Origin of the sequence: Haloferax sulfurifontis (assembly GCF_014635105.1) — an archaeon.
GTDB classification, from domain to species: Archaea; Halobacteriota; Halobacteria; order Halobacteriales; family Haloferacaceae; genus Haloferax; species Haloferax denitrificans.
In genome coordinates, this window is record NZ_BMCI01000002.1 from 601,708 (window position 1) to 656,887 (window position 55,180).

Here is a 55,180-nt window from a genome sequence, read left to right on the forward strand (position 1 = left end):
AGGTCGTCGTCGTAGCCTTTCTGGAACAGCCCGCCTTGCGTGACCGTCTTCGGCGGGTCCTCGGCGAGCGAGTCGTCGAGGTCGGCTCGGAGGTCGGCCGCGGCGTCCCGGTCGGGCCGCGAGACGACTTCCGCGAGCGGGGAGTCGGCGAGTTCGGTCCCCTCGATGGCGTCGGCGAGGGCGGGGAGCACAGAGAGGGTGTCGCGGACCGAAAGCAGGTCGGACGCGCGGGCGCTCCCGGACGCCGACCGGGAGGCGAGTCGTTCGAGGTCGTACGCCCCGTCAAGTACCTCGCGGACGCGCTCGCGGGCGAGGGCGGCCAATGCGAGCGACTCCACGGCGTCGAGTCGGCGGGCGAGTTCGTCGCGGTCGCGTCGCGGGCGGGTCAGCCACTCGCGGAGGAGGCGGCCGCCGGGCGAGGTGACGGTGTGGTCTATCGTGTCGAAAAGCGACCCCGAGCGGTCGCCGTGCATCGTCTCGATGAGTTCGAGGTTGCGCTGGGTGGTCGCGTCGAGTTCGAGCAGGTCCGAGGGGTGGTAGACCTGCAGGCGCGTCATCGACCGGAGGACGCCCGCGCCCGTCTCCTCGACGTAGGCGAGGACGCCGCCGGCGGCGCGAGTCGCGAGGTCGGAGTCGAGGCCGACGCTATCGACCGTGGACGCGCCGAACTGCTCGCGGACGGCGTGGCGGGCGCGACCCGGCGCGAACGCCTCGGTGGAGAAAAGCGAGAAGGAGGCGTCGGTGGCCTCGCGCAGGCGCGAGAGCGTCTCGTCGTCGCTCCGCAGGTCCGGACCGGGGAGGACCTCGACGGGGGCAAAGCGGTAGAGTTCGGCCGCGGCGTCGTCGACGGTCGCGGCCTCGGTGACGAGGAACTGGCCGGTGGTGATGTCGGCGAACGCGAGGCCGACGCCGTCGCCGGCGGTCACGACGGCCGCGAGGAACTGCGCGTCGGCGCGGGAGGTTTCGAGGAGCGTCCCCGGCGTGACGACGCGCTTGATTTCCCGGCGGAGGTCGCCGGACTCGGTCTCGTACTGGTCGGCGACGGCGACCCGGTAGCCGCGCTCGACGAGCGCCTTGAGGTAGGGCGTCAGGTCGTTCAGCGGCACGCCCGCCATCGGGTACGACGACCCGTGCGAGGACTTCTGGGAGACCGTGAGGTCGAGCTCGCGGCCGACCGTCTCGGCGTCGTCGGCGAAGAACTCGTAGAAGTCGCCGCACTGCATGGCGAGCAGGTCGGCGTCGGTCTCCTCTTTCAACGAGAGGAACTGTCCGACGATTCCCTGAGTAGTCATGTCCGCACGTGGGCGGGCCGGCGGATAAAACGCTACGATGCCCCGTCCGTCGGGAGTGCGCGCGTCCCGAAATCCGACCGCCCGACGCGCCGACCCGACGTCGTGTCGTATGGTAGCACATCTACGTTTCGTGTTCGATGTTGGACAATCGTCCCAAAAATACAGCGTATGATAATCCGCGGCCCAAAATTATATACGGGAGTTGTCTCGGGCAATCTGTGACAGTCAGGCACCATAGACGAACGTTTCTCCGCGCGGCCGCCGGCGCGGTGGGGCTCGGCTCGCTCGCCGGGTGCGTGGGGACGTTCGGAACGGAGTCCGGGGAGCCCGTTCGATTCGGGGCGATGTTGCCCGTCAGCGGGTCGCTGGAGCAGGTGGGAACGCACGGCAAGCGCGCCGCCGAGCAGGCGGTCGAGGACATCAACCGGGCCGGCGGCGTGCTCGGGCGGCCGGTCGAACTGACCACCGTGGACACGGAGGGGTCCGCGTCGGTCGCGACCGACGGCTACACCTCGCTGGCCGACGCGGGCGTCGTCGGCTTCGTCGGGGGCCTCGTCAGCGACGTGTCGCTCGCGCTCGCTCCGAAGGCGGCCGACGACGCCGTCATGGAGATGAGTCCGGCGAGCACGAACCCGCGGCTCTCGGACGCCGGGCGCGCCGACGGCCGGAAGTTCTTCGGCCGGACCGTCCCGAGCGACAGCCTGCAGGCGACCGCGATGGCGAAGATTCTCGACGCGACGCAGTACGCCGACGCCGACCGGGTCGCCCTCCTCACCGTCGACGGGGCGTTCGGCTCCGACCTCGGCACCGCGCTCGGCGACCAACTCGACGCGGAGGTCGTCACCGAGGTCAGCTACGACCCGAGCGCGGCGGAGTTCGGCGGCGCCGTCGACGAGGCGTTCGCCGACTCGCCCGACGCGGTCGGCTTCGTCAGCGTCCCCGGACAGGAACGGGGCGTCCTCGACGCCTACGGCGCGTCCGACCACGAGGCCCCGTGGGTCTTCTCGGCGGGCATGTTCGACGGCGAGATTCCGCCCTACTACGAGGGCTTCTACAGCGCCTCGCTCTCGTCGGTTCGGACGGACGGCTACTTCCACCTCACCCAGCGGCTCTCCGACATCGCGCCGCTCCAGCCCTACGCGGCGAACGCCTACGACGCCCTGTTCCTCATGGCGACGGCGGCGGAGTACGCCGGCGAGGCGTCGGGTCCGGCCATCGCCGACGCCCTGCAGGCCGTCTCGGGCGGGACCGGCCACACGGTCTCCGTCGGCGAGTTCGACCGGGTTCGGACGCTCGTCGACGCCGGCCGCGAACTGAACTATCAGGGCGCGTCGAGCGGGGTCGACCTCACCGACGCGCTCGAACCGCTGAGTTCGTACCTCGTCGAGCGGGTCCGCAACGGCTCGGTCGAGCAGGTCGAACTCCTCCAGCGCCAGTTCTTCGAGTCCGGAGGTGGACAATGAACCCGTTTTCGCGGCTGACGAGCCTGCTCGAACGGGCGCTTCCGAACGTGATTCGCCGGCGCTACGCGGCGAAGTTCGGGGTCGTGCTCCTCCTCATCGCGGTCGTCATGGGCGGCGCGGGCGCGTACATCCACTTCGACACGAAGTCGGTGGTCGAGTCGCAGACCGAATCGCAGATTCGCGGCGCGGCGGCGACGGAGGCGAAGTCGGTCTCCGACTGGGTGACTTCGAAGGAGTCGACCGTCTCGTTCCTCGCCGAGTCGCTCGCCGACCAGCCGGCGGGAACCTCGGCGGCCGACCACCAGCGGTGGCTCGAAGGGAAGCTCATCCAGCTCTCCGGCGACGTTCGCTCGCTCCACTACGTCGACGCCGACACCGGCGCGGTCGTCGCCAGCACGACCGACAGCGCGACCGGCCAGTCGCTCGACTCGCTGTCCGCGCCGTGGGCCGACGACGCCGCGGCGCTGGCGTCGGGCCAGTCCGTGACCGTCTCCGCGCCCTACGAGTCCGGCGGCGAGCCGGTCGTCGCGTTCGCCGCGCCCGTCTCCGGAGCCAACGGCGCAGTCGTCCTGACGGCGTCGCTCGAAGCCGGCTCCCACCAGTTCGAATCGCCCTACGCGACCGGCGACACCAAGGTCGTCACCGAGTCCGGGACCATCCTGTTCGACAACCGCAAGGCGTCTATCCTCGACGAGTACGCGGCCGCCGACGGCTCGTCCGTCGAGGCCATCGACGCCGCGCTCTCCGGGCAGACCGGCTACGAGGTCGTCTCCGCCCGCACGGGCATGGAGCCCGGCGAGTACGCGATGGCGTACGCGCCCATCACCGGCACCGACTGGGTGCTCACCTACCACGTCCCGGCCGACCGGGCGTTCGCGCTCCAGTCGCAGGTGACGACGAACGTGATGTTCCTCGTCGCCTTCGCCGTCGGCGCGCTGTTCCTCGTCGGCGCGACCATCGGTCGCGGCACCGCGCGGTCCCTCTCGGTCGTCGCCCGCAACGCCGACGACATCGCCAACGGCGAGGTCGACGGCGACCTCCCGAACACCGCCCGCGTCGACGAGATGGGCCGGCTGTACGACTCCTTCGAGTCGATGCAGTCGTACCTGACGACGGTCGCCGGGCAGGCCGAAGCGCTCGCGGACAAGCGCTTCGATGACCCCGTCCTCGACGAGGACATCCCGGGGTCGTTCGGCGAGTCGATGGGCCAGACGCACACGGAACTGGAAGCCCTCATCACCGAACTCGAAGCGAAGGCCGCCGAGTTCAGCGAGACGATGGCCGACGCCGCCGACGGCGACCTCACGCGCCGGATGTCGGAGGACGCCGACAACGACGCGATGAACGAGATGGCGCGGTCGTTCAACGACATGGCCGACGAGCTCGAAGCGACCGTCGCGGAGGTCGTCGAGTTCTCCGAGACCGTCGCCGCGGCCAGTCAGGAGGTCACCGCGAGTTCCCAGGAGATAGAGCGCGCGAGCCGACAGGTCAGCGAATCCACGCAGGTCATGGCCGAGGGCGCGCACGAACAGCGCGAGAACCTCCGGCAGACGACCGGCGAGACGAGCAACCTCTCTGCGACTATCGAGGAGGTCGCCTCCTCGGCGAGCGAACTCGAACAGACGGCGCAACACACCCTCGAAGCGAGCGAGGGCGGCCACGAGGCGGCCGCCGACGCCATCGACACTATCGAGACCGTCGAGGCGCAGACCCGCCGGACGGTCGACCGCATCGAGGACCTCGAAGGCGACATGGCCGAAATCGGCGACATCGTCGAACTCATCACCGACATCGCGGAGCAGACGAACATCCTCGCGCTCAACGCGAACATCGAGGCCGCCCGCGCGGGCGAGGCCGGCGAGGGCTTCTCGGTCGTCGCCAACGAGGTCAAGGAACTCGCCGGCGAGACCAAGGCCTCCGCCGAGGAGATCGAGGCGACCATCGAGGAGGTCCAAGCGAAGTCCGCGGCGTCCGTCTCCGAGATGCGCGAGACCCGCGACGCCGTCGACTCCGGCGTCGACGCGGTCCAGACCGCCCGCGACTCGCTGGACACCATCGTCGAGAACGTCCGCGAGACGACCGACGGCGTCGACGAAATCAGCCGGACCACCGACGAGCAGGCCGCCTCGACCGAGGAGGTCGCGTCGATGATGGACCGCGTCTCGGATATCAGCGACGAGACCGCCGAGCGCGCCGAGTCGGTCGCGGCCGCGGCCGAACAACAGACCGCCTCGCTCAGCGAGGTCTCCGACGGCGCGGACCGCCTCGCCACCCAGTCCGAGCGGCTGATGTCGCTCGTCTCCGAGTTCACCGTCGACCACGACGCCGCGGACCGCGACGACGCGCTCGCCGACTCCGACGGCGCTTCAGTCGCCGACTTCGACGCGCCGGCGACTGACGGCGGCCTCGACGGTGACGCCCCCGCCCGCACCGGCCGCACCGACGACGACACCGACCGAACCGACTGACGCCGCGACCGCTCCGCCAAAGCGCGGCCGCGCGGCCGTCTGAACCACTGTCCCCCGACTCGGCCCTTCCACCCTCGTTTCGACTCTCTCTGGTTTCCCGTTCGGCCCTTTCCGGTTCCGGTTCGACTCTCCCTGGTTTCCCGTTCGACTCTCCCGCGCGACGACCGCATTTCGGGACCGTCCGTTTTCCACGCCCGCCGCCGGAGTGTACCGGTTCTGTACCACCACAGAATCAGTGTTGATACTCAGGGACGTAGCGTTATACCGGCAATTGCCGTGGGGTAGACGTATGGACCTGCTTTCGCGACTCGCGGCGCTGGTCCCGGGGGCCGGGGCTCGGACGCGGACCGACGGTGGCGCACAGGCTGACGAACGAGGGACGGTCGCGGCGGCGGCCGAGCAGTTGCACACCGGTGCCCTGCTCGACGGCGTGGGGATGCCGGTGTTCGTCCTCGACGCCGACGGGCGGGTCATCGCGTGGAACGACCCGATTACGACGCTCACGGGCGTTCCCGCGGCGGAGGCGCTCGGGTCGGACCACGTGAGCGAACTGTTCTACCCGGACGGCCGGCGGGCGAAGACCCTCGCCGACAAGGTGCTTGAGGACCCGCAGGGTGCCGACGTGGTCCACGGCCTCGACGTGGTCGACGAGGCCCGGCGGCTCTACCGCGACACCAGCACGATGACGGACAGACACGGCGCGGAGCGCCACATCGCCTTCACCGCCCAGCCGCTGTTCGAGGGCGACGAACTGGTCGGCGTGGTCGAGGCCGTCCACGACCGGACCGACGCGGTGGAGAAACAGCGGGCCTCGGAGGCGCTCGTCGAGGAGGTCTCGACCACCATCGGGAGCCTCACCGCCGGCGACCTCTCTGCCCGGGCGTCGTTCACGGACGACCGCGGCGTCCTCGACGACGAGACGCTGGCGGTCGTCTCGGACCTCAACGAGATGGCGACCCGGTTCGACCGCCTCGCCAGCGAGGTCGATACCACGACCGCCGACCTCGGCGGGGCGATTCAGCGGGCCGCGACCGCCGCGACCGACATCGAGTCGCAGGTCACGGAGCAGGCGGACCTCCTGTCGACGGGCGCGGAGGAGATGCAGGAGCTGTCGGCCAGCATGGAGGAAATCGCGGCCACCTCCGACGAGGTGGCGTCGGCGGCGAACCAGGCCCGCGTGGCCGCCGAAAACGGCCACGAGGCCGGACAGAGCATCCGGACCGCGACCGACCAAGTCATCGACATCTCCGACGAACTGCTCGACAGCGTGACCGAACTGCAACAGCGCATGGGCGTCATCGAGGAGGTCGTCGAGGTCATCGCCGAGGTCGCAGACCGGACGAACCTGCTCGCGCTCAACGCGAACATCGAGGCCGCCCGCGCGGGCGAGGCCGGCGAGGGCTTCTCGGTCGTCGCCGACGAGGTCAAACAGCTCGCGAACCAGACCCACGAGCACACCGAGGAAATCGCCGACAGCATCGCCGAGATTCAGGAACAGGCCGACGAGACGGTGCTGGCCTCCGAGCAGTCCCACGAGCAGATTCAGGTCGCCTCCGGCGAAATCGAGGACGTGCTCGCCTCGCTCTCCGAAATCGCCGACGCCGCGGACTCCGCGGCCAACGGCGTCACCGAGGTCGCCCGCGCGACCGACTCGCAGGCGACGAACATCGAGGAGGTCACGAGCACGATTCAGACGGCCCGAGAGCACGCGACCGCCGCCGAGTCGTCGACGACCGACATCACCGACGCGACGGCCGACCAGACGGTCGCGCTCGACGCGCTCGCCGACCGGGTCGACGCCCTCGTCGGCGGCGACGCCGCGGCGGTCGAGGAACTGGACGCGATGGACTTCGACGACGTGGCCGACGGCGGGGACGCCGACTCGGTTCGCGCGGCGACCGACGGCGGCTCGGACGACGAGCTCGGCGGGTTCCAGTTCGACCGGTAGCGCGCCTCCCGTGGCGGTGATTCTGTTGGTGTCCTCAGCGACTGATCGTTTGCTGAGGCCGTGCTGAATACAGCGCGCGAATCTACCGGTGATGCTTTCGAGAGAGCGGGTATCTCGTTGCCAGTCGTAGGTAGACGGGTTACCGGCATGGAAGACGTTACCGTCGGTACACGGGCCAGGTTGGGAGACCCAGACGAATCCACCGACGTTTCACGACGAGAGATATTCGAAACCGAGGATGCCATCGTGGTTCAGTCGCGGGTCGCCGGTGGAGTCACAACCGGATGGCATCACAACGGTGACCGCCACGTCTACGGGTACGTCGTGGTTGGTCACTCCGTTCTGGAGTACGGACCGGCCGGTCGGGAATCGGTCGAACTCGACGCAGGCGACTTCGTGTACGTCCCGCCGCACACGATTAGGCGAGTGGTGAACCCGCCTACTGGGGAGTGGATTATCGCCATCAGATTCGTCGGCTCTGGACCACCTGCCGTATCCGTTGATGGCCCCCAGTCGGGTGTCGAATCGCGGAGACGCTCTGCTGACTACGCGCCCTCCTCAGTCGAGGCTGATTGCACAGCTCTCGACGTAGTCGATGTCCTCGATGGAGTCGACGCCGCCCTCGCCGCAGACGGGGCACTCCGGGTTCTTCCGGTACGGCACCGTCTCGAACGTCATGTCCATCGCGTCGTAAAACAGGAGCCGGCCGTCGAGCACCTCGCCCTCGTCGAGGAGGAGCTTCATCGCTTCAGTCGCCTGAATACAGCCGACCGTGCCGGGGAGGACGCCGAGGACGCCGGTCGTCGCGCAGTCGGGGACGGTCCCCGGTTCGGGCGCTTCGGGGAACAGACACCGGTAACACGGCCCCTCGGGGACGATCGTCGTCGCCTGTCCCTCGAACTTGTATATCGCGCCGTGGACCAGCGGGATTCCCTCGAATCGGCAGACGTCGTTGAGCAGGTAGCGCGTCGGGAAGTTGTCCGAGGCGTCGACCACCACGTCCGCGTCGGCGACGACCTCGTGGACGTTCGACTTGTCCACGCGGGCCTCGACCGGTTCGACCGACACGTCGGGGTTGAGCCCGCGGACGAACGCGGCGGCGCTCTCTGCCTTCGGCGTCCCCACGTCGTCGTCGCGGTGGATGACCTGCCGCTGGAGGTTGCTCCGCTCGACAACGTCGTCGTCGACGACGACGAGTTCGCCGACGCCGACCGCCGCGAGGTACTGGATGGCCGGCGCGCCCAACCCGCCCGCGCCGACGACGACGACCCGCGCGGAGAGCAGTCGCCCTTGGCCCTCGGGGCCGACCTCGTCCATGATGATGTGCCGCGAGTAGCGGTCCAACTGGGTGGCGTCGAGTGAGAGCGTCATATCCCGAGGTTGGCGTCGCCCCAGAATAAAGCCGCGGCACGGGCGCGCCCGCTTCTCGGACCCGAACCGTCGCCGCTGGCGACGACATCGCCGGAAGCGACGCGCCTTTGACGCTCCGCCCGCTCACGTCGGGTATGGTCGCCGAGACGACGCCCGACGAACTCCGCGAGAAACTGGCCGACGACGACGATGACCTCGCCGTCGTCGACATCCGAGACCCCTCGTCGTACGCGTCCGGTCACATCCCCGACTCGGAGAACCTCCCGGCGGCGACGCTCGGCCCCGAGGTGTTCGACCGCGAGTGGCCCGCCGAGGTCGTCGTCTCGTGTTACGTCGGCAAGAGTTCGAAGCAGGTCGCCTCGGTGCTGGACAGCAACGTCGACGCCGACGTGTCCAGCCTCCGCGGCGGCTTCGACGCGTGGGACGGCGCGGTCGAAGACGGCTCCGAAAGCGAGGGCGAGGCGGACCTCGGTCCCACGTCGCCGTTCTGAGTCGCCGACGAGTTTCTCACCGACGGCCCTTTTCGACCCGCAGAGCGACGCCCGAACCTACTTCCCGGGAACCGCGACGGGCGACCCCCGCCGCCGGTTTCGATTCTGGAGGTAGAAGGCGAGGACGGCGAGGCCGCCGAGAACCGGCAGGAGGACGAACGCGACGAAGAACCCGACGGCCCACATGTCTGCCGTGTCCATCGCTCGGCGCTTCGCGTCGCGGTATAGCCACGCCGCGCCGAGGACCGCGGCGGCAACGAGTATCGGCCCGCTGAGTTCGATACTGACCATGGGGTCGATTCGATGGTCCGGCCCCGCCGCGATAAGCGTGGGTGCTTCGAGACGGAGCCGCGGCTCGACGGTCGATAAAGAGAGAAATCGGCGCGGTGCGCGGGGCGTTACTTGCCGCGGCCGTTGCCGGCGCGGATGGAGGGACGGTTGTGCTCCGTGCCCTTGCCGCGGTTCTGGAGACCGCGGTTCTTCTTGCCCGCGTTGGTGAGACCGCGGAAGGCGCGGCCCTCGTGGGTGTCGTCGCAGATCCAGTTGAGGTCGTCGTCGTTCTGGATGGCCGGGTGCTCGGGGTCGACGAGGATGACTTCCTGCCACTTCTGGGAGCCGTCCTGTCCGACGCCGTAGGAGTTCAGCACGCGCAGGTTGGGGTGCTTGCGCGAGGCGCGCTCCTCCGCGATGCGCGGGATGGACTTGCGGCGGCCGATGCGGTTGACGCCCTGGCGCTTCGTGCGGCGGCCGGCCTTGTGGCGCTGTTTGCGCGCGCCGCCCTTGCGGACGGAGACGCGGACCACGATGATGCCCTGCTTGGCCTTGTAGCCGAGCTCACGGGCCTTGTCGAGGCGGGTGGGGCGCTCGATGCGCTCGATAGCGCCCTGCTCGCGCCACTCCTGTTTTCGCTGCCACTGGAGTTCGGCCAGCTTGCCTTCCTTCGGGGTCTTCCACGCTTCCTTGATGTGGGAATAGAAGCTTCGTGCCATTGTGTATCACCGCGGGCGCTTGCGATTCAGTCCGTCGGGGAACTCCCCTGAGACCACATTTCGTCCCGTGCGTGACGGGTGCCCTCTGGCGTGCCCGCATTGCCAGCGAGTTGGCGGAACTACCAACAGGGGAGGGTTAAGGACTTCGGATTCTCGCGACGCGTGTGCCACCGACTGGCGCGGTGAACCGGCCGAAAAAGACGGTATCGAGGGTGCGCCCGCCGCGGCTCAGCCTTCCATCCCGCCGAACGACAGGCCACCTTCGATGTAGCGCTGTGCGAACAGGTAGATGAGCACGATGGGCGCGGCGAACGTGAGCGCGAACGCCGAGAACCGGGCCCACGGGATGGAGTACCGGCCGACGAGCGAGTACAGCCCGACGGGGAGGGTGTAGTTGTCCGTCGACAACAGCGTCTGGGCGACGACGAACTCGGTCCACCCGGTGAGGAAGGTGAAGATGAACACCGTCGCCAGCCCCGCCTTCGACAGCGGCAGGATGATCTCGGTGACGATTTTCCACGACGGCGCGCCGTCTATCATCGCCGCCTCCTCGTAGGAGACGGGAATCCCGTCCATGTACGTCTTCAGGAGCCACGTGTTGAACGGGACCGCGGTGGCCGCGTAGTACGCCGACAGCGCGAGTTTGTCGTCGTTGAAGCCGAACTGGACGAACAGGGCGTAGAGCGCGATGAGGAGCGCGACGCCCAGCCCGCCGCCGATTTGGGTGAACAGGACGTAACCGTACAGCACCTTCGAGCGGCCGATGAACTGCCGACGAGACAGCGCGTACGCGCCGGGGACGATGAGACACATGGCGAGTATCACCGTCGGAACCGCCACGGTGAGGCTGTTGGCGAAGAACCGCTTGAACTCAGATGTCTCCGTGACGCCGTACTGCGACACGTCGAGGAACGTCAGTTCGGGCGTCTGGAGGAACACCTCGTAGCCGCCGAGGGCGAGGCTGATACGGTAGCTCGGGACGATGAGGTCGCCGACGACCCAGAGGAACGGCTCGATGGTCGGGTCGGCCGGCCACAGGCGAATCCCGCTCGACGAGTACAGCGACGCGCCGGTGCCCGAGAAGGCACCGACGGCGACCCAGTACAGCGGGAACAACAGGAGCGCGACGACGACCGCGGCACCGAGGGTGATTCCGGCGGTCTTCAGCACCGTCGCGGGGCTGATGCGCCCCTCGCGGACGCCTTCGAGGGTGTACTTGGCGTCCTTGACCGACTCGACGGGAGCCATCGCGGCGTTCCGCGCGTCGTCGGCGAGTTCGGACGCGATATCTGAGACGACGCTCATGCGTCGTCCACCCCGTCGGCGAGCTGTCCCTTCTTGACGTTCAGCATCATGAAGACGCCGATGACGGCCACGGCGACCAGCATGATCGCCGCGCCCTCACCGTACTTCTGGAAGCGGAACGCCTCGCGGTAGCCGTAGACGATGAGCAGTTCGTTCGTCCGCGACGGCCCGCCCTGATTGAACACGTACGGGATGAGGAACTGCTGGAACGACGCCGCGGCCGTGAGAATCGAGGCGAACAGCACGGGGCGCTTGATAGAGGGAAGCGTCACGTGCAGGAAGCGGGCGAAGAAGCCCGCGCCGTCTATCATCGCCGCCTCGTGGAGCTCCTCGGAAACGTCCTGCAGGGCGCTCACGGTGATGATGACCATGAACGGGTACGCCAGCCACGCCTCGGTGACGTTGTAGGCGAGGAAAGCCATCCAGCGCTCGGAGAGCCAGGCGATGGAGTCGAGGCCGGCCATCCGGAGGAACTGGTTGGCGAGGCCGAACTCGGCCGAACTGAAGATACCGCGCCAGATGGTGATGGTGAAGATGCCCGGCAGGCCGAGGGGGATGATGATGAGCGCGCGCATGAACCGCTTGCCGCGGACGCGCTCGCCGGTCACCACGAGCCCGATGCCGAGGCCGACGAGCACCTTGAGCGCGACCGACGTGGCGACGAACAGCCACGTCACGCCCATCGAATTCCAGAACTGACCGTCCGAGAGGACCGTCACGTAGTTGGCGAGGCCGACCCACTGCTCTTTGCCCTGGAACAGCGTGGCCGGCTCCGCGTTGGTGAACGAGAGATACACCAGGTACAGGACGGGAAAGAGCATGAACGCGAGGAAGACGAACAGCCCCGGCAGTACCAACAGCAAGGGCAGGTCGTCCTTGCTCACCACCGGGCTGTCCGCGACGCGCTCGACGGCGCTGTCGACGACGCTCATCGTCCTTACTCCCAGTTAGACCGGATGTTTTCTTCGGCCTTCGTGAACGCGGGTTCGAGCTCCGCGTCGCCGTTTTTCACGCTGTTGAAGGCGTCTTCGAGCGGCCCCCACACGTCGCCCATGTTCGGGTGCGTCGGGATGGGCGTGCCGAGCGAGACGGACTCCGAGAAGCCCTGGACGGCCTCGGGGAGGTCGCTGCTCGTGGCGAGTTCCTTGTGGACCGGGATGTAGCCGAACTCCTCGGCGTTCGCCGAGAGCACGTCGGTGTTCGTCGTGTACCACTCGGCGAACGCGCGGGACGCCGCCGCCGTCGCCTCGTCGCCCTCCAGCGTCGAGGTGAAATAGAGCTGCTTGACCGTCGTGTACGGCTTGGGCTCGGCGTCGCCCTCGGGCGAGGGGAGCCGGGCGATGCCGGCGTCGATGTCGTTGGAGCGAACGTCGCCGAGGAACCACGGCCCGTTGATGGCGAAGGGCGCGTTGCCTTCGAGGAAGACGGCCGCCTGCGGGTCGTAGCCCGTGTCCTTGGGCTGGTACGGGACGAAGTTGTCGAGGATGAACTGGAACCCGTCGAGCGTCGCCTCGTTCGACAGGCCGAGTTCGACGTTCGACTCGTCGAAGTAGTAGCCGCCGAAGGCGTGCGCCCACGCGCTCATGAAGTAGGCGTTCAGCGGGTAGCTGAGGCCGTACATCCCGTTTTCGGGGTCGTGGTACTCCTCCATGATGGCCGTCATGTCGGCGATGGTCTCGGGCGCTTCGTCCACCATCTCCTTGTTGTAGATGAGGCCGACGGTCTCGGCCGCGTAGGGGAGCGCGACGGTCGCGCCGTCGAACTGGACCGCCTCCTGTGCGGGGCGGGTGTAGACCGAGAGGTCCACGTCCAGCTGGTCGCTCTGGTCCGAGAGGAAGCCGTTCTGGTAGTACTCGCCGGTCCAGTCGTGGGCCCAGTCGAACATGCCCGCGCCCTGCCCGGCGGGGATGGCGGAGGTCGTCTTCTTCCGGAGGTCGGCGATTTCGGCGGGGTTGGCCGTGTGGGCCGTCTCCGAGGTGAACGTCTCGGCGTTGGCTTCGAGCGCCTCCTTCTCGGCTTCCGCGCGCTGGTGCCAGAGCGTGAACGTCCCGCTCGGCCCCGCGGACTCGGTCTCCGCTCCCGCGGTGGTCTCTTCGCCACCGTCGTCGCCCTCCGCACCGCTCTGTTCGGGCGTCTGCGTCGAATCGGTCTCCGACACGCCCACGCACCCTGCGAGTGCGCCGACGGCCGTCGTGCCTGCCAGTTGCTTCAGGATTGTGCGGCGGTTCATTGGCATAACGAATCTATGATGAACTATGTGTTCATATATTTAATAGTTCGGAATGACGGCCGCATTCGCGGCGAAAATCGCCACTGAGACGGGCATCGTTAATTCGTGGAAACGACGATAGAGCGGTTCTACACAGAACCATCGGGTCTTTAAAATCCAATACGAATTATTGCATCACAAATTCAGAAAATAGGAAAACGATTATGGACGATGGGAACAGACGGGGAGTAATGGCACGTCTCACGCTCGAAGCGCTTCGCAAGGAGTACGACCGGGGTCGCGTCGTCGCCGTCGAGGGCCTCTCGCTCGACGTCGAGGACGGCGAGTTCATCACCGTCGTCGGCCCCTCTGGCTGCGGGAAGTCGACGACGCTCCGCATGGTCGCGGGGCTCGAATCGCCCTCCGGCGGCACGATTCGAATCGGCGGCGAGGACGTCACGGACCAGCACGCCCGCAAGCGCGACGTGGCGATGGTGTTCCAGAACTACGCGCTGTACCCGCACAAGACCGTCATGCAGAACATGGCGTTCGGCCTGCGGATGAGCACCGACCTCTCGAAGGACGAGCGCCGCGAGCGCGTCCGCGAGACGGCGGCCATGATGGGTATCGAGGACCTCCTCGACGACAAGCCCGACGAGCTTTCGGGCGGGCAGAAACAGCGGGTCGCGCTCGGCCGCGCCATCGTCCGCGAACCCGACGTGTTCCTGTTCGACGAGCCGCTTTCGAACCTCGACGCGAAGCTCCGCACCACGATGCGGACCGAGATTCAGCGCCTCCAGAACGAACTCGGCATCACCTCGCTGTACGTCACGCACGACCAGGAGGAGGCGATGACGATGGGCGACAAAATCGTCATCCTCAACGACGGGAAACTCCAGCAGGTCGGCCGCCCGAAGGACGTGTACGAGAACCCCGCCAACGAGTTCGTCGGCGGCTTCGTCGGCTCTCCCTCGATGAACTTCCTCGACGTGTCGGTCGAACGCGAGGGCGACCGCCTCGTCCTCGCCGGCGACGGTCCCTTCTGGTACCGCCTGTCCGAATCGTTCTCGGCGACGCTCCGCGAGGCGACGGACGCGACCGACCTCCGCGTCGGCGTCCGCCCGGAGGACGTGGTGACTGCCTCCTCCGGCGAGAACGTCGTCGATTCGACCGTCGGCGTCGTCGAACCCATCGGCTCGGACAACTACCTCCACCTCGACGTCGGCCCCGACTTCATCGCCCGCGTCGACTCGGATGTCGAACCCGAGACGGGCGAGACGGTCGGCGTCACCTTCGACGAGTCGGACCTCCACGTCTTCCACCCGCGGACCGGCGAGTCGCTCCTCTCCCGCGAATCGAAGCGGCGGGCGGCCCCGACGCAGCAGGCGTGAAGAAGTAGTTCGCTGTTTTCTCGCGGTCCCTCGTTGTTCGACAGCCGCGTCGCCGCCGACTTACTCCCCGTCGAAGGCGCCGTCGGCGTCGAGCGTCGCCAGCGTCGCCAGCCGAAGCGCGTGCGGCCAGCCGAGCGGCGTCGCGCTGTCGGGCGTGCCGTCGTCGAAGAACTGCTCCGCGAGGTAGCCCTCGTCGGTACAGAGCGGGCCGTCGGGGAGGACGAGGTCGAGGAGCGCGCGGCCCTCGTCGGCGAACGTCCCCGCCCGGTCGTCGTCGTGGGCGGCCAGCAGGGCGGCGAGTTCGACGCCGGCGTTCGCGCCCCACGCGGTCGAGACGGTCCAAACCTTCTCCGAGGACTGCTCGCGCATCCGCCAGTCGTCGCCCTCGAAGCGGACCAGCCCCTTCACCTCGCTGTCGTCGGGGTCGTGCCAGAGGCCGTCGAAGACGGACTCGACGTGGTGGACGAGTCGGTCCAGTCGGTCGTCGTCGACGGCTTCGAGTCGGTCGTAGGTCCGGTGGGCCGACGCGAGCGCGAGCGCGGCGGAGTCGTAGCGGTCGTCGAGTTCGCCGTCGGCGACGCGGAGGGCGTAACAGCCGCGGCCCTCGCTCCAGAGGCGGTCGATGCCCTCGTACACCTCGCGGGCGCGCGACGCGGCGCGGTCGGTCAGCGCCGAATCGAGGTCGGACAGCGCGAGCGCGGCGTAGGCTTCGAGGAACGTCGCGGCGGTGTGACTGAACCTGCCGGTCATGTTCTCCCACGCGTTCTGGCAGTCGACGGGGAGGCCGTCGTCGTCGAGGGTGTCGTCGAGGCTGTCGAGGGCGCGCGAGAGCGTCTCCTCGATGTCGGTGCGGAGGTCGTCGTCGGCACAGCGGTCGTGGTAGGCCGCGAGGAAGGTGATGACGCTCCCCGTCTGGTCGGCCTGATAGTCGGCGTCGTCGCCGGATTCGAGGCGGGCGTTCGCCCACCCGGGCGCGAGCGACCCGTCGAAGGGCCAGACGCGGTGGGGCCACGAGCCGTCCTCGCGCTGGGTGCGGCAGTAGGCGCGGGCGCTGCGCTCGTGCCACGCGTCGAGGCCGAGGTCGAGTCGCTCGTCGGACTCGAAGAGGAACGTCGAGATTTCGGCGTCGTCGCGGAACCACGTGTAGCCGTAGCCGCCGGAGTAGGCGTAGTAGGGGTCGAAGTCGGGGCCGGCGATGCGGAGGCCGAGCGCCCCCGAAAGCAGCGAGAGCACGCGGATGTCGTCGCGCATCGCGGCCGATTCGCGGTGGTCGGGCACCGCGCCTTCGACTTCCGTCGCGGCGCGCTCGCGGAGGTCGTCGAGGTCGCGGGCGACGAGGTCGCGGACGCGGTCCAGCGCGTCCTCGCGACCAGTCTCGGTGTCGTCGGTGAGCAGGTGGCCGACCGCGGCCGCGCCCGATTCGAACGGGACCGTGCCGACGACCGCGCCGCTCAGTTGCCCCTCCTCGTAGCAGTCGTCGGTGCGGGGTCGCGGCAGTTCGACCTCGCCCTCCGAGAGCAGTTCGTCGAAGCCCTCGGGCACGCGCCCCTCGACGTGCTCGAAGGCCGGCGACGACGCGAGGAAGTCGTGTTCCTCGGCGTGGTACGCTTCCACCGCATCGCCGTGGGTCAGTTGTCCGACGAGCGTGTCGCGGCCGTCCGGCTGGAAGTGGACGAAGGCGACGAGTTCCACGTCGGCGTCGGTCTCGAACCGGCTGACGTGGCCGTCGTCGATTGCGAGGTCGTACTGCGTCACGTCGCCGTGGGGCGTCTCGTGGTCGGTGACGACGAGCGCGCCGTCGCCCGCGTACGACTGGCTCGCGCCCTCGTCGAACCAGTGGACGCCGGCGTCGTCGCCGACGGGGCGGACGCCGAACCGGGAGCGCTCGACGCCCCAGAGCCCGGACAGCGGGTAGCCGAAGTCGCGGAGCGAACCGTCGGTCTCGACGTGGACCAATCGGTCGCCGAGACCCGAAAACAGGCCGCTGGTCGTCCGTCGCTCGCCCGGGAACCGCGTCGGGTGGTCTGCGTGCCGCTTGTAGTCGGCCAGCGCGTCGCGTAGTTGCATTGCTGAGTCGTGGGAGCCCCGCAGATAATAATCTTGGTGTAATGTTCCTTCATACTTTCATACGGTTTCGAAACGATAAGGACCCCCCTCACCCGAGGTGGGGTATGCATCACCCCGGTCCGCCGCGAGTCACGACGATCGGCCGCCCCGTCGAACTCGCTCCGAGAGCCCCCGAACGAGACGCAACGTACCGGTGGCGCGTCCTCGACGCGCCCGCGGAGAGCGCCGCGACGGTCGGCTCGGGCCCGGTCGTCCACCTCGCACCCGACGTTCCCGGCACGTACCACCTCGAACTCGACGCGCCCGACGGTCGCCACGAACAGACCGTTCGCGCCTTCCCCGACGACCGCCGCCCGGCGACGATGGCGGTCCCCGCGGCCGCCCTCGAACCCGCCTCGCCGGACGAGGTCGCCGTCATCGGCCCGTTCAACGACCGCCTCGTCGGCCGCGACCGGCCGCGCCGCGCCGGGGACGACTACGTCCTCGACGTGGACCTCCCGCCGGGCACGCACCCGTTCGGGTTCGCCCCGCACGACGACCTCGCGGAACAGGTCCGCGGTGACGTCGAAGTCCCCGGACCGGGCCGCCCGCGGGTTCGACTCGACGGGCGAGTCGGGCAGGAGAACAGTGACGACCTCCTCGTCGTCGCGGACGCGGAGACCGCGCCCGACGCCGAGGAAGCGACGCTCGCCGTCGAGTTCCTGTTCGACGACCGCGACGCGCTCGACCCGAGTGACTGCGAGGTCCGCGACGACCGCCTGCGCGTCCCGGTCGACACGCTCCGCGGGGTCGACTCGTCGGAGCCGGTTCGGGTCCACGCCGTCGCGGTCCAAACGACGGCCGAGTCGGGTGAGTCGGGCGAACCGTACGTCCGGCACTCGGTTCTCGACACGCTGGTCGTGGACCCCGGCGTCGTCGCCGACGAACCCGGTTCCGGCCTCTCCGTCTCGCGGCCCGCGGACGCGCCCGAGTGGGCGCACCACGCGACCGTCTACGAGGTGTTCGTCCGGTCGTTCGCCGGCGAGACGCCCGACCCGACGTTCGACGAACTCGCCCGGCGGGTTCCCTACCTCGAATCGCTCGGCGTGGACTGCCTGTGGCTCACGCCGATACTGGAGAGCCACACGACCCACGGCTACCACGTCACCGACTACTTCGACACCGCGTCGGACCTCGGTTCGCGCGAGGACTTCGAGGCGCTCGTCGAGCGATGTCACGACGCCGGCATCCGCGTCGTCTTCGACCTCGTCATCAACCACACGTCGCGGGACCACCCGGCCTTCCAGTTCCATTCGACCGGCGTCCCCGGCTACGAGGACCACTACGTCCGCGTTCCCGAGCGCGAGGACTCCTCCGACATCGACTGGGGCGGCCCCGGCGCGGCGGAGCACTGCTTCAACTGGACGCGCATTCCGAACCTCAACTACGACTCGCCGGCGGTCCGGTCGTGGATGCTCGACGTGGTCACCGAGTGGGCGGCGGTCGTCGACGGCTTCCGCTGCGACGTGGCGTGGGGCGTCCCCCACGGCTTCTGGAAGGAGGTCCGCGAGCGGGTGAAAGCCGACGACCCCGACTTCCTGCTCCTCGACGAGACCATCCCGCGGGACCCCGCGTACCACGAAACCGAGTTCGACGCCCACTACGACACGACGCTGTACGGGGCGCTCCGAGCCATCGGCGCGGGCGAGAGACCGGCGACGGCCCTCCTCAACGCCGTCGCCGACGCCCGCTGGCACGGCTTCCCCGACGACGCCGTACAACTTCGCTACATCGAGAACCACGACGAGGAGCGCTACCGAAGCGCAGTCGGAGATGACGCGCTTCGGGCGGCCGCGGCCGCGACGTTCACGCTCCCCGGCGCGCCGATGATATACTACGGGCAGGAGACCGGCGTCGCGGACCGGCGCGGGACGATGCGCTGGTACGACGCCGACACCGACCTCGTGGATTTCCACCGGCGGCTCTCCCGCCTCCGCGACGCGCACGAGGCGCTCCGCGCCGGCGACGTCGAACCCGTCTCTGCCAGCGTTGCCCCCGCCGGAGACGATGGTGTCGAGGCCGACCGCGTGGTCGCGTTCGCCCGCGACGACGGCACCGACCGGCTCGTCGTCGTCCTGAACTTCGACGGGGGGCCGACGACCGTCGAACTCGGCGCGGAGACGGCCGAGACCGACCTGCTGACGGGCGAGCGAGTCGGCGCGAGCGGCGCGGCCGCGGGCGATGGGGGCGTCCGCGTCACCGTCGCCGACGCGGTCGTGCTCCGCGCCGTCGGTGATTCGAGCCATTAAGTATCATGGTCGATGACAGTCCGACCATGGACGACCGGGAACTCGCCGACCTCCTGGAGCAGTTCGGGCTCTCAGAGAAGGTCGTCGACACGTATCTGACTCTGCTCGAACTCGGGGAGGCGAAGGCGAGCCAGATCGCCGACGCGGCGGGCGTCTCCAAGCGCTACGTTTACAGCGTGAGCAAGGAACTGGAATCGCGCGGCTTCGTGGAGGTCAACGACCACGTCGTGCCGACGACGATTCGGCCCTTGCCGCCGATGGAGGTCATCGAATCGCTCTCCGAGAGCGTCGAATCCATGCGCCCCGCGCTGGAGGAGCGCTACACGGCCACCGCCCGGGACCAAGAGCGCTTCGAGGTCATCAAGTCCCGCGTGACGGTGCTCAAGCGCATCGGAGAACTCGTCGGCCGCGCCGAGTCCGAAATCACGCTGTCGCTCCCCTACGACGTGCTCGACGAGGTCGAAGACGAACTCCGGGCGGCCCGCGAGCGCGGCGTCCTCGTCTCGCTCGTCGTCAGTGGCGTCGAACCGCACGACGACCTCGCGCTCGACGGCGTGGCCTCGCTGGTGCGCGTCTGGCACGAACTCATGCCCACGATGCTCACCGTCGATTCGCGAACGGGCCTCATCTCCCCCGGCGAGATGGTCGCCCGGTCGAACTCCGAGTCGCAGGCCATCGTCTTCGCACAGCCACACCTCGGTCCGGTCATCGTCGGCTCCTTCTTCGGAAACTACTGGCCGATGGCCGCCGAGGCGTACACGACCGACCCCGACCCGCTCCCGGCGATGTACCACAACTTCCGCCACGCCGTCCTGCAAGCCGCCCTCTGCGAGCGCGCGGGCATCGACCTCGACGTGACCGTCAGCGGGCGGATGGTCCACACCGACGGCCCGACCGAACTTCACGGCCGCGTGGTGGACATCCGGCAGGGTCTCCTCGAACCCGCGAACAACTCCTTCCCGGTCGAGAACGCCTTCGTCGTCGAGACGGACGAGGGGACTTACAGCATCGGTGGCCAAGGCGCGTTCGTCGAGGACTTCGAGGCCGACGCGGTCGAGTTCACGGCGGCCGAGTAGGCGAGCGCGTCGTGCAGTTCCTTTTCGGCAGTTCGGCTGGCCTTTCTGACGCCCGTCTCACCGAGCGACGTCTCGCCGGTCAGCGTCCGTGTTTTCTCGAAAACGGCATTTCGTATCGCGCAATTTGGTTTATCGGCGTCGAAACCGTCACTACCGGGTCGCTCGGAGACACACGAACAGCGAGAGAAAGCGGAGGGGTCTCGACGGGTCAGACGGCGAACGCGCCGATGCGTTCGAACTCGTTTTCGGCGATAGCGTCGGACACCGCGTCGATGTCGACGTCGTCGGGCATCTCGCCGGGGTACTTGCGGCGGAAGTAGCCGACGATGTTCTTCGCGTCGCGCGCGAGGAGTTCGCGGGCGTTGTCGTGGTCGGTCGGGACGGCCTGCGGCCAGTCGAAGACCGTGACGCCGCGCTCGCCGACCGCGACGTTGTACTCGGACATGTCGGCGTGGACGTAGCCGGCCTCGTAGGCCTCGGCCATCTCGGAGAGAATCAAATCGAGGACGCCCGTCACCTGCTCGGATTCCAACTTCGCCTTGGCGAGTTCGACGCCATCGAGTTTCGCCATGATGATCGCGTGGCGGTTGTGGTCGACGGGGCGCGGGACCGACACCTGCGGAAAGAGGGTTTCGAGCGCCTCGTACTCGCGTTCGGCCGCCTTGCGGGCGGTGTAGAGCCACGAGACGTGGTGGTTCTCGGAGGTGTAGTCGCGCTCGCGGCGCACCTCGCGGAAGTTGGTGTACCCCTCGCGGTGGAACTTGAGCGCGAGCGGCTTGAACGACTGCACCTCGAACACGTCGCTTTCCTTGCCGACGCCGAGGGGCGCGCCGAACCCCTGAATGGTGTCTCGCTGGGCGAACGTCCGGAGGGCGAGCGCGTCGTACCCCTCGACCGTGAGCTTGTACCCCTCGTACTGGATGGTCTTGCGCTCGATGAGCTCGCGGGTCATACAGCGGTCGATGCGGTAGTCGACCTCCTCGGCGGTCAGCCCCGAGTTCTTCGGGAGCTTCTCCCGGTTGACCCACTCGCTGAAGCGCATGCCCTGCTCGACGCCCGAGAGGAGGTAGAAGTCCTCGGGCTCGAGTTCGGCCATGACGCCGGCGACGTTCCGTACCATGCACGTCCGTCCGTCGGCGAGGCGTAAAAGGCCCGCGAGTCGGCGAATGTCGCCCGTGATAAATTGCATGTGACGATACGAAATCGGGCGTGACGACTCACCTACCGTTTCGGCGGGGGAGTCTGGAAGATAGGCGTCTCGCGGCAGGACTACGAGGAGTCCTCCCTATCGAGGATGTAGTCAGCAAGTCCCAGTGTGAACTTTGGTGCCGATTGAGCGACCTGACTGGAGGCGTTGAGAGGAACGCGTGAATGGACCATCATCTCTCTCACCCGACATTTATGCGAAACGAGACAGTTGGAACGGATATGACTACGGGACCGGAGAGGGTGGGGCGGCGACACGTCCTCCATGTGCTGGGAGTCGGCCTGACAACTGGCGTGGCCGGCTGTAGTCGCCTCAGGGGGGCGACGGACGACTCATCAGATAACAGTGGGCGGCTTGCATCCGATGGCACCGCGACAGAAGCGAATTCGTCAGCCGTCGCCGTTGAACTCTCCACGACGGCCCAGCCATCACAGCTCCCGCCAATCTGGGAGGGCCACGACATCACGGCGTTCCAGGCGCAATTCTCGGTCGAAGCGTCCGGTCAACCGGATCAAGTAACACTCGCCAACGACCGGGTGGAACTGACCCGCGATTCCGAGGCGTGGACTGACGATACCGTAACGGTCGAGCCAGGGCAATTGACTCCCGGTGAGCAGACGTTCACTGCCACGGCTACCCGGGGTGAACAACAGGCACAGGCTACGGCCTCGGTTTCCAAGTCGATACCGAGCGCGTATAAACTCGATATCGTCCCAGAACGAAGCGAGGAGCTGAGAACTCAAATCAGTCAGCACTCGATTCAGGAGAACTATCTTGAGGACCGTGGCGGATTCACTACTTCAGACTTGGTATTCGAGACGTACCGCAGTCACGAACAACTGTCCTTCGACAAATTCGGAATCGACTTGGTAGCCTACGAATGGAGACACGATAACGACTACATCGATTTGGCAGAAGCCCAACCCACAGAAGTAAAGAATTTCGTAGACAGCATCGGAACAGACACAGGATATTCCGAAATTGAAGCAATCAAGAGCGGAGAACAGGGCATTAGCAAATATCCAAATGCTAGTGGCCGTAGGGATGGAGGCTCGTTCCAGTTAGATGAATTCCGGAACGCAGAAACCGTAGGAGAGGCCCTCGACTGGGTCCATCCTTACTTGTTCAACTGGCAAATAATTAGAACTGACAAAGGACCAGTATCTACAGAAGATGCATTGTATGCACCAACTCTAGAACGGGCAATTGAAGAAAATACTAACCAGGGCCTCGAAGTACATGCCTGGGACGTTGAAACTTTAGGTCACGGTACAGGCCTTATTTACGGGAAGAACGCCGACGGCTCAGAAGAACTCAGATTCATGGAGACTGTGGCAACCCCTGTTACAGCTACCGCAGATGACCAACAACTACACCCCTTAATCGAGGATTCAGGATACCTTGATCCAGAAAATGATGGATTCCAAGAGCACTGGCACCCATTACGATTCGGCTGGGAAAAAGACGAAGACACAACTCCACTAGATTTCTCAAGTAAGAAGGCTAGAGCTGTAAGAACGATAGGAGAAATGGCGAACACACTCTATCATGAAGATGCTCCTCATCCCGGTCATGGAGAAACGGTAGCTCCAACCACTGAGTACGTTATAGACTTCACTGAGAAACTCAGGAACTTCAACCAGAACGATGTTGAATTTCAGACCTTATACAATCAGGCCAAAGTACTTGAGAAGTTGGTGCGTACAGAAGATGAAAACCATGTGGTATACGGAACCACAGAGAACCCTCAGTACGCAGTTGTAGAGGATGACTCATTGCTTGAAGATATCTGGGAAGACAGAAACGGAGAATACGACGACTTCGACCAGCACTTAACCCAGAACTCGGCGACAACATGAGTTCGAAGCGGTGACTCCGAACCTCGACAGAGACGGGTGAAGATGTCGAAATGCGGTTACCGGCTACGATGTTCCACCCCGCCCTCCACTGACAGCTGGCAAGCGAGAGACTCGCACGCGCTACTGAGCGGCTGATCCAAGCAGTAAAACCGATTCTCGTATCAGCCGTCTTCGAGTGGACTCACGCCGCGTCGAGGTGGAACTCGACGACTGCGCCCTCGCCGTCGTCGGTCGGGGGAAGGCGAAGTTCGCCGCCGTAGGCCTCCACAATCCACTTCGAGAGCCAGAGGCCGAGGCCGTTGCCGTGGGCGAGGTCGCTCTCTTCGACGTTCTGCTCGATGAGTTCGCGCTGGTGGTCGGGGATGCCGGGGCCGTCGTCCGCGATTCGCACGACGACCTCGCTTCCGACGCGCTCGTACGCGATTTCGACCGTCGGGGCGCTCCCGGCGTGTTCGAGGGCGTTGTCGACGACTTCACGGAACGCGATTTTCAGCTTCTTCCCGCCGACGACCGTTGCTGGACCGTCACCGCTGACGGTGATGGTCGCCTCGGGGTTGGCCGCCGAGCGGTCGTCGACGAGCGAGTCGAGGAGCGCGCGTAGGTCGACCGTCTCGCCCCCGTGGTCGCTGTCGACGAGTTGGGTGACGGTCTTGACCTGGTCGCTCATCGTGCCGAGGTCGTCGCCGGTCGCTTTCAGTCGCTCGCCGATGCGGACGGTCTCTTCGTCGCCGCCGTCGGTGGCGAGTCGGTCGCCCCAGCCGAGGAGCAACTGCGCGGTGTGTCGGAGGTTGTGGCGGACGAGTCGGTTGATGACCGCGGAGCGTTTGTACTGCTCGGACAGCTCGCGGGTCCGAATCCGGCGCACGTCGTTGATACCGATGAGGACGTGCGCGACGGCGCTCACGCCGACGACGACGGCGGCGCTGAAAAGCGGCTCGCTGACCCCTCCGCCCGCGGCCCGCTGGTAGCTCCCGATGAGCGCGAGCACGAACACGGTGACGACGACGCCGAGGAGGTTCCAGCCGGCGACGCGGGCGACGTGAGCGGTCTTGAGGTCGCTTCGGTAGACGACGGGGCCGACGGCGACGAAGAGCACCGAGATGACGAGGCCGAAGGCCGCGGCGACGAGTCCCGCGAGGTCGGATGCGACCGAGGCGACGCTGTTCGAGACGATGACGAACAGGGCCACCCCGGTGAGACTGAGCGACCCCGCGCTAACGAGACGAGAGACGTTCACGGTTCGTTGACTCTCCTAGTGCTAATAACGCTTCTTTGAAACGAGTTGTCACTCGGCGTTGACGCGGTAGGGAAGCCCCTCGGGGTCGAAAACGCCGTCCGCGTCGCACCGCGCCGACACCGGGCCGACGGTCGCCTCGCTGTCGGTCGGATACCACGCGCGGCCGACCGGCGAGACGACGAATCGGGCGTCCCGGTCGCCGACGAACACGAGGTCGCCGCCCTCGAACGACTCCAGCGGCTCGATGCCGAGCGCCTCGGTCAGAGACGCAACGAACGACTCCACGTCGGGGACGGCCATCCCGACCTCGGTCGCGCCGCGGAGGTCGGTCGCCGGGTCGAACTCGCCGGTCGCGTCGCCGTCGTAGCAGACGTACTCGATGACGTTGCCCTCGGGGTCCTCGAAGTAGACGGAGTCACAGCCGAGGAAGTCGAACCGGACGCTCGGTCCCTCGTCGGTGTCGAGCACGTCCACGCCCGCGCGGTCGTCCAACCACGCGACCACGGAGTCGACCGCGGCGGCGACGGTGAACGCGAGGTGGCCGGGGTCGGTGTCGCCGAGTTCGAACCACAGGGTCGTCCCCCCGGCGGTCGCCGAGCGCTGTGACCCGGGGACGGCCGCGAAGCCGAGCGTCTCGACGTAGAACTCACACAGCGAGATGGGGTCTGTCGCGGCGAGGGCGACGCGGGTGAACTTCATGGTTCCACGTCACCGCGGTGCGGTTTAACGGAATCGCTCGCGTCGGCCGAGCGTCGAAATCGCTTTCTCCCGGATGGACGAAGCCCACGTATGAACGACTCGCAGGGGTCGATTGCCGACCGCGAGTGGCGGGTGATTCCCGAGGAGGTCCGACCGGGACCGATGCAGATGGCGCTCGACGAGGTCGCCGGCGAGACGGCCGCCGCGGGCGGTCCGCGGACCGTCCGCGTCTACTCGTGGGAGCCGAGTTGCCTCTCGCTGGGCTACGGACAGGACCCGGAGACGGTCGACTGGGGCTACTGCGACCGCGAGGGAATCGACGTGACCCGCCGACAGACCGGCGGCGGCGGCATCTACCACGACCGCCACGGCGACGTGGCGTACTCCATCGCCGCGCCGAAATCGGAGCTACCGGGCGACCTCATGGACTGCTATCACCTGCTGTGCGAGCCGATTTTGGACGCGATTCGCGCGGTCGGCGTGGACGTGGACTTCGTCGACGACGACGTGCCCGTCATCTGGCATCCCGCCTGCTACCTGCGGGCGCTCCACCCCGCCCACGACATGGTCGCCGCGGGGCGGAAGGTCGCGGGCAACGCCCAGTACCGCCGCCGCGACGCCGTCGTCCAGCACGGCTCTCTCACCTACTCGGTGGACGCCGAGACGCACCTCGACGTGTTCGACGGCCACGACGTGACGCCCGAGGCGTTCCGCGAGCGCGTCGTCGGCATCGACGAACTCGCCGACGCCTCCCGCGGGGAGTTCGTCGCGGCGCTGACCGAGTCGCTCTCGGGGTTCGTCGACGCCGACGAGGGGTCGTGGACCGACGCGGAACTCGACCGCGCGCGCGAGAAAGTCGACGAGAAGTACCGCGCGGACGACTGGGTGCGCCGCCGCCCGGGGTCGCGGTCCGACTGAGCGGCCGCCGTCGTCGTTGTCGTCGTCGCCGCTCGCCGCGACCCCGCCACCGCTCTCTCGTCGTCCGACGTCGCCGCCGACTCCGAAGTCCCTTTGTTCGGGTACGCCGTCGGACTCCCCATGCAAGTCGGCGCACACGTCTCGATGTCCAGTTCGAAGGTCTCGTCCGACGACGAGACGCCACCGCACGGTAACGTCGCCAACGCCGTCTTCCGGCAGGTCGCCTTCGGCGGCAACTGCGGGCAGATTTTCACCACCTCGCCGCAGGTGTGGCGCGACCCCGACATCTCCGACGCGGAGGCCGAACTGTTCCGCGAGGAGACCGCCGACAACCTGGCCGGCCCGTGGGTCATCCACTCGTCGTATCTCGTCAACCTCTGTACGCCCAAAGACGGCCTCCGGCAGAAGTCGCTGGACTCGATGCAGACGGAGGTCGACATGGCCGACAAACTCGGCATCGAGTACGTGAACGTCCACCTCGGCGCTCACACCGGCGCGGGCGAACAGCAGGGCCTCGACAACGCCGTCTCCGTCCTCGACGACCTCGACATCCCCGACGGCGTCACCGTCCTCATCGAGTCCGACGCGGGCTCGGGCACCAAGATGGGCGACGACTTCACCCACCTCGGCTACGTCCTCGAAGAGTCCGAACAGGACCTCGACGTCTGTCTCGACACCGCCCACGCGTTCGCCGCGGGCTACGACCTCTCGACGGCCGCGGGCGTCGACGAGACGTTCGAGGAACTCGACGCCGAGGTCGGACTGGAGCACCTCAAGTGCGTCCACCTCAACGACTCGAAACACGAGTGCGGGACGAACAAGGACGAACACGCGCTCATCGGCGAGGGCCTCATCGGCGAGGAGGGCATGCGCGCGTTCATCAACCACGAGGCCATCGTCGACGACGACGTGCCGCTCGTCTTGGAGACGCCCACCGAGGACGGCAAGGGCTTCGCGTGGAACATCGAGCGCGTCCGCGAACTCCGCGCCGACGCGGAGTAAGACGCCGGACCGCGGGCCGGGACTCCAGCGGCCGCCGCTGAGTCTCGCATCGACCGTTTCGACTGTTTTTTGGGTCGCCGCGCCCGACTCCGCGTGTGCGACGTTTCTCCGAATCGTACCTCCGGCGGACGCGAGAAGGCATGTGGGACAACTCCCGCGCCGCCCTCGCCGACCTCGACCTCGGCGGTCGGACCCGCATCCTCGATGTGGGCTGTGGGACCGGCGAGTTCACGCGCGTCCTCGCGGAGGCCTCTGACGCCCGCGTCGTCGGCGTCGACGCCGACACCGACCTGCTTTCGGTCGCGGCCGACCGCGCCGGCATCGAGGCGGTCGCTGGAGATGCGACTCAGCTCCCCTTCGCCGCCGACAGCTTCGATTTGGTCGTCTGTCAGGCGCTCCTCGTGAACCTCCCGGACCCGACGGCCGCGCTCAGCGAGTTCGCCCGCGTCTCGTCTGACCTCGTGGCGACGGTCGAACCCGACAACGCGGCCGTCGGCGTCGACTCGACCGTCGAGGCCGAGGCCGCGCTCGACCGCCGGGTCAGAGACGCCTTCCGCGAGGGCGTGGCGACCGACGTGGCGCTCGGCGACCGCGTCCGTGGACTGTTCGCCGACGCCGGCCTGTCGGTCGTCGGGACCCGCCGGTACCACCACCGCAAGCTGACCGAGCCGCCGTACGACGACCACGACGTGCGGAGCGCGGCGAAGAAGGCGACCGGCGAGGGGTTGGACCGTCACGAGGCCGACCTCCGCCGGGGACTCGACGGCGACTCCTACGAGTCCGTCCGCCGGGAGTGGCGCGAGATGGGCCGCGAGGTCGTCCAGCAGATTCGAGACGGGGAGTACCGCCGGGCCGAGGTCGTCCCGTTCGACGTGACGACGGGCCGGGTGTAGTCGAGGGCACTCGACGGACCGAACCGATGGCCGAGTCACCGGCCGAAAAACGAGTCTATCTGTTCAGTAGCCGACCGCGAGCTGTTCGTGGACGGCGTCGCCGCTCTCCAGTTCGTTCGCGAACGCGATTGCGAAGTCCTCCATGGAGATGCGGCTCTCGCCGTCTTCGTCGGAGACGAGTTCGCCGAGCGCGGTCCGGAACTCGCCGGTCCGCTCGCCGGGTTCGATGAGCGCCGCGGGCGCGACGTAGGTCCACCGCAGGTCGTCGGCGTCTTCGAGCAGGCCGTACGCCTCGATGGCGGCGCTGGCGACGGGCTTCCACTCGTCGGGGAACTCCGGCGAGTCGATGAGTCGCGTGTCGGGACCGACGTTCAGGATGCCCGCGCCGCCGGTCCAGACGAGGCGGTCGACCGAGGCGCGGTCCATCCCGTCGATGACCGCGTCGAGCATCTCGACGAGGACCTCGGGCGACTCGTCGCTCGGGCCGAGCGCGGAGGCGACCGCGTCGTGGCCCGCGGCGAGTCGCGCGATTTGGTCGGCGTCGGTCGCGTCGCCGGCGACCGCCGAGAAGTCGGGGTCGTCGACGCCGTCGACCGCGCCGCTTCGGGAGACGCCGGTCACCGCGTGCCCGCGGTTCAGGAGTTCGTTGGCGATTCGCGTGCCGATTCGGCCGCTCGCACCGAGGAGGAGTACGTTCATGATGGGTGTGTTGTGGGGCGTGTTGTAGGTCGTGTCGTGAGTGTGCTCGCCGTTCGGTTCGCCGCGACGATGCAGTCACATCGTCATACTTGGTCAACGAGAGTGAGTTTAATATACCTAAGCGAACCTCGGTGTGAGTAGGTCACGCCGATGTCACCGCACCAGAACCTCGAGACGAAGTACGAACAGTGTCCGGTCATCAAGACGCTCGAAGAGATCGGGTCGCGGTGGCGGATGACGGTCATCCACGTCCTGCGCGAGGGCGACCTCCGGTTCAACGAACTCAAGCGCGCGACGGGTGCGAACTCCCAGACGCTCTCGCGCGTGCTGGACGACCTCCAAGAGTTGGGCTACGTCGACCGCGAGGTCGAAGACGGCAGTCCCATCGCGGTGTACTACTCGCTCACACAGAAGGGCGAGGAACTGCTCCCGGCGTTCGACGACATCTACGAGTGGGGCGAAAAATGGATGTCCGCGGACGGTGGCGCTGAGTCGTAAGCGGCGGTTCGCGGGCGCTCAGCCGAGGAACAGGTCGACGAAGTTCCCGTTCGACTTGCCGCGGCAGAGTTCCGAGTAGCCGCAGTTCGCACACGAGACGACGGTGAACTGGCGGTTCTGGATGTCGAACATCTTCGAGAGGCCGCTTCCCGTGGTTGCGATGGAGTCGATTTCGGTCTCGGAGTGACCGCATTTCGGACAGCCGTCTCGGTCGGCGCTTGGTGGAGGGCTCATGTTGAACCGTTGAACTACCCCCGTGAAAAATGTACCTCCGAAACCACTTCCTTTCTCGCGCCCGCTGGTGAGCGTATGCCCGCCGGTGGTCTCGTGTTCCTCCTCTTCGTCCTCCTCAGCATCGGTGCCGCAGTCGCCCTCTACGCCGCGATTCGAGACGAGACGCGGGACCCGCCGACGATGAGCCGCGACGAGGCGGAGCGTCGCGCACGCGACGAGGGGATGCGCTACAACGAGGCGCGCGGCCGCGAGACCGACCGCGCCGACGACCGCGACTGGTAGCCGGTCGCCCCCGACCCGGTCCGGCCTCGATTCGGCTCCGCCCTCAGACCACGTCGCCGCGGACCGACGTGCCGGTCTGGTCGGCCCGGTAGGCTCGCATCGCCTCGACGGCCGTCTCGGCCTCGTCTCCCTCCAGTCCGAGCATCTCCAGCGCGCCCGAGAGCGTCGGGAAGGCGAACTCGCCGTTTCGGAGTTTCGACATCGCGTCCGACGAGCGCTGGCCGTCGGCGTAGAGGCAGACGCCGCGGGGGTCGAGAATCTGCTCGTAGGCCTCGCGTTCGACCGCGCCCTTCAGCCGCTGGGTGACGTTGTCCTCGAAGGAGGCGTTGCACACTTCGAGGTGGACCGGTTCGTCGTCGTCCGGGAGCAGGTGTGCGGCGAGGCACTTCTCGGGGGCGGCGTAGCCGTTCGCGTTGGCTCGCAACAGGTCGGGGTGCTCGCGCGCCCACTCGGCGCGGACGCTCTTGCCGACGCCCTTCACGCCGTGGGACCGCTCGAACGACTCGGCCGCGTCGGGGTCGCCGCGGAGGAGGATGTCTTTCGTCACGTACACGTCGAGTCGGTCGAGGGGGTCGAGGCCGAGCGCCACGTCGCCGTAGACCCACACCTCGCGGACCGGGACGGGGAGCGTCTCGGACTCGACGGCGTCGACGACGGCGGCAACGCGGTCGAGGGCGGCGTCTCTGTCCATCGACTGTCCGTGGGGGTCGGAGGGCCAAACCGGTTGCGACCGAGCGCGGTCGGGTCGCCTGTTTCCGGTCGCCGGTCGGGCGTCCGACGGCAGTCGCCCCGAGGCGAAACCCGTATCCCTCCTGCCGGGCAAGCGACCGGCAATGGAGTGCGACAAGTGCGGCCGCGACGCGGTGATGCACGCGGCCTACTCCGGGGCCCACCTCTGCGACGACCACCTCTGCGCCTCGGTCGAGAAACGCGTTCGCCGCCGCATCCGCGAGGACAACATGCTCCCCCGCGATGCCAGCCCCGAGAACCCCCAGACGTGGGTCATCGGGCTGTCCGGCGGCAAAGACAGCGTCGTTCTCACACACATCCTCGACGACACGTTCGGGCGCGACCCGCGCATCGAACTCGTCGCCCTCACCATCCACGAGGGCATCGAGGGCTACCGCGACAAGTCCGTCGACGCCTGCGTCGAACTCGCCGAGGACCTCGACATCCACCACGAACTGGTCTCCTACGAGGACGAGTTCGGCGTCCAGATGGACGACGTGGTCGAGAAGGACCCCGAGAACATGGCCGCCTGCGCCTACTGCGGGGTGTTCCGCCGCGACCTGCTCGAACGCTTCGCCGACGACCTCGGCGCGGACAAACTGCTCACGGGACACAACCTCGACGACGAGGCGCAGACGGCGCTCATGAACTTCTTCGAGGGCGACCTCAAGCAGGTCGCAAAGCACTTCGACGCCAGCATCGGCGACTTCGAAAAGCGCCGCGACGCCGGCGAGTTCATCCCGCGGGCCAAGCCGCTCCGCGACGTGCCCGAAAAGGAGGTCGCGCTCTACGCCCACCTGAAGGACCTCCCCGCGCACATCACCGAGTGCCCCCATTCCTCGGAGGCCTACCGCGCCGAGATTCAGCAGTTGCTGTTGAAACTCGAAGAGAACCACCCCGGCACCCGCCACTCGATTATGGCCGGCTACGAGGAGTTGGCCGAGTTGACCGCCCGCGAGTACCGCGGCGAGGGCCGCGTCGACCTCAACGACTGCGAGCGCTGTGGGTCGAAAACCGCCGGTGACGTCTGTCGGAAGTGCCGGCTCATCGAGTCGATAGAGGCGGTCTGAGCGGCTACGGAACCGCACGGAACTCGTTTTGGGACGCGTCTTACGGGTCAGACAGAACCGAGTGCGGTCGCGTCGACCGAATCGGCGGCGACGCTCGCGGGGCGGAAAACGTCGTTTGCGAAAAAGAACCCACGAAACCCGACGGGCGCGGCGGCGTCCGAGCGGGTCCGACAGGGCGTTACCGGATGACGTCGAGACCGTTGTTCTTCTCGACTTCGTCGCGGCCGCCGTCGGACCACGTGCCGCTCTGGGCCGTCTGGGCTCGCTCCGAGCTATCGAACTCCGAACCCGAACCCGAGTGCTGTTGCTGTGACTCGCGCGACTGGATGCTCTGGCGCGACTTGTCGGCCTGCTTCTGCGTCGTCGGGCCGAGGACCTGCGCGGACTGGACGCCCGTCATGATGGCCATGACGCGGACTTTCCCCTTGTACTCGTCCTGAATGCGAGCGCCCCAGATGACGTTCGCGGCGGCTTCCAGCCGTTCGGTGATGTTGCTCGCGATTCCCTCGGCCTCCTTCAGGGTGAGGTCGGGGCCGCCCGTGATGTGGACGAGACCGCCGGACGCACCGCGGTAGTCCACGTCGAGAAGCGGGTGGTTCATCGCGTCGTTGACCACCTCTTGGGTCTTGTTCTTGTCTTGGGTCTCGCCGACGAGCATCACCGCGACGCCGCCCTGATTCATGATAGTCGACATGTCGGCGTAGTCGAGGTTGATGAGGGACGGCTGGGTGATGGTCTCCGAGATGCCCTTGACGGTCTCAGCGATGATCTGGTCCATGACCGAGAACGCCTTGCCGATAGGCAGGTTCGGGACGTAATCGAGGAGGCGGTTGTTGTCCAGCACGATGATGGAGTCGGCCTCGTTGCGGAGGTTTTCGAGCCCCTCCTCGGCCTTGACCGTGCGGGCGCGCTCGACGTTGAACGGGGTCGAGACCATGCCCACGACGATTGCGCCCTGCTCCTTTGCGATCTTCGCGACGACGGGGGCCGCACCGGTCCCGGTGCCGCCGCCCATCCCCGCGGTGACGAACACGAGGTCGGCGTCGCCGAGCACGTCCTTGATCGTGCCCTGTGCCATCTCGGTCGCGCGCTCACCCATCGACGGGTCACCACCGGCACCGAGACCCTGCGTCAGGGACTTCCCGACGAGGATTTTCGTGTCCGCTTCGATCATCTTCAGGTGTTGCTTGTCGGTGTTGATGGCGACCGTGTCGGCCCCTTCGACACCGATGTTGTACAGGCGGTTGATGGTGTTGTTGCCGGCGCCACCAGCGCCGACGATGACGATTCGCGGGTCACCGAACTGGTCGTCGCTGTCGTCGAGCGACGACTGCGTCTTGCGCTCGGCCTCGTCCCGTTCCATCGCCTCGCGAACGATATCCTGCATAGTTACACCTTTGCCCAGCCGCGCTTGCTGGTAGATTCGCGCTGTCGCTTGTCAGTCGTCTGTTCATTGAGCATCTCGCGAACGGCGGAACGGATGGCTTCGGATCGGTTCGGGAACTCTCCCGTCTCGACCATCCGCTCGACCTCCTCGATCTGCTGCTTCGGAATTCGTAGTGTCACACGCTCCATGTTTACATTCCCCCGGTAAGACGGCGCGCCGCACTCGTGTGCGTGTGTCTTACACCCGGAAACCGACGGACGACGCCGGGTTTCGGGCCGCCGTCGGGTGGCTGTAAGACAACCGTCTTACGCGATAATCACCACAGAGGGATAGAATATAAATGTAACGGCGGTTGTAAGACAGGGGCTGAATATCCTGTATAGGGGGCTTTAATCGCCGGTTATGCTTGTTCCAGAACGTCGGCCGCGGGTGTCCGACGCCCGCAATCGGGGCAGAACGCCCAGTCGGACCGGAGTTCGTCGCCGCACTCGCAGAACACGCGGTGGGACGTCTTCTCGCCGCAGTTCGGGCAGTACACGTGGTCCGGACCCACGGATTCGCCACATTGGCCACAGCTCATCTCGGAGTCGCCCGCGTCTGGGGACTCCAGTTCTTCCCGTGTCTTACGAACCGTATTCGCTCCCGATTCGCCCTCGACAGCCGCGTTTACGCGGGATTCGTCGCCCGAACCATCGACGTTGATGTTGACGTTCAACCCCGACGGCGTCGGACGCTCGGCCTCGCGGGCCGCCGTGGCTTCCTCCACGAGCGTCGGGAGGCGTTCGTCCAGTCGGTCGTCGACGAGCTCCTCGACCCGCGCCGAAAGCGCACCGTCCAGCCTGTCGTCTCCGGCGGCGGTGTCGGACGCGTCGTCCGGGGCGTCGTCACGTTCCAGTTCGTCGAGGTACTGACGGAGCGCCTCGCGCATCACCTCGCTTTTCGAGGTGTCGAGGCGGTCCAGGCGCTCGACGAGGGCGTCGTCGGCGCGGAACGTGATTTTACTCATTACTCCGGGATTATCTCGGCACCATATCAATGTTCGCACCTGTCTGACACACAGCACACGCGGCGGCGAGAATGATAATGGTTAAACGCGTCGACCGGATACGAATCGGTGACCGCTCTTAGCTCAGCCTGGCAGAGCAGCCGACTGTAGATCGGCTTGTCCCCCGTTCAAATCGGGGAGAGCGGACTGAACTTCAACACCCGCGAGCGTAGCGAGCGGTGTCGAATGTGAAGGACGTCTCGACCCGATTTGAACAGCGAGCAACGCGGAGCGTTGCGAGTGAGTTCAAATCGGGGAGGTGGACCGTCGTCGACTCTGACCTGTAGCGTCCTCTGTCCCGTTTACGCAGACCCTCACGAACAATCGGAGTATATCTCGCCGCGACCCCGTGATTTACCCCCGTCTGTTCGGAAGCGAACAGTATGGATTCTCGACCGCTCGGCACGACCGGATTCGACGTTTCTGAAATCGCGCTGGGGACGTGGCAACTCGGCGGCAGTTGGGGCTCGGTGACCGACGACGAGGCGTATGACGCCATCGAGGCCGCGCTCGACGCGGGCATCAACTTCCTCGACACCGCGGACGTGTACGGCGACGGCGACAGCGAGCGCCGCATCGGCGACGCGCTCGCCGACCGCGACGACGACGTGGTCGTCGCCACGAAGGCGGGGCGTCGGCTCGACCCGCACGAGGCCGACGGCTACAACCGCGAGAACCTCGAGCGGTTCGTGGACCGAAGCCGGGACAACCTCGGCGTCGACTCGCTCGACCTCGTCCAGCTTCACTGCCCGCCGCGGGACGTGTACTACCGACCCGAGGTGTTCGACGCGCTCTCGGAGCTCCGCGACGCCGGGAAGATAGACCACTACGGCGTGAGCGTCGAGAAGGTCGAAGACGGGCTCAAGGCCATCGAGTACGACGGCGTGGAGACGGTCCAGATTATCTTCAATCCGCTTCGACAGCGACCCGCGGAACTGTTCTTCCGGGAGGCGGAGCGCCGGAACGTCGGCGTCATCGTCCGCGTCCCGCTCGCGTCGGGACTGCTCACCGGTGCCCTCTCCGAAGACGCCGAGTTCGGCGAGGACGACCACCGGAACTTCAACCGACACGGCGAGGCGTTCGACGTGGGCGAGACGTTCGCCGGAATCCCGTTCGAAGACGGCCTCGCCGCCGCGGACGCGATACAGGAGGTCGTCCCCGAGGGGGTGTCTCTCGCGCAGTTCACGCTCCGCTGGATTCTCTCGTTCGACGCCGTGAGCACCGTCATCCCCGGGTCGAAGACGCCGGCACACATCCGCGACAACGTCGCCGCCGCGTCGCTCCCGCCGCTGTCGGCCGACCAGTTCCAGCGCGTCGAGGAGGTCTACGACTCGTACGCGCGCGAACACGTCAACCACCGGTGGTGATGTTCCACCGCTGGTGACGCGAGGCCGCGGGGATCCCCCGCTTCGCTATATTCAAGTACAGTTTCGCCAATGAAATTCTAGTGGCAGTCACGTTCGACCTCTTCGGCACGCTCGTCGACGCCGAGTACCCGTCAGACCCCGGCGCGGCGGTCGCAGACGCGCTCCGCGAGTACGGCGTCGCCGTCCCCGACGACTGGGACGACGCCTACCGCGAGGTCCACATCGACGCGCCCGAGGGCGCGGAAGTCCCGCTTCCGGCCCACGTCGCCGCGGCGCTCCGCTCCCGGGGCGTCGACTCGCCTGACAACGCCGCCCGACGCGCAGTCGTCACGGCGTTCGACCTCGAGGTGACCACTCGTCCCGGCGCGGTCGAGGCAGTCGCCGCGGCCCGCGAAGCCGGCGCGGTCGGCCTCCTCTCGAACTGTTCCGTTCCCGAACTCGTCGCTCGGACGCTCATCCGGTCGGACCTCGACCGGCGCGGCTTCGACGACGTCACGACGAGCGTCGCCTGCGGCTGGCGGAAACCCCACCGGCAGGCGTTCGCGGCGGCCGCCCGCGGTCTCGACGTCGACGCGGCCGAATTGGTCCACGTCGGCGACGACCCGGACGCTGACGGCGGCGTCGAGGCGGTCGGCGGCCGCTTCGTGAACCTCCGGGAGACGACGCTCGAATCGGTCGCGGCGAGGTTGCGCGCCGGGGAGGACCCGTGCCCGTGACCGCCGCGGCCGCCGTCGTCGCCGCCGCGGCGCTGGACAAGGGCTTCGCCGAACCCCCAGCACGTATCCACCCGGTCGCGCTGTTCGGCCGACTCGTCTCGCCCGTCGACCGCGAGTGGTCCCGTCCGACGCTGGTCGGCGGGGTCGCCGCGGTCGCGCTTCCGGCGCTCGCGGCGGTCGTCGCCGCGGGTGCGACGTGGGCCGCGACGCTCGCCTCGCCGTGGCTCGGCGCGGCCGTCGCCGCCCTCGCGCTGTTTTCGACCACCAGCCTTCGGATGCTCCTCGACGCCGCCGAGGCGGTCGTCTCGGCGACCGCCGATGAGTCAGACCTCGACGCGGCCCGATACGAACTCCGGGCGCTGGCCGGGCGCGACCCGTCGTCGCTCTCGGCGGCCGACATCCGGAGCGCCGCCGTCGAGAGCGCCGCGGAGAACCTCGCCGACGGCCTCGTCGCGCCGTTGCTCGCGTTTGCGCTCCTCGCGCCCGTCTCGCTCGCGCTCGCGGTCGGCGCGGCCGCGTGGGTGAAAGGCGTCAACACGCTCGATTCGATGCTCGGCTACCGACACAAGCCGGTCGGCCGCGTTCCGGCCCGCCTCGACGACGCGGTGATGTGGGTCCCGGCGCGCGTCTCGGCGGTCTTACTGGCCGTCGTCGCGGGTGCGCCGGCCACGGTGACGCGAGTCGGCGAGTTGGCGCGCCGCCCGTCGTCGCCCAACTCGGGGTGGCCGATGGCGACGCTCGCGGTCCTCCTTGAGACGCGACTCGAAAAGCCCGGTCACTACCTGCTTGACGGGGGGCCGGAGGCACCCGACGCGGCGACCGCCGCGCGGGGCGTCCGACTCGTCTCGCGGGCCGGCCTCCTCGCGTTCGCCGTCGCGGGGGTGGCGGCGTGGTTCTGACCGCGCTCCGCGGCGCGCTCGGCTTTCTCACCCGCCTCCCGGTCGGCGGCGACGAGTCCAACTGGGACGCCTTCAGGCGCGCGCCCGTGGCGTTTCCGCTCGCCGGCTACGTCGTCGGCGCGCTGGCCGCGCTCCCGTTGTTGCTTCCCCTGCCCATACCGACCGCGGCCGCGCTGTACCTCGTGACGCTGTATCTCGTGACGGGCGTCACCCACGCCGACGGCCTCGCGGACCTCGGCGACGCCGCGGTCGTCCACGGCGACGCCGACCGCCGGCTGTCGGTCCTGAAAGACTCGCAGACGGGGGTCGGCGGCCTGCTCGCGTTCGGGCTGACGCTCGTCGTCCTCGCGCTCGGCGCGTTCGGCCTCGCGGGCGCGGGGGGTCGCGTCGGCCTCACGGCCGCCGTCGCAATCGCCCTCGCCGCCGAGGTCGGCGCGAAAGCCGGCATGGCGACGCTGGTCTGTCTCGGCGCGCCCGCCCACGAGGGACTCGGCTCGGCGCTCGTCGGCGAGAACAGCCCGTCGGGGCTCCTCGCGGTCGCCGTGGCCTGTCTCCCGGTCGTCGCGCTCGCGCCGGTCACCGGCGGCCCCGCCGTCGTCGCGGCGCTCTGCTGTGGGCCGGTCGTCGCGCTCCTCGTCCGCTCGTGGGGGCGCGCCCGACTCGGCGGCGTCTCGGGCGACCTGCTCGGCGCGACGAACGAACTGGCCCGCGCCGCGGCCGTCCACGTGGGGGTGGTGACGTGGACGCTCTCGTGATGTGCGGCGGCCGCGGCACCCGCCTCGACGCGCCGGTCGAAAAGCCGCTCGTGGAAATCTGCGGGCGGCCCATGCTCGACCGGGTCGCCGCGGCGCTCCGCGACTCGTCGGTCGAGACCGTCCGTGCGGTCACCTCGCCGCACACGCCGAACACCCGCGAGCGAGCCGCCGACCTCGGTCTCGACCCCATCGAGGCCCCCGGCGACGGCTACGTCTCCGACCTCGACTTCGCGCTGGACCGCGTCTCCCGGCCGGTCGTCACCGTCGTTTCCGACCTGCCGCTCGTCGCTCCCGAACACGTCGACGCGGTCGTTTCGGCCGCCGACGGCGGGGCCGCCACCGCGTGCGTCCCCGTCGAACTGAAGCGCGACCTCGGAGCCAGCATAGACGACGCGCTCGTCTTCGACCACGAGGGGACCGCCGTCTGCCCGACCGGACTGGGCGTCGTCGGCCCCGCGACCGCGGACTCGACAGCCGACACCGACGCCGAGACGACGGCCGGAACCGACAGCGACACGGACTCCGGCACAGACACTGACACCGACAGCGACACTGACACTCACCCGACCATGTACCTCTCCACAGATACCCGACTCGCACTCAACGTGAACCGTCCGACAGACATCGCGCTCGCGGAGGACCGATGCGAGTAGTCCTCGTCGCCGGCACGACCGAGACGGCGAAGATTCCCGGCATCAGCGCCGCCGGCGCGGACCCGTCGCTCGTCGGCCATACCCCGAGCGCCGACGCCGAAATCATCGAGTACGGCGAGCCCGTCCGCTCGCCGGTGACGCCGGTCAGTCCGACGGGCTGTCCGACGCCCGCGGCCGTCACCCGCGCCGTCAAGCAACTCACCGGCTTCGACGTGCTCACCGTGGACGCCGGCCTCGCCAAGCCGAGCGCCGCGCCGACCATCGACGTGGGCGCGCGCCCCGGCCGCGACATCCGCGAGAGCGAGCCGGTCCCGACCGCCCCCGGCGCGTTCGAGGCGGCCCGGCGGATGGGCCTCGCGCTCCCCGAGGACGAACTCGTCATCGGCGAGACCGTCCCCGGCGGGACGACCACCGCGCTCGCCGTGTTCCGCGCGCTCGGCGAGGAGCTCCCCGTCTCGTCGTCGCTCCCGGACAACCCGACGAGCCTGAAAGAGGAGGTCGTCGCGGAGGCGTTCGAGGCCAGCGACGTCGAACCCGGCTTCGCGGCTCACAAGCCCCGGCGCGCCGCCCGCTACCTCGGCGACCCGGTGCTTCCGGTCGTCGCCGGCCTCACCGTCGGCGCGCTCGAAAACGGCATCGACGTGACACTCGGCGGCGGGACGCAACTGCTCGCGGCCGCCGCGCTCGCCCGACACGCCGGCGCGAACGGCGACCTGACGCTCGCCACCACCTCGTACCTCGCCGAGGACGTGCCCGAGTTGGCCGACGCCGCCGAGGCGTTCGACCTCGAACTGACCGTCACCGACCCCGGCTTCGAGACGCACCCGCTGGACCGCTACGACGCGGGCGAGGCCAAGGAGGGCGCGGGCATGGGCGGCGCGCTCATGCTCGCCGACCGGATGGGCGTCCTCGACGACGTGGAGGCGGCCACGCTCGACGTGCTCTCGACGCTGGACCCCGAAGCGGTCGAGACCGGGACCGCGGCGGCCGACGCCGGCGGCGCTGACGCCGATATCGACGATGGACCCTGAGTCCGTCCGGGCGGGGAGCCGCGTCCCGCACGGCGGGACCACCGACCCGACCGTCCTCGACTTCAGCGCGAACACCAACCCCGAGCGCCCCGACGGCGTCGAAACCGTGTATCGGGAGGCGTTCGACGCCGCGACCCGCTACCCCGACGACGACTACGCCGACTTCCGGGCGGCCGCCGGCGACTACGTCGGCTGTGCCCCCGCGTCGGTCGTGCCGACCGCCGGCGGCCTCGAAGCCCTGCGACTCGCGTTCGAGGTGACGCTCGCGCCCGGTGACACCGCGCTCGTCCCCGAGCCGAGTTTCGGCGAGTACGACCGCGAGATTCGCCTGCAGGGCGCGGAGCCGGTGGCGGTCGCCCACGACGACCTCCTCGACGCCGACCCAGCGGGCCACGCGGTCGCGGTCGTCTGCACCCCGAACAACCCGACGGGCGAACTCGTACCTGCGTCCGACCTCCGGGCGTTCGCGGCGCGCTGTCGCGAGGCCGACACGGTCCTCGTCGTCGACGAGGCGTTCCTCGATTTCACCGACGAGCCGAGCCTCGCGGGGGACCCCGGCGTCGTCGTCGCCCGGTCGCTGACGAAGATGTTCGGTCTGCCGGGCATCCGCGCGGGCTTCGCGGCCGCGACGGGCTACCTCGGCGACCGACTCGCCGTGGCCCGGCGGGCGTGGTCGCTCTCGACGCCCGCGGCCGCCGTCGGCGCGCACTGCATGCGAGACGAGGGGTTCGTCTCGCGCACCCGAGCGCGCGTCACAGACGAGCGCGAGCGACTCCGGGAGACGCTGTCCGAGGCCTTCGACGTCTCCCCGTCGGACGCGCCGTTTCTCCTCGTGGACGTCGGCGACCGCGACGTCGACGCGGTGGTCGAGACCGCCCGCGACCACGGCGTCGCCGTCCGGGACGCGACGACGTTTCCGACGCTCGACTCGCACGTCCGCGTCGCGGTGAAACGCCCGGACGAGAACGACGAACTGCTCCGGGCGCTCGCCGCCGTCGCCACCGATGTTTGAGGCGACGCGCCGCGACGGCGTCTGTCGGCTCGTTCGACCGAACACGCGGTGGCTCTCGACGGGCTACGCCGGCGGCGAGTCGCCGGCCGACGCCGCGTTCAACGTCACCGTCCCCGAGGGCTGGCCCGAGACCGACCTTGACGCGTATATCGAGCGACGGCTCTCGGCGGCCGGCTTCGACGAGCGCGGACCGACGCTCCTGACGGGCGTGGGGCAGGAACACGCCCGGCGCGCCCGGTTCGGCCCGGTCGAAGTCGTCGCCACCGCGGGCGTGTCGAACCCCGCGGAACTCCCGATAGACGACGACCCGAGCGGCGGGGGCGACGCGTCGCCAGCCTCGGACGCGGCGGCCGGCGACGGCCGAGTGGAGCGAAAGGACCGAGACGACCCGGTCGGCACGGTCAACGTCTTCGTCGGGACGACGCGGGCGCTCGAACCGGGCGCGCTCCCGAACCTCGTCGCCGTGGCCGCCGAGGCGAAGGCGGCGACGCTCCTCGCGCACTGCGGCGCGCCGGGGACGACGACCGACGCGGTGGTGGCCGCGTGCGACCCCGCCGGCGACCCGGTGACGTTCTCGGGGAGCGCCACCGAGGTCGGCAACGCGGCGCGGGTCTGCGTCCGCGACGCGGTGCGCGCGAGCCTCGATTCGCGGTACGACGCCGAGCCGATTCCGCGGGGCGTCGGCGAGGCGCGCTACGGCGTCGTCGCCGACGACCGGGCGACCGTCTCTCCGGTTTGAGAACTCCGGTGAAACGACTGCTCGGCCGAGAAATCCTCGGTGGTAGCTAAACGGTTCCCGCAGAAGCTTTGATTACGGTCGGTTGCTAGCACGGTGGTATGGACCCCGGTTCCGTTTCAGACGTCGACCACGTGACCCACGGCGGGACCGCCGACCACTCGCTCGTCGATTTCAGCACCGGCTCGAACCCGGAGCACCCGTCCGGTCTCGCCGGCGTCTACGAGTCGGCGCTCTCCACGGCGCGGCGGGACTCGCTGGACGACTGCTCGCGGTTCCGCGTCGCCGCCGCGGCGTTCGTCGGCTGTAACCCCGACGAGGTCGTTCCCGCCGCGGGCGTCATCCAAGCGCTCCGACTCGCGGTGGGCGTGACCGTCTCGCCGGGCGACAGCGTGGCGCTTCCGGCCCCCTGCTGTGGCGAGTACGCACGGGAAGTCCGGCTCCAAGGCGGTGAACCGGTGCACGTGCCGCACGACAGACTCCTGGAGCGCGTCGACCCCGCCGAGCACGCGACGGTGATTCTCAGCTACCCCGCGAACCCCCTCGGAACGGCGTATCCGAGAGCCGAACTTCGGGCGTTCATCGACGACTGCCGCCGGGCCGACACGCCCGTCATCGTCGACGAGACGTACCTCGGCTTCACGCGCCTCCCGAGCACGGCCGGCCTCGACGGCGTCATCGCGCTCCACTCGGTGACGAACGTCTTCGGCGTCCCCTCGCTCCGCGCGGGCTTCGCGGCCGCGACGGGCGACCTCGGCGACCGGCTCTCGAGGGCGCGCTGTTCGTGGGTGCTTTCGTCCCCGGCGGTGGAGGTGGCGACCTTCTGTCTCGAACAGGACGACTTCCTCGAAGCGACGCGCGACCGGGTCGAACGGGAGCGCCCGCGGATACTCGCGGAACTGGACCGACTCGGCTACGACCCGCACCCCGCCGACGGCGCGCTCGTGTTGTTCCGCGCCGCCGACGTCGACCGCGTGCTCCGCGAGACTCGGCGGCGCGGCTTCGCCGTCCGCGACGCCCGCGACTACCGGCGGCTCGACTCGCACGTCAGAATCAACGTCCGCCGCCCGGACGAAAACGACCGCCTGCTCGACGCGCTCGCCGAGGCGGTCTGACCCGCCGGGGCCGCGGACCTCGTTCGCACGCCTCGTTTCGTGCCGACGTCACCGATTCAGGTACACGACGAACGCGATGGTGAGGAGGGTCGCGTACACCGCGAACGTCGAGTCCTCGACTACGAAAGCGAACGATTGGATAACGATTCGGAGCATCGGTGTCCGTCTCACAACATGATGTCCTAGATATTAATTTTTGTTACCGATTGGCTCGATATTCGTCGGCGCGCGTCCACACCCGTTCCGAACACTTATGCGAAATCACCGGGGACGTGGTGGCATGGTCGAGGCGTTCGCCGTCGCCAGCGGGAAGGGCGGCACCGGGAAGACGACGAGTACGCTCGCGCTGGGAATGGCGCTCGCCGAGGACTACGACGTGACCGTCATCGACGCGGACACGGGCATGGCGAACCTGCTTTTCCACGCCGGATTGGACGACGCCGACGTGACGCTCCACGACTTACTCGTCGACGAGCGCGACGCCGCGGTGTCCGACGCGGTGTACGAGCGGTTCGGCATGTCGGTCGTTCCCTGCGGGACGAGCCTCGCGGCGTTCGAGGCCGCGGACCCCGGTCGCCTCCGCGACGTGGTCGCCGAGCTCGCCGCCGACACGGACGTGCTCCTCCTCGATTCGCCCGCCGCGCTCGGCTCGAAGAGCGCGGTGCTCCCCGTCGTCCTCGCGGACCGCATCGTCGTCGTCCTCCAACCCACCGTGCCGTCGCTGTCCGACGGGCTGAAAGTCCAGGAGTACGCCCACTCCTACGGCACCGACACGGCGGGCGTGGTGTTCAACCGCGTGCGCCCCGACGAGAACGTCGACAAAATCGCGGAGCAGGCCGGCCGCTACTTCGGCGGGCAGACGCTCGCGTCGGTCCCCGAGAGCGACGCGGTCCGCGCGGCCCGCCGCGAGGGCAAGCCCCTCCTCGAACACGCGCCCGACGGCCCGGCCGCGGACGCCTTCCGCGAGGCGGCCGCCCGCCTCGACGTGCGCGACGGCGACGGCCGCGAGGTCGCAGAGCGGTTCAAAAGCGCCGTCGTCCCCGAGCGGATATGAGAATCCCACGGGGCGAGCTCCGCCGGTCGCGCGTCGTCGACGACGCGGCGGCGGTGCTTCGGACGGTGCTCGACGAGGAACTCACCGGCTACGTCGTCTTCGAGCCGCAGGACGCGCTCCTCCTCGGCGAGACCACCCGCGGCGTCGTCACCTTCGAAGACGGGGTTCCCGTCCTCGCCTACGACACGGAGCGCGAGGTCGGCGGCCGCGACGGGCTGGAGGGGTTCGCGGTCACCGGCCCGACCCGCGCCGCGGTCCACGCCGTCGACGCCGACGCCCTCGCGGACGCCCACGAGGTCGAGGCGTTCCGCGTCCCGCCGGGCGAGCCGGCCCGCGTCCTCGCCGGCGACGAGCGATTGGCGGCGAAGACCGTCGACGCCGCCCCCGACGCCCGCCGCGAGGAGGGCCGCGACCAGAGCGCGGTCGAATCGTTCCTCGCCGACGCCGACGCGATCGAGGAGATTCGGTCCGAGGCCCGCGAGGAGGCCCGCGCGAGGGCGTCGGAGTGGGGACTCGACGACGTGTTGGCAGACGACGCCGACGATACCGACTCCGCCGACGACGCTGACGCCGCCGCGATTGACGCCGGCCCGGACAGTCGCTGACACGCTTCTCAGCGGTTGAGAACCGCCTTCTGTGGCTATCGTTCCGCCGTGCGTCCCTCTAGGTATGTCCACCGAGAAATCCCAGAGCCAGACCCTGACCTTCGCCGTCGCCGCGGAGGCCGCATCGCCGACCGAAACCCGCGTCTCCGTCCGGGACTTCGAGTTCGTCGTCGACGAGCCCGAATCGCTGGGCGGGGCGAACGCCGGGCCGAACCCCGTCGAGTACGTCCTCGGCGCGCTCGCCGGCTGTCTGAACGTCACGGCCCACGTCGTCGCCCGCGAGATGGACCTCGACGTTCGGGACCTCGAAATCGCCATCGAGGGCGGCCTGGACCCCGCGAAGTTCATGGGCAAGCGCGACGATGCCCGCGCCGGCTACGAGGAGATTCGCGTCGCGGTCACCGCCGACGTCGACGCCGACGCCGAGACAATCGGCGCGTGGCTCTCCGCGGTCGAAGCGCGCTGTCCGGTCAGCGACAACCTGAGCACCGCGACGCCGCTCGCGCTCTCGTTCGACCGGCGGGAGTGAGCGACCGCCGCCCGTCGCCGCCCGTCGCCGCCGCGGGAATCGACCGTCGACCCCGCCGCCTTTTTCGCCGTCTCGCCACGGGGATAGAGCCAAACCGCCGTCCCCCGTACTCTTCCTGTGACCGTCCTGCGCCTCCTTCGACTCCGCCGCCCCGCCGACTTCGCCGACTGGTACCGAATCGGTGCCGAGTACGTCCACGACGTGGCGGCGGGCATGGGGTTTCGCGTCGGCGACTTCGAGTCGCGGGTGGTCCGCGCGACGGACGCCATGCGGGCGGGACGGACCGACCTGCCCCCGGACCTCGCCCGCTCCGTCGCCGCCGACCTGCTGGCCGACGCGGTGTTCTGCGACCCGTTTTGCCAGTGGATGCCGCTGTGGTACGAACTCGGCCTCGCGGCCCCGTGTGCCTACGCCGAGTTCCGGCTCCGGCGGGTCGCCGAACGGTACGCCGACGACCTCCCGCACCTGTCGGTGCCGCGGTTTTCCCGCCCGGAAGACGTGTACGTCGACGGCCGGCCCGCGACGGCGTACGTCGACGGCTTCGCCGAGCGGTTCGTCCTCGCCGACGCCGTCCTCCACCTGGAGTGGTTCGCCTACGTCGCCCGCGAGTCGGGCGTCTTCGTCCCCCCGCTTTTGGTCGAGCGAACCCGCGAGCAGACCGTCGCCTACTACGCCGGCCGGCGGACGGAACTCGACCCCGACGTGCGGACCTTCCAGCGACTGCTGTTTTCGGACGACGAGTGGGTCCGCCGCATCGCCGACGTGTACGACGTCGACAGCGCCCTGTTCGACTACTGGGCGCGAATCCTCGCGCGGGAGCGCCGCCGACTGTCGACGTTCGACGGCTGACCGACCGGTCGCCGAGGTGTGCGTTCAGTGCACACGCATCATATGACATTTGAAAAATGTTTTAACGGTGGAGGTAGTACGCGTCTACTGCAGGTAGATACCTGCACTTGGGTTGCGTATACCGGGGAGGTTTTTCCCCAGTGTCCGTGGAGTGCGGGCGGGTGCCCGGTCGTCCGCGCTCTTCCTTCTCATCCGTCGAGCCGTGCGTTCGTCGCGCAAACGGTATCGGCTTCGGCGTCGGTCACGCCTCGGGGAGTTCGACAGCGCCGAGTTGCGTGAGCATGCCGAGCATGTCCGGCTGGACCCACCGCTCGGCGATCACGCCGTCTTCGATGCGGGTGAACACCATGTTTCCCACCTCGATGGACTTCCCGGTCGGTTCGATGCCCATGAACGCGCCGTCGTGGGTCCCGCGGAGCGTGACGCGCATCGCGACCGTGTCGCCCGCCGAAACCGTGTCTTCGACCGTCGCCGAGAAGTCGCTGAACGACGCTTTGAGCCCCGAAATCTGGGCTTTGAGTTCGTCGCGTCCGCGGACCTCGCCGAGCGGACTGTGGTCGCGGACGTCCGCGGCGCAAATCTCGTCGACGAGGCCGATGTTCCCCTCGCTCGCGACTTCCTCCGGGAAGCGTCGAGCGAGTCGCTCGTTCCCGGTCGGCGTCGGTGTCGGTGTGCTTGCTGATGCCATCTCTGTGTTTCCTTCTGTCGCACCCGTCCACAGACGGCAACCCTCTCACTTCCCGTCGGCGGCGGATACACCAGCGTATACGCCGTGCGAGATGTTAACTATTATTCGTTGTAAATGGAGTGTCGCGGAAGCGTCTGTGTTTTATTAATGCATGACTCGCGGCGCTCACGAACACGACCGACGAACGCTCAGCGAGTGGAAAATGAATAATACGATAGAAAATGCCCCAAACAGACGTAAATAAAACAATTCTGGATTAATACGGCGGTATTTGCACGATGTTCGCACACACACCCGAGTCGGGAGTGTTGCCCTCGATAGTGCTTGTGTGTAAAGCGAGCACAACCCGATTCGCGCACGGTATCCGGGTGCGGTAATCTTTGTAGTGAACCTGAGTACATTTCGGGCCGACGCACGTACGGCGAACCCTCAGTGATGACTCTCTCACAGCAGACGGGCCGACGGTCGCAGTCGGCGACCGACCCGTTCGAACGCAATACGTATATGGGTGTGCTCGCTCGATTTCCGACAATGAACGACACGGTAGTACGGTGTTGTGCGGATGAGTGAGGTCCGCAACGACGTTCAGGCGTACACGCTCCGACTCGAACTCGTCGACGAGCCCGGCGAACTCCTGCGCTCGTTGCAACCCATCGCCGAACACGGGGGGAACCTCCTCTCGATTTTCCACGAGCGCGGCAACGTCACCCCGCGCGGCTACATCCCGGTGGAAGTCGACATCGAGGCGACGCCCGACCGCTTCGACAACATCGTCGAGGGGCTGAGCGAGGCCGGCATCAACGTCATTCAGGCCGGGACCGAGCGCTACAGCGAGCGTCTGACCATCATCCTCTCGGGTCACCTCATCGAGACGGACCTCTCCGACACGCTGACGCAGATCGAGGCGACGCGGAACGCGACGGTCACCGACATCTCGCTGTCCGCGCCCGCGGGCTCTATCGACGTCTCCAGCGCCCGCCTGCAACTGGCCGCCGAATCGGGGTCCACCGAAGACGTCCTCTCGGCGATGCGCGACATCGCCGACGAGAAGGACCTCCAGCTCGTCGAGCCGCTGACGGTGGGGGGTCGCGCGTGAGACTCTGCGTCCTCGGTGCCGGCGCGGTCGGAAGCGCCGTCGTCGAACTGGCCGCCGAACACGGCCACGTCGTGACCACGTTCGCGGACTCGGAAAGCGCCGTCGTCGACGCCGACGGCATCGACGCCGACGCGGTGCTGTCGAAGAAGCGAGAAGAAGGCGTGGTCGGCGACGCGGACCCCGAGTCGGTGTTCGACGCCGACTACGACGTGTTGGTGGAGGCGACGCCGACGACGCTCGGCGACGCCGAACCCGGCTTCTCGCACGTCGAGCGCGCGCTGGCCGACGACCGCCACGTCGTGCTCGCGAACAAGGGCCCGGTCGCGGAACGGTACGCCGACCTGCGCGCGCTCGAAGCCGAAAGCGAGGGGACCGTCCGCTTCGGCGCGACCGTCGGCGGCGCGCTTCCCATCCTCTCGACCATCGAGGACGTGGGCTCGTCGCGGGTGTCGGCTGTCTACGGCGTGCTGAACGGGACGGCGAACTTCGTCCTCTCGCGGATGGCCGCCGAGGGCCTCGACTACGAGCACGTGCTCGCGGAAGCCCAAGACCTCGGCGTCGCCGAGGCCGACCCGACCTTCGACGTGGACGGCACGGACACGGCGCTCAAGGGCGTCATCGTCGCCAACGTCCTCTCGGACGGCGAGACGGAGTACACGCTCGACGACGCCGACGTCGAGGGGATTCAGGAGCTTTCGGGCAGTATGCTCGACCTCGCCGCCGAGGACGGCCAGACGATTCGACTCATCGTCGAAGTCGCGGACGGCGCGGTTCGCGTCGGCCCGCGATTGGTGCCCGAAAACGGGGCGGTCGCCCCGTCGGGAACGGAAAACGCCGTCCAAATCGAAGCCGACTACTGCGGTCGACTCGGCATCACCGGCCAAGGGGCCGGCGGTCCCGAGACGGCGAGCGCGGTGCTGACGGACGTCAAGCGACTTGCCGACTGACGTCGGCGGCCGAGTCCGCGGCGAAAAGAGATGAAACGAGTCTGCTGACGGCGGGCGACCGGCGGGTCGCAGTCGTCAGTCCGAGAGCGTCAGTTCCTTCGGCACCGACACCTCGCTCCGAATGGTGTCGATGACCTGCCCGTCGACGCGCTCGTTTTTGGTGAGTTCGATGAGCGAGGCGAGCTTTTCGAGCGGAATCTGCCCCGGCGCGTAGTCGTTGTCGTCCGCGAGGAGGGGCGCGTATCCGAGTTTCGACCCGTAGAGGTGGCCGATGACGCGCGTGTGGCTCCCGATTTCGCCCATGGAGATGCCGGCGACGTCGATGCCGCGGTTGGTCGCGTCGTTGACGGCCTCCAAGAGCGTGAGCGTGTCACGCTGGTTCTGGGGGAACACCGCCACCTTCGCGATGTCGCCGAACTCCGCGCACTGCTCGATAATCGCGTCGAGCACGTCTCGGTCGGGCGTCTCCTCGAAGTCGTGATGCGAGATGATGAGCTGGACGTCGTTCTCGCGGAACTCGTGGGCCAGCCACTCCTTGGCGCGAACGGTCTCGAGCTCGATGTCGACGAACTCCACGGCGTCGTACCGAGATGCGGAAAACAGGTCGTCCAGTCGTCCGGTGTCGCTCGCCTTCCCTCCGAACCAGCGAGCGCGATTGGTCGCGATTATCGGGAGTTCGCCGTCGTACGCGGCGAGTTGTTCGAGCGGGTCGTCCGCTTTGTCCATCCGGAATTCGATGAGGTCTGCCACCCCTCGTGCGTCTACCTCTCGTGTGAGGTCGTTTGTTGTCGCCGCCAGTGCAGACTCGTCGAGTTTCATGTGAACGCCTATCACCCCGTCGCCTATAAATGTTAGCTGTCGGCGCAAGAGTTCTTACCTCCTCGTAGGCGGTGAGAGACGCCGTTTTCGGCGGATTCTCCGGAACGTTCATCGACGATGTCGAGCCTGAGCCGAAGTTTACGAGGCGGTGACTTGAATGCCTCCGAGAAATCGTCGACGTTCGACCCACAGGGTCGGCTATCTGTTCCCCCGGCGGTGCGAACGAACCCGCAGTCGGTATCCGTTGGAACGGGTGGGGCTCGCGAGTGGACGCGCGGAGCAGTTGTTCGGTCCCCCGTCCGACCGATGCTCGGCCGACCAGCACCCGACCCGAACAGAACCTAACAACTCAGAATTACTCAAACATATCTGATAGTACTGTCGTAGACCCAGCCGCGACACCGCTGAATCGAGACGCGCCGCCGCGCCGACAACCGGGACGGTTCCGCGGACGCATCGGCCGCTTCGGCGCGAGCGACCACGTCGAAGCACGACGCGTGTTCCCCGGAATTCACCGCGCCGAAGAGACCCATTCGAGGAGGTTCGACAGCTTTCCGAGGTCGATGTCGTTCGGAGAGTGCTCGTCGCTAACGATGGGCGCATAGGCAATCGACGCACCGTAGAAAACGCCGATAACGCGGGTGTGGCGGCCGATTTCCCCCAACGCGTAGCCGGTGACTCGCACGCCCCGCTCGGAGGCGGCGTTGAACGACTGTAACAGCGCGAGCGAGTCCGACTTCTCCTCGGCGGAGACGACGAGCTTCGCCACGTCGCCGTACTCACTGCATTCTGACATTATCTGTAACAGTTCTGATTTCTGAGGGGTACTCTGTCGGTCGTAGTGGGAGACGATGAGTTCGACGTCGTGCTCGCGCAGTTCGTCCCGAAGCCACTCGCACTCGCGAATCGTCCGCAGTTCCACGTCGACCGTCTCGACGGCGTCGAACGCGGCGGCGGCCGCGAGGGTCTCCAGTCGGTCGGACTCGCCGGCGGTGCCGCCGGCCCACTCCGGCCGGTTCGAGACGATGAGCGGGAGCGTCCCGTCGTACTCGTCGAGCGCGTCGAGCGGGTGGGTCGCCCCGTCCATCCGGAACTCGACGTAGTCGGCGATGCCCTCCGCGGCCGCCGCTTCGGTCAGCGTCTCGGTCACTCCGGCCAACGCGTATGCGTCCCCAGCCATGGAACTGGATACCGAGCACTCGTATAAAAATAGTTCCCCGCCGAGCGCGCTTCGGCGTTACCTGTCAGCCCCTCGAAACCCGACACACAGTCACGCACGCCGCCGTTTCGACAATATTGGAACCGTGCGAGAACACGGAATCTCGGTCAACGACGCGGTTTTACCGATAGACATTACAATGCTACTTCTGTAATTAACATGGTCTTACAGGCCGAATCTATTTCAACGATGTCGAAAATCGAGGGTCAGTGACGGCACTGTTTCGACTGAGACGAACTTACCGCCGCCACCAAGATTTAAATTGGGGAGTTCCGTATCCCTCAGTAACGATGGTTACGCAGCAAGTGCTAGTCACGGGTCCGTTCGGTGAGGCGGGCGAAGCGATTCTCAACCACCTCGCGGAGCGCGACGAGTACGAGTTCACGTATCTCGACCGGACCGAGCATCCGGAGTACGAGACGTTCGTCGCCGACATCGCGGATTACGAGGCCATCCGCCCGGCGTTCGACGGGCAGGACGCCGTCATCCACCTCGCCGCGCAGTCCGACGCGGGCGCGGCCTTCGAGGACATCATCGAGCCGAACATCATGGGGACGTACAACGTCCTCAAGGCGATGGAGGACGCCGGCGTCGAGAAGCTCATCTACGCCTCCTCCCAGCGCGTGATGGGGCTGTACGAGGAGGACCTCGCGCCCGACCTCTACGAGGAGGACTATCCCAGCGAGTACGACCCGCTTCGACTCACCCACGAGACGCTCCCGAAGCCCGACGGCTACTACGGTGCCTCGAAGGTGTTCGGCGAGCACATCTGTCGGACGCACGCCCGCCGCGACGGCGCGCCGAACCAGGTCTACTCGATTCGCATCTCCAGCGTCCGGACCGAGCGGTACGACCACCCCTACGGCGACGCGGAGCGCGGCGTCGACCGCGGCGACGAGCACAAAGTCGAGGAGGGAGAGGTGTGGGACCAGTCGCAGACGGGGTCGTGGGAGCGCGGGAGTCCCGAGTACGAGGAGATGGTCAAGCGGCTCAAGGCGACGTGGACTTCCCAGCGGGACTTCGCGCACCTGCTCGAATGCTGTCTCGAAGACGAGTCGGTCACCTACGACACGTTCTACGCCGTGAGCGGCAACAAGGCCCGCTGGTTCGATATCGACCACGCGAAGGCGGTCCTCGACTACGAACCGGCCGACGACGGCTCCGAGTGGGACAGCCCGCCGGAGTGAGACGACGAGCGACCGCCGCCGAGCGCGGCGACCGCACCCGACGGCGCTGAGACCCCCCGCTCAGTACTGCTTGATTTTCAGCTCGATGATGTTCTTCTTGTTCAGGAGCGCCGGCCCGAGTTCCTCTTCGATGCGGCCGTCCTCGATGCGGCTCATCGGGCCGCTGATGCTTATCGCACCGACGGCGTCGTCCGGTTCGGAGACGATGGCGGTCCCGACGGCGCAGACACCGGGGTAGTGTTCCCCGCGATTGATGGAGTAGCCTCGGTCGCGAATCGCTTCGAGTTCCTCGTGGAGCGCCTCGCGGTCGGTGATGGTGTCGTCGGTCAGGGCGGGGAGGCCGCGGCGGTCGACGATGCGGTCGACCTCGTCCCGCGAGCGCTCCGCGAGCATCGCCTTCCCCGTCGCCGTCGAGTGCAGGTAGAGGTGGTCGCCGAGCGGCGCGTCGTCGTCGATTGACTCCGGGCTCTGGGCCTTGTAGAGCTGGACGGCGAACCCGTTTTGCTCGACCGTCACGTTGGTGTGCTCGCCGGTCTGTTCTTTCAGTTCGTCGAGCTCCGGCTTGGCGACCCGGTACAGCGCCATCCCGTCGCGCATCGACCCGCCCATCTCCAGAAACCGGAGGCTACAGCGGTACTCGTTTCCGACCTTGACGACGTAGTCGGTGTCCACGAGCGTCGCCAGATGGATGTGCGCCGTGCTGACCGGCATCTCCATGTCCTCGGCGGTCTCCGACAGCGTCGCGCCGTCGGCCTCGCGAAGATATCTGATGATGTCGAACGCCTGTCCGACGCTCTGTATCCGCCGCGAGCCCGACCCGGTGGAGTTCGTCATGACTCGACGATGGGCCACCGCGTCCCTAATAGCACCGGTTCGTTTCAACGATGTTGGAGTTCGGGGAGAATCGTCACGACCGCCGGCGTCGCGGGACCGACGCGCCGCTCGCTATCGGTCGAGTGCTCGGGAAAAACCGCGGGTCGCGCGGATGGCATGACAGTCGAGGCGCGGCCTTCTCGGGGCAGTCGCGGTCGCCGCCTGCCGCGTCGCGTTTCGGTGCCGCTACTGAATCGAGTCTTCGGGACCGACGATGGTCAGGTTCTCGAACAGCTCGTCGTAGCCGTTGAGTTCGTAGAGGTACTCGCCCTCGAGGACTTCCTCGCGGACGGAGTCCTCGGCGCTGAGCTTCTCGTGGGCGCGTTCGAGGACTTCCTCGGCTCCCTCGCGGGGGATGACCGCCAGCCCGTCGTCGTCGCCGATGACGATGTCGCCGGGGTCGACGCTGACGCCGCCGACGGAGACGGTGACGTTGATGGAGCCGGGGTCCTGCTTGAGCGGTCCCTGCGGGTTGACGCCGCGGCCGTACACCGGGAACTCCATCTCGGCGATTTCCCGGCTGTCGCGGTACGCGCCGTCGATGACCAGTCCGGCGAGGCCGTTGGCCTGACACGAGGTGCACATCAGTTCGCCGACGTGGCCGGTGTCGGTGTAGCCGTCGCAGTCGATGATGAGCACGTCGCCGGGCTCGGTCAGCGTAATCGCCTTGTGGATGATGAGGTTGTCGCCGGGGGCGGCCTTCACCGTGACCGCGGTCCCGGCCATCTCGACGCCGTCGTAGGCGGGGCGAAGGCCGGCGTCCATGGTCAGTCCGATGTTGCCGGTCACGTCGGAGACGATGGTGCTCGGGATCTCCTCGAACGCCTCGACGAGTTCGCGGTCCGGTCGCTCTACGTCGGGCTCTATCGTGTGCATACCCGACCCGACGCGGACGATTCACGTTAAACTATCGGTCGGTCGAACGCTTGCACTCCGCGCCAGCGTCGCGGGCACGCCCCGGTCGGGAGTGCCGTCGCTCGCGGCGACGTGAGAGCCGACGAAAGGGAGAAGGGCGCAGGTACGTGTCGCGTGGTGAGTCGGTCGGTCGCGGGGCTCGGAATTCGACTGCGGCGTTACTGCTCTTCGATGCCGAGTTCGTCGACGAGGTTGCCGTAGAACTCGTACTGCTGGTCGAGGAAGTCCTGGAGCTCGTCGGGGCCGCGTTCGACGCGGATGAAGTTGTTGTTCTCCATGAACTCCACGAACGAGTCGTCCTCGTAGACGGCGCTGTACACGTCGGCGAGTTGCTGTTTCAGCTCGTCGTCGATGCCGGCGGGCGCGAAGTGCGCGAGCCACGAGCCGATGGAGATGTCGAGGCCCTGGTCCGCGAGCGTCGGCGTGTTCGGGAGCGCCTCGACCTGCTGGTCGAACGCCACGCCGAGGGCGGACAGCCCGCCGTCTTGGACCTGCGGGGCGACCTCGGCCGCGCCGACCGCGGTACAGTCGACCTCGCCGTTCACGACGGCCGTCATGGCCGGGGCGGCACCCTCGTAGGAGATGTGTTCGACGTTGACGCCGGCCTCGCTGGCGATACCCGCCGCGGCCATGTGCCACGACGAGCCGAAGCCGGAGTTCGCCATCTGCAGGGTGTTGTCCTGCCCGTAGGTAATCCACTCGTCGAGCGTGGAGAACTCGGCGTCCTCGCTGACGACGAGCGCCGCGGGGAACTCGGTGTACTGCATGATGGGCGTGATGTCGTCGGGGCTGAGGTCGGCGATTCCGAGGTGCTCGAACAGCGCGATTTCGGGGGCCGTACAGCCGATGGTGTGGCCGTCGGGCTCGGCGTTGGCCGCCGCGTTCATCCCGACCGAGCCGGAGCCGCCGGTCTGGTTGCTGACGTTCCACGAGACATCGGTGTGGTTCTCGGCCGCGTCGGCGACCGCGCGACTGGTCCGGTCGGCTCCGCCCCCGGCCGACCACGGGGAGATGACTTCGACCGGCCGAGAGGGCCACTCCTGCTCGCCGGAGAGACTGCCGAGACAGCCGGCAGAAAGCGCCACTCCGCCGACGCCGGCGGCCTTGATGAAGTTCCGTCTGTTCAGCGCGCTGGGTCCACTCCGATTGCTAATGGTGTCGTCTCCCATTGTACCCGAATGTTTGAACAATCCATACAATAAGCATTGTGGTCCCTCCGAATATGGCGCGACGGTCGGTATCGCGGTGCAGTTCGGACGGGTCGTGCCACCGCGCGCGGCAGAACATAGGGACTCGCGCACGCGACGCGATTTCAGGCCCCCGCAATCCGCGGGTCCCCGCCGGCCGACCCCGCAAGCTTCTCCCCCAAGAGCGTAGATTTATACCCCGGCGGTATTCAAGGAGATGTATGCGCGGGTTAGCCAAAACGAGCCGAGAGCCCGGAGCTATGGAACTCCTCGACGTCGAGACGCCCGAGCCGGCGTCGAACGAGGTCCTCATCGAAGTCGACTACGCCGGACTCTGCGGGAGCGACGCGGGAATCTACAAGTTCAAGTCCGCCTTCGAGCGGATGGATATGCCGACTATCATCGGCCACGAGTACACCGGCCGCGTGGTCGAGCGCGGCGACGAAGCCACCCGGTTTTCCGTCGGTGAGCGCGTGGTCGAGCGCCCGATTCGCGGCTGTGGCGAGTGTTTCCAGTGCCAGATCGGCGAGGAGAGCATCTGTCAGGACGCGACCCTGACCGGCATCGACCTCGACGGGGCGTACGCCGGCTACATCGCCGTCCCCGAGTCGGCGCTCCAGTCGGTCCCGTCGAACGTCGAACCGAAACACGCGGCGCTCGTCGAGCCGACGGCAATCTGTACGCGCGCGGTCATTCAGAACTCCCGTGTCAAGGCCGGCGACCGAGTGCTCGTCGCCGGGCCGGGACCCATCGGGTTGCTCTGCGCGCAGGTGGCCGCCTCGCAGGGCGCTGAAGTCGTCGTCGCGGGCGT

Annotated in this window: 53 protein-coding genes, 1 tRNA gene and 1 pseudogene (2 of these 55 running past the window's edge); 32 read left to right on the forward strand and 23 right to left on the reverse strand. The window is 67.7% G+C overall.

Features of this window, described 5'->3' with window-relative positions; translation table 11 throughout:
* Positions 1 to 1,292, reverse strand: the start of a protein-coding gene (gene mutS, locus IEV64_RS07735; RefSeq protein ID WP_188423555.1) for a DNA mismatch repair protein MutS. 1,468 nt of this gene lie to the left of the window's left edge; only the first 1,292 of its 2,760 coding nucleotides appear in the window; it begins with the start codon at positions 1,290 to 1,292; its stop codon lies beyond the left edge, outside the window.
* A 296-nt stretch (positions 1,293 to 1,588) separates the two neighbouring features.
* On the opposite strand from mutS, the gene IEV64_RS07740 reads away from it, so the two are divergent.
* The 3 genes from IEV64_RS07740 (at position 1,589) to IEV64_RS07750 (ending at position 7,171) form a co-directional block, all read left to right on the forward strand.
* Positions 1,589 to 2,755, forward strand: a complete 1,167-nt coding sequence (locus tag IEV64_RS07740) for an ABC transporter substrate-binding protein (protein ID WP_268237516.1) — start codon at positions 1,589 to 1,591, stop codon at positions 2,753 to 2,755.
* Positions 2,752 to 5,223, forward strand: a complete 2,472-nt coding sequence (locus IEV64_RS07745) for a methyl-accepting chemotaxis protein (RefSeq protein ID WP_188423557.1) — start codon at positions 2,752 to 2,754, stop codon at positions 5,221 to 5,223. Before IEV64_RS07740 ends, IEV64_RS07745 begins: the two co-directional genes overlap by 4 nt.
* Positions 5,224 to 5,512: 289 nt before the next feature.
* The gene (locus IEV64_RS07750) at positions 5,513 to 7,171 is read left to right on the forward strand and encodes a methyl-accepting chemotaxis protein (RefSeq protein WP_007274848.1); all 1,659 of its coding nucleotides are present in this window, start codon (positions 5,513 to 5,515) and stop codon (positions 7,169 to 7,171) included.
* A 558-nt stretch (positions 7,172 to 7,729) separates the two neighbouring features.
* On the opposite strand, the gene ubaA is transcribed toward IEV64_RS07750, so the two are convergent.
* The gene (gene ubaA / locus IEV64_RS07755) at positions 7,730 to 8,542 is read right to left on the reverse strand and encodes an SAMP-activating enzyme E1 (protein WP_188423558.1); all 813 of its coding nucleotides are present in this window, start codon (positions 8,540 to 8,542) and stop codon (positions 7,730 to 7,732) included.
* 134 nt (positions 8,543 to 8,676) lie between these two features.
* Between ubaA and ubaB the strand changes: the two genes are divergently transcribed.
* Positions 8,677 to 9,033, forward strand: coding sequence for a rhodanese-like domain-containing protein UbaB (gene ubaB, locus IEV64_RS07760; protein WP_007274846.1), 357 nt, complete (start codon positions 8,677 to 8,679; stop codon positions 9,031 to 9,033).
* Between the two features lie 57 nt (positions 9,034 to 9,090).
* Here the strand turns inward: ubaB and IEV64_RS07765 are convergent, their stop codons facing one another.
* The 5 genes from IEV64_RS07765 to IEV64_RS07785 all read right to left on the reverse strand — a co-directional run bounded on the left by IEV64_RS07765 (position 9,091) and on the right by IEV64_RS07785 (position 13,557).
* Entirely contained in the window at positions 9,091 to 9,324 is a 234-nt protein-coding gene (locus IEV64_RS07765) for a hypothetical protein (protein WP_007274845.1), read from the reverse strand.
* A 107-nt stretch (positions 9,325 to 9,431) separates the two neighbouring features.
* The gene (locus IEV64_RS07770; RefSeq protein ID WP_004970404.1) at positions 9,432 to 10,022 is read right to left on the reverse strand and encodes a 50S ribosomal protein L15e; all 591 of its coding nucleotides are present in this window, start codon (positions 10,020 to 10,022) and stop codon (positions 9,432 to 9,434) included.
* Positions 10,023 to 10,250: 228 nt separating this feature from the next.
* Positions 10,251 to 11,327, reverse strand: coding sequence for a sugar ABC transporter permease (locus IEV64_RS07775; protein WP_188423559.1), 1,077 nt, complete (start codon positions 11,325 to 11,327; stop codon positions 10,251 to 10,253).
* Positions 11,324 to 12,259, reverse strand: coding sequence for a carbohydrate ABC transporter permease (locus IEV64_RS07780; RefSeq protein ID WP_004044370.1), 936 nt, complete (start codon positions 12,257 to 12,259; stop codon positions 11,324 to 11,326). The genes IEV64_RS07775 and IEV64_RS07780 overlap by 4 nt, the downstream gene beginning before the upstream one ends.
* 5 nt (positions 12,260 to 12,264) lie before the next feature.
* Complete coding sequence (locus IEV64_RS07785) at positions 12,265 to 13,557, reverse strand: substrate-binding domain-containing protein (RefSeq protein WP_188423560.1); 1,293 nt, start codon at positions 13,555 to 13,557, stop codon at positions 12,265 to 12,267.
* A 230-nt stretch (positions 13,558 to 13,787) separates the two neighbouring features.
* Here IEV64_RS07785 and IEV64_RS07790 point away from each other — a divergent pair, with 230 nt between their 5' ends.
* A complete protein-coding gene (locus IEV64_RS07790) occupies positions 13,788 to 14,927 on the forward strand; it encodes an ABC transporter ATP-binding protein (protein WP_188423561.1) in 1,140 nt (379 codons plus the stop codon).
* A gap of 60 nt (positions 14,928 to 14,987) precedes the next feature.
* On the opposite strand, the gene IEV64_RS07795 is transcribed toward IEV64_RS07790, so the two are convergent.
* The gene (locus IEV64_RS07795) at positions 14,988 to 16,994 is read right to left on the reverse strand and encodes a DUF7997 domain-containing protein (protein ID WP_188423562.1); all 2,007 of its coding nucleotides are present in this window, start codon (positions 16,992 to 16,994) and stop codon (positions 14,988 to 14,990) included.
* A 104-nt stretch (positions 16,995 to 17,098) separates the two neighbouring features.
* Here IEV64_RS07795 and IEV64_RS07800 point away from each other — a divergent pair, with 104 nt between their 5' ends.
* Both IEV64_RS07800 and IEV64_RS07805 read left to right on the forward strand, forming a co-directional pair.
* Positions 17,099 to 19,282 carry an alpha-amylase family glycosyl hydrolase gene (locus IEV64_RS07800; protein WP_188423563.1) on the forward strand — a complete coding sequence of 728 codons (2,184 nt, stop codon included), beginning with the start codon at positions 17,099 to 17,101 and terminating at the stop codon, positions 19,280 to 19,282.
* Between the two features lie 5 nt (positions 19,283 to 19,287).
* On the forward strand, positions 19,288 to 20,358 hold the full coding sequence (locus tag IEV64_RS07805; protein ID WP_004044365.1) for a TrmB family transcriptional regulator: 1,071 nt from the start codon (positions 19,288 to 19,290) through the stop codon (positions 20,356 to 20,358).
* A 208-nt stretch (positions 20,359 to 20,566) separates the two neighbouring features.
* On the opposite strand, the gene IEV64_RS07810 is transcribed toward IEV64_RS07805, so the two are convergent.
* Positions 20,567 to 21,478: a serine/threonine-protein kinase RIO2 gene (locus IEV64_RS07810; RefSeq protein ID WP_007274844.1), complete on the reverse strand. Its 912-nt coding sequence runs from the start codon at positions 21,476 to 21,478 to the stop codon at positions 20,567 to 20,569.
* Between the two features lie 308 nt (positions 21,479 to 21,786).
* Between IEV64_RS07810 and IEV64_RS07815 the strand changes: the two genes are divergently transcribed.
* Entirely contained in the window at positions 21,787 to 23,424 is a 1,638-nt protein-coding gene (locus IEV64_RS07815) for a hypothetical protein (protein ID WP_188423564.1), read from the forward strand.
* 181 nt (positions 23,425 to 23,605) lie between these two features.
* Here IEV64_RS07815 and IEV64_RS07820 read toward each other — a convergent pair whose 3' ends face one another.
* Both IEV64_RS07820 and IEV64_RS07825 read right to left on the reverse strand, forming a co-directional pair.
* Entirely contained in the window at positions 23,606 to 24,661 is a 1,056-nt protein-coding gene (locus tag IEV64_RS07820) for a sensor histidine kinase (RefSeq protein WP_188423565.1), read from the reverse strand.
* Positions 24,662 to 24,709: 48 nt separating this feature from the next.
* A complete protein-coding gene (locus tag IEV64_RS07825; protein ID WP_188423566.1) occupies positions 24,710 to 25,360 on the reverse strand; it encodes a VOC family protein in 651 nt (216 codons plus the stop codon).
* A 90-nt stretch (positions 25,361 to 25,450) separates the two neighbouring features.
* Here IEV64_RS07825 and IEV64_RS07830 point away from each other — a divergent pair, with 90 nt between their 5' ends.
* From IEV64_RS07830 to IEV64_RS07840, 3 genes are all read left to right on the forward strand, one after another.
* The gene (locus IEV64_RS07830) at positions 25,451 to 26,278 is read left to right on the forward strand and encodes a lipoate--protein ligase family protein (protein ID WP_007274839.1); all 828 of its coding nucleotides are present in this window, start codon (positions 25,451 to 25,453) and stop codon (positions 26,276 to 26,278) included.
* Between the two features lie 120 nt (positions 26,279 to 26,398).
* Positions 26,399 to 27,280: a deoxyribonuclease IV gene (locus tag IEV64_RS07835; RefSeq protein WP_188423567.1), complete on the forward strand. Its 882-nt coding sequence runs from the start codon at positions 26,399 to 26,401 to the stop codon at positions 27,278 to 27,280.
* A 140-nt stretch (positions 27,281 to 27,420) separates the two neighbouring features.
* Positions 27,421 to 28,173, forward strand: coding sequence for a class I SAM-dependent methyltransferase (locus IEV64_RS07840; protein WP_188423635.1), 753 nt, complete (start codon positions 27,421 to 27,423; stop codon positions 28,171 to 28,173).
* Positions 28,174 to 28,236: 63 nt separating this feature from the next.
* On the opposite strand, the gene IEV64_RS07845 is transcribed toward IEV64_RS07840, so the two are convergent.
* Positions 28,237 to 28,872, reverse strand: a complete 636-nt coding sequence (locus tag IEV64_RS07845) for an NAD(P)-dependent oxidoreductase (protein WP_188423568.1) — start codon at positions 28,870 to 28,872, stop codon at positions 28,237 to 28,239.
* 150 nt (positions 28,873 to 29,022) lie between these two features.
* Here IEV64_RS07845 and IEV64_RS07850 point away from each other — a divergent pair, with 150 nt between their 5' ends.
* Positions 29,023 to 29,370, forward strand: a complete 348-nt coding sequence (locus tag IEV64_RS07850) for a winged helix-turn-helix transcriptional regulator (protein ID WP_007274835.1) — start codon at positions 29,023 to 29,025, stop codon at positions 29,368 to 29,370.
* An 18-nt stretch (positions 29,371 to 29,388) separates the two neighbouring features.
* Here IEV64_RS07850 and IEV64_RS07855 read toward each other — a convergent pair whose 3' ends face one another.
* Entirely contained in the window at positions 29,389 to 29,604 is a 216-nt protein-coding gene (locus tag IEV64_RS07855) for a zinc ribbon domain-containing protein (RefSeq protein ID WP_188423569.1), read from the reverse strand.
* 75 nt (positions 29,605 to 29,679) lie between these two features.
* On the opposite strand from IEV64_RS07855, the pseudogene IEV64_RS07860 reads away from it, so the two are divergent.
* Positions 29,680 to 29,865, forward strand: a pseudogene (locus IEV64_RS07860) (DUF8143 family protein); the annotation flags it as partial.
* Positions 29,866 to 29,929: 64 nt separating this feature from the next.
* Here the strand turns inward: IEV64_RS07860 and IEV64_RS07865 are convergent.
* Positions 29,930 to 30,577, reverse strand: coding sequence for a DUF7095 family protein (locus tag IEV64_RS07865; RefSeq protein WP_007274832.1), 648 nt, complete (start codon positions 30,575 to 30,577; stop codon positions 29,930 to 29,932).
* 142 nt (positions 30,578 to 30,719) lie between these two features.
* Between IEV64_RS07865 and ncsA the strand changes: the two genes are divergently transcribed.
* Positions 30,720 to 31,685, forward strand: a complete 966-nt coding sequence (gene ncsA / locus IEV64_RS07870; RefSeq protein WP_007274831.1) for a tRNA 2-thiolation protein NcsA — start codon at positions 30,720 to 30,722, stop codon at positions 31,683 to 31,685.
* Positions 31,686 to 31,863: 178 nt separating this feature from the next.
* Here ncsA and ftsZ read toward each other — a convergent pair whose 3' ends face one another.
* From ftsZ to IEV64_RS07885, 3 genes are all read right to left on the reverse strand, one after another.
* Positions 31,864 to 33,072: a cell division protein FtsZ gene (gene ftsZ, locus IEV64_RS07875; RefSeq protein ID WP_007274830.1), complete on the reverse strand. Its 1,209-nt coding sequence runs from the start codon at positions 33,070 to 33,072 to the stop codon at positions 31,864 to 31,866.
* 2 nt (positions 33,073 to 33,074) lie between these two features.
* Positions 33,075 to 33,260 (reverse strand): ribbon-helix-helix domain-containing protein, encoded by a 186-nt coding sequence (locus tag IEV64_RS07880; protein WP_004970382.1) that lies wholly within the window; start codon positions 33,258 to 33,260, stop codon positions 33,075 to 33,077.
* A 212-nt stretch (positions 33,261 to 33,472) separates the two neighbouring features.
* Entirely contained in the window at positions 33,473 to 34,078 is a 606-nt protein-coding gene (locus IEV64_RS07885) for a double zinc ribbon domain-containing protein (protein WP_188423570.1), read from the reverse strand.
* A 112-nt stretch (positions 34,079 to 34,190) separates the two neighbouring features.
* Between IEV64_RS07885 and IEV64_RS07890 the strand changes: the two genes are divergently transcribed.
* The 14 genes from IEV64_RS07890 (at position 34,191) to IEV64_RS07955 (ending at position 45,438) form a co-directional block, all read left to right on the forward strand.
* Positions 34,191 to 34,264, forward strand: a tRNA-Tyr gene (locus IEV64_RS07890).
* 236 nt (positions 34,265 to 34,500) lie between these two features.
* On the forward strand, positions 34,501 to 35,484 hold the full coding sequence (locus tag IEV64_RS07895) for an aldo/keto reductase (protein ID WP_188423571.1): 984 nt from the start codon (positions 34,501 to 34,503) through the stop codon (positions 35,482 to 35,484).
* Positions 35,485 to 35,564: 80 nt separating this feature from the next.
* Positions 35,565 to 36,200: an HAD family hydrolase gene (locus IEV64_RS07900; protein WP_188423572.1), complete on the forward strand. Its 636-nt coding sequence runs from the start codon at positions 35,565 to 35,567 to the stop codon at positions 36,198 to 36,200.
* Positions 36,191 to 37,099, forward strand: coding sequence for a CobD/CbiB family cobalamin biosynthesis protein (locus tag IEV64_RS07905; RefSeq protein WP_188423573.1), 909 nt, complete (start codon positions 36,191 to 36,193; stop codon positions 37,097 to 37,099). The genes IEV64_RS07900 and IEV64_RS07905 overlap by 10 nt, the downstream gene beginning before the upstream one ends.
* On the forward strand, positions 37,090 to 37,854 hold the full coding sequence (gene cobS, locus IEV64_RS07910; protein ID WP_007274825.1) for an adenosylcobinamide-GDP ribazoletransferase: 765 nt from the start codon (positions 37,090 to 37,092) through the stop codon (positions 37,852 to 37,854). The genes IEV64_RS07905 and cobS overlap by 10 nt, the downstream gene beginning before the upstream one ends.
* Positions 37,854 to 38,507, forward strand: a complete 654-nt coding sequence (locus tag IEV64_RS07915) for an NTP transferase domain-containing protein (RefSeq protein ID WP_188423636.1) — start codon at positions 37,854 to 37,856, stop codon at positions 38,505 to 38,507. The genes cobS and IEV64_RS07915 overlap by 1 nt, the downstream gene beginning before the upstream one ends.
* Positions 38,498 to 39,538 (forward strand): nicotinate-nucleotide--dimethylbenzimidazole phosphoribosyltransferase, encoded by a 1,041-nt coding sequence (locus IEV64_RS07920; RefSeq protein ID WP_188423574.1) that lies wholly within the window; start codon positions 38,498 to 38,500, stop codon positions 39,536 to 39,538. Before IEV64_RS07915 ends, IEV64_RS07920 begins: the two co-directional genes overlap by 10 nt.
* The gene (gene cobD / locus IEV64_RS07925) at positions 39,528 to 40,550 is read left to right on the forward strand and encodes a threonine-phosphate decarboxylase CobD (RefSeq protein WP_188423575.1); all 1,023 of its coding nucleotides are present in this window, start codon (positions 39,528 to 39,530) and stop codon (positions 40,548 to 40,550) included. Before IEV64_RS07920 ends, cobD begins: the two co-directional genes overlap by 11 nt.
* Positions 40,543 to 41,289: an adenosylcobinamide amidohydrolase gene (locus tag IEV64_RS07930; protein ID WP_188423576.1), complete on the forward strand. Its 747-nt coding sequence runs from the start codon at positions 40,543 to 40,545 to the stop codon at positions 41,287 to 41,289. The genes cobD and IEV64_RS07930 overlap by 8 nt, the downstream gene beginning before the upstream one ends.
* Before the next feature lie 98 nt (positions 41,290 to 41,387).
* Entirely contained in the window at positions 41,388 to 42,401 is a 1,014-nt protein-coding gene (locus IEV64_RS07935) for a pyridoxal phosphate-dependent aminotransferase (RefSeq protein WP_188423577.1), read from the forward strand.
* 280 nt (positions 42,402 to 42,681) lie between these two features.
* Complete coding sequence (locus IEV64_RS07940) at positions 42,682 to 43,455, forward strand: nucleotide-binding protein (RefSeq protein WP_188423578.1); 774 nt, start codon at positions 42,682 to 42,684, stop codon at positions 43,453 to 43,455.
* Positions 43,452 to 44,060, forward strand: a complete 609-nt coding sequence (locus tag IEV64_RS07945) for a DUF8054 family protein (protein ID WP_049920536.1) — start codon at positions 43,452 to 43,454, stop codon at positions 44,058 to 44,060. The genes IEV64_RS07940 and IEV64_RS07945 overlap by 4 nt, the downstream gene beginning before the upstream one ends.
* A gap of 64 nt (positions 44,061 to 44,124) precedes the next feature.
* Positions 44,125 to 44,589 (forward strand): OsmC family protein, encoded by a 465-nt coding sequence (locus IEV64_RS07950; RefSeq protein WP_188423579.1) that lies wholly within the window; start codon positions 44,125 to 44,127, stop codon positions 44,587 to 44,589.
* Between the two features lie 117 nt (positions 44,590 to 44,706).
* On the forward strand, positions 44,707 to 45,438 hold the full coding sequence (locus IEV64_RS07955; protein WP_188423580.1) for a DUF8116 family protein: 732 nt from the start codon (positions 44,707 to 44,709) through the stop codon (positions 45,436 to 45,438).
* A gap of 241 nt (positions 45,439 to 45,679) precedes the next feature.
* On the opposite strand, the gene IEV64_RS07960 is transcribed toward IEV64_RS07955, so the two are convergent.
* Positions 45,680 to 46,126 (reverse strand): ester cyclase, encoded by a 447-nt coding sequence (locus IEV64_RS07960; protein WP_007274815.1) that lies wholly within the window; start codon positions 46,124 to 46,126, stop codon positions 45,680 to 45,682.
* A 562-nt stretch (positions 46,127 to 46,688) separates the two neighbouring features.
* Between IEV64_RS07960 and IEV64_RS07965 the strand changes: the two genes are divergently transcribed.
* Both IEV64_RS07965 and IEV64_RS07970 read left to right on the forward strand, forming a co-directional pair.
* Positions 46,689 to 47,222 carry a hypothetical protein gene (locus tag IEV64_RS07965; RefSeq protein WP_004970351.1) on the forward strand — a complete coding sequence of 178 codons (534 nt, stop codon included), beginning with the start codon at positions 46,689 to 46,691 and terminating at the stop codon, positions 47,220 to 47,222.
* The gene (locus IEV64_RS07970) at positions 47,219 to 48,169 is read left to right on the forward strand and encodes a homoserine dehydrogenase (protein ID WP_188423581.1); all 951 of its coding nucleotides are present in this window, start codon (positions 47,219 to 47,221) and stop codon (positions 48,167 to 48,169) included. The genes IEV64_RS07965 and IEV64_RS07970 overlap by 4 nt, the downstream gene beginning before the upstream one ends.
* 75 nt (positions 48,170 to 48,244) lie before the next feature.
* On the opposite strand, the gene IEV64_RS07975 is transcribed toward IEV64_RS07970, so the two are convergent.
* Together IEV64_RS07975 and IEV64_RS07980 are read right to left on the reverse strand one after the other, a co-directional pair.
* Positions 48,245 to 48,919 (reverse strand): type I 3-dehydroquinate dehydratase, encoded by a 675-nt coding sequence (locus tag IEV64_RS07975; protein WP_188423637.1) that lies wholly within the window; start codon positions 48,917 to 48,919, stop codon positions 48,245 to 48,247.
* A 580-nt stretch (positions 48,920 to 49,499) separates the two neighbouring features.
* Entirely contained in the window at positions 49,500 to 50,168 is a 669-nt protein-coding gene (locus IEV64_RS07980; RefSeq protein ID WP_188423582.1) for a type I 3-dehydroquinate dehydratase, read from the reverse strand.
* Between the two features lie 329 nt (positions 50,169 to 50,497).
* On the opposite strand from IEV64_RS07980, the gene IEV64_RS07985 reads away from it, so the two are divergent.
* On the forward strand, positions 50,498 to 51,394 hold the full coding sequence (locus tag IEV64_RS07985) for an NAD-dependent epimerase/dehydratase family protein (protein WP_188423583.1): 897 nt from the start codon (positions 50,498 to 50,500) through the stop codon (positions 51,392 to 51,394).
* 60 nt (positions 51,395 to 51,454) lie between these two features.
* On the opposite strand, the gene IEV64_RS07990 is transcribed toward IEV64_RS07985, so the two are convergent.
* From IEV64_RS07990 to IEV64_RS08000, 3 genes are all read right to left on the reverse strand, one after another.
* Positions 51,455 to 52,228, reverse strand: a complete 774-nt coding sequence (locus IEV64_RS07990; protein ID WP_188423584.1) for an IclR family transcriptional regulator — start codon at positions 52,226 to 52,228, stop codon at positions 51,455 to 51,457.
* Positions 52,229 to 52,453: 225 nt separating this feature from the next.
* Positions 52,454 to 53,143: a 4-carboxy-4-hydroxy-2-oxoadipate aldolase/oxaloacetate decarboxylase gene (locus IEV64_RS07995; RefSeq protein ID WP_004065137.1), complete on the reverse strand. Its 690-nt coding sequence runs from the start codon at positions 53,141 to 53,143 to the stop codon at positions 52,454 to 52,456.
* A gap of 197 nt (positions 53,144 to 53,340) precedes the next feature.
* Positions 53,341 to 54,351: a Bug family tripartite tricarboxylate transporter substrate binding protein gene (locus tag IEV64_RS08000; RefSeq protein ID WP_049920519.1), complete on the reverse strand. Its 1,011-nt coding sequence runs from the start codon at positions 54,349 to 54,351 to the stop codon at positions 53,341 to 53,343.
* A gap of 239 nt (positions 54,352 to 54,590) precedes the next feature.
* On the opposite strand from IEV64_RS08000, the gene IEV64_RS08005 reads away from it, so the two are divergent.
* Positions 54,591 to 55,180, forward strand: the 5' portion of a protein-coding gene (locus IEV64_RS08005; RefSeq protein ID WP_007274808.1) for a zinc-dependent alcohol dehydrogenase. It continues 454 nt past the right edge of the window; 590 of the gene's 1,044 nt are visible here — the first part of the coding sequence; it begins with the start codon at positions 54,591 to 54,593; its stop codon lies beyond the right edge, outside the window.

What these genes read in the sequence shown, in the direction of transcription:
- IEV64_RS07745 (WP_188423557.1), top strand. Translation starts at nt 2,752, where the DNA reads ATGAACCCGTTTTCGCGGCTGACGAGCCTGCTCGAACGGGCGCTTCCG.
- IEV64_RS07750 (WP_007274848.1), top strand. Translation starts at nt 5,513, where the DNA reads ATGGACCTGCTTTCGCGACTCGCGGCGCTGGTCCCGGGGGCCGGGGCT.
- ubaA (WP_188423558.1), bottom strand. Translation starts at nt 8,542, where the DNA reads ATGACGCTCTCACTCGACGCCACCCAGTTGGACCGCTACTCGCGGCAC.
- ubaB (WP_007274846.1), top strand. Translation starts at nt 8,677, where the DNA reads ATGGTCGCCGAGACGACGCCCGACGAACTCCGCGAGAAACTGGCCGAC.
- IEV64_RS07765 (WP_007274845.1), bottom strand. Translation starts at nt 9,324, where the DNA reads ATGGTCAGTATCGAACTCAGCGGGCCGATACTCGTTGCCGCCGCGGTC.
- IEV64_RS07770 (WP_004970404.1), bottom strand. Translation starts at nt 10,022, where the DNA reads ATGGCACGAAGCTTCTATTCCCACATCAAGGAAGCGTGGAAGACCCCG.
- IEV64_RS07775 (WP_188423559.1), bottom strand. Translation starts at nt 11,327, where the DNA reads ATGAGCGTCGTCTCAGATATCGCGTCCGAACTCGCCGACGACGCGCGG.
- IEV64_RS07780 (WP_004044370.1), bottom strand. Translation starts at nt 12,259, where the DNA reads ATGAGCGTCGTCGACAGCGCCGTCGAGCGCGTCGCGGACAGCCCGGTG.
- IEV64_RS07785 (WP_188423560.1), bottom strand. Translation starts at nt 13,557, where the DNA reads ATGAACCGCCGCACAATCCTGAAGCAACTGGCAGGCACGACGGCCGTC.
- IEV64_RS07790 (WP_188423561.1), top strand. Translation starts at nt 13,788, where the DNA reads ATGGCACGTCTCACGCTCGAAGCGCTTCGCAAGGAGTACGACCGGGGT.
- IEV64_RS07795 (WP_188423562.1), bottom strand. Translation starts at nt 16,994, where the DNA reads ATGCAACTACGCGACGCGCTGGCCGACTACAAGCGGCACGCAGACCAC.
- IEV64_RS07800 (WP_188423563.1), top strand. Translation starts at nt 17,099, where the DNA reads ATGCATCACCCCGGTCCGCCGCGAGTCACGACGATCGGCCGCCCCGTC.
- IEV64_RS07805 (WP_004044365.1), top strand. Translation starts at nt 19,288, where the DNA reads ATGGTCGATGACAGTCCGACCATGGACGACCGGGAACTCGCCGACCTC.
- IEV64_RS07810 (WP_007274844.1), bottom strand. Translation starts at nt 21,478, where the DNA reads ATGGTACGGAACGTCGCCGGCGTCATGGCCGAACTCGAGCCCGAGGAC.
- IEV64_RS07815 (WP_188423564.1), top strand. Translation starts at nt 21,787, where the DNA reads ATGACTACGGGACCGGAGAGGGTGGGGCGGCGACACGTCCTCCATGTG.
- IEV64_RS07825 (WP_188423566.1), bottom strand. Translation starts at nt 25,360, where the DNA reads ATGAAGTTCACCCGCGTCGCCCTCGCCGCGACAGACCCCATCTCGCTG.
- IEV64_RS07830 (WP_007274839.1), top strand. Translation starts at nt 25,451, where the DNA reads ATGAACGACTCGCAGGGGTCGATTGCCGACCGCGAGTGGCGGGTGATT.
- IEV64_RS07835 (WP_188423567.1), top strand. Translation starts at nt 26,399, where the DNA reads ATGCAAGTCGGCGCACACGTCTCGATGTCCAGTTCGAAGGTCTCGTCC.
- IEV64_RS07840 (WP_188423635.1), top strand. Translation starts at nt 27,421, where the DNA reads ATGTGGGACAACTCCCGCGCCGCCCTCGCCGACCTCGACCTCGGCGGT.
- IEV64_RS07845 (WP_188423568.1), bottom strand. Translation starts at nt 28,872, where the DNA reads ATGAACGTACTCCTCCTCGGTGCGAGCGGCCGAATCGGCACGCGAATC.
- IEV64_RS07850 (WP_007274835.1), top strand. Translation starts at nt 29,023, where the DNA reads ATGTCACCGCACCAGAACCTCGAGACGAAGTACGAACAGTGTCCGGTC.
- IEV64_RS07855 (WP_188423569.1), bottom strand. Translation starts at nt 29,604, where the DNA reads ATGAGCCCTCCACCAAGCGCCGACCGAGACGGCTGTCCGAAATGCGGT.
- IEV64_RS07865 (WP_007274832.1), bottom strand. Translation starts at nt 30,577, where the DNA reads ATGGACAGAGACGCCGCCCTCGACCGCGTTGCCGCCGTCGTCGACGCC.
- ncsA (WP_007274831.1), top strand. Translation starts at nt 30,720, where the DNA reads ATGGAGTGCGACAAGTGCGGCCGCGACGCGGTGATGCACGCGGCCTAC.
- ftsZ (WP_007274830.1), bottom strand. Translation starts at nt 33,072, where the DNA reads ATGCAGGATATCGTTCGCGAGGCGATGGAACGGGACGAGGCCGAGCGC.
- IEV64_RS07880 (WP_004970382.1), bottom strand. Translation starts at nt 33,260, where the DNA reads ATGGAGCGTGTGACACTACGAATTCCGAAGCAGCAGATCGAGGAGGTC.
- IEV64_RS07885 (WP_188423570.1), bottom strand. Translation starts at nt 34,078, where the DNA reads ATGAGTAAAATCACGTTCCGCGCCGACGACGCCCTCGTCGAGCGCCTG.
- IEV64_RS07895 (WP_188423571.1), top strand. Translation starts at nt 34,501, where the DNA reads ATGGATTCTCGACCGCTCGGCACGACCGGATTCGACGTTTCTGAAATC.
- IEV64_RS07915 (WP_188423636.1), top strand. Translation starts at nt 37,854, where the DNA reads ATGTGCGGCGGCCGCGGCACCCGCCTCGACGCGCCGGTCGAAAAGCCG.
- IEV64_RS07920 (WP_188423574.1), top strand. Translation starts at nt 38,498, where the DNA reads ATGCGAGTAGTCCTCGTCGCCGGCACGACCGAGACGGCGAAGATTCCC.
- cobD (WP_188423575.1), top strand. Translation starts at nt 39,528, where the DNA reads ATGGACCCTGAGTCCGTCCGGGCGGGGAGCCGCGTCCCGCACGGCGGG.
- IEV64_RS07930 (WP_188423576.1), top strand. Translation starts at nt 40,543, where the DNA reads ATGTTTGAGGCGACGCGCCGCGACGGCGTCTGTCGGCTCGTTCGACCG.
- IEV64_RS07935 (WP_188423577.1), top strand. Translation starts at nt 41,388, where the DNA reads ATGGACCCCGGTTCCGTTTCAGACGTCGACCACGTGACCCACGGCGGG.
- IEV64_RS07940 (WP_188423578.1), top strand. Translation starts at nt 42,682, where the DNA reads ATGGTCGAGGCGTTCGCCGTCGCCAGCGGGAAGGGCGGCACCGGGAAG.
- IEV64_RS07945 (WP_049920536.1), top strand. Translation starts at nt 43,452, where the DNA reads ATGAGAATCCCACGGGGCGAGCTCCGCCGGTCGCGCGTCGTCGACGAC.
- IEV64_RS07950 (WP_188423579.1), top strand. Translation starts at nt 44,125, where the DNA reads ATGTCCACCGAGAAATCCCAGAGCCAGACCCTGACCTTCGCCGTCGCC.
- IEV64_RS07960 (WP_007274815.1), bottom strand. Translation starts at nt 46,126, where the DNA reads ATGGCATCAGCAAGCACACCGACACCGACGCCGACCGGGAACGAGCGA.
- IEV64_RS07965 (WP_004970351.1), top strand. Translation starts at nt 46,689, where the DNA reads ATGAGTGAGGTCCGCAACGACGTTCAGGCGTACACGCTCCGACTCGAA.
- IEV64_RS07980 (WP_188423582.1), bottom strand. Translation starts at nt 50,168, where the DNA reads ATGGCTGGGGACGCATACGCGTTGGCCGGAGTGACCGAGACGCTGACC.
- IEV64_RS07985 (WP_188423583.1), top strand. Translation starts at nt 50,498, where the DNA reads ATGGTTACGCAGCAAGTGCTAGTCACGGGTCCGTTCGGTGAGGCGGGC.
- IEV64_RS07990 (WP_188423584.1), bottom strand. Translation starts at nt 52,228, where the DNA reads ATGACGAACTCCACCGGGTCGGGCTCGCGGCGGATACAGAGCGTCGGA.
- IEV64_RS07995 (WP_004065137.1), bottom strand. Translation starts at nt 53,143, where the DNA reads ATGCACACGATAGAGCCCGACGTAGAGCGACCGGACCGCGAACTCGTC.
- IEV64_RS08000 (WP_049920519.1), bottom strand. Translation starts at nt 54,351, where the DNA reads ATGGGAGACGACACCATTAGCAATCGGAGTGGACCCAGCGCGCTGAAC.